The organism is Corynebacterium sp. ACRPH (assembly GCF_022347285.1).
Classification (GTDB): Bacteria; Actinomycetota; Actinomycetes; order Mycobacteriales; family Mycobacteriaceae; genus Corynebacterium.
This window is the reverse complement of record NZ_JAKRND010000011.1, coordinates 1-57,671: the sequence shown is the minus strand read 5'-3', so window position 1 is coordinate 57,671 and position 57,671 is coordinate 1. Positions and strand designations below refer to the sequence as shown.

Genomic DNA, 57,671 nt, shown 5'->3' with positions numbered 1-57,671 from the left:
CGGCCCCGACGCGCTACGTTACTTCATCGCTACCGCTGGGCCGGAGACCACCGATACGGATTTCACCTGGGACGAGTTCGTTCGCCGCATCAACTCCGAGCTAGCCAACGAGTGGGGCAACCTGGTGAACCGCACCGTCTCCATGGCTCACAAGAATTTCGGTGAGGTTCCCGCCCCGGGACCGCTGACTGCAGAGGACGAGGCGCTGCTCGCCGAGTCCGCCAAGGCATTCGACGTTGTCGGCGATAACATTAACCTCTCCCGCTTCAAGGCCGGCATCACCGAGGCCATGCGCATCGCGGGACGCGCGAACCAGTACATCGCGGCTATGGAGCCGTGGAAGTTGGCGAAGGACGAAGACCAGCGCGAGCGCCTGGCTACGGTTCTGTACACCGCTCTGCAGGTTGTCTCCGACGTGAACACCTTGCTGACCCCGTACCTGCCGTTCTCCGCGCAGAAGATCTTCGAAACTCTCGGCGGCGAGGGCATCTGGGCGGCCCAGCCGGAGGTTGTCGAGGTAACGGATGAGTCTCCGCGCCAACCGGTGGGCGTCGGGTTGCCCGAAGAAGGGCGCACCTACCCCGTCATCATGGGCGACTACTCCAAGCAAAAGGCCACGTGGGCGCGCCAGGAGATCCAGCCGGGCACTAAGCTCAGCAAGCCTAAGCCGCTGTTCCCGAAGCTCGACCCGGAGCTGGCGGAGACCGGCCCGGAGTGGGCGCCGGTGCAGAAGTAGCAGGCTAGTCCGCGCGGCGCAGGCCGGTGATGGGCGAGAGTACCTCGTGGACGGACTCGACTCCGTGCCAGGGGAATGCCTCCCAGCCGCGACGCTTGGCGGCATCGAGGTTAGTCTGCCGGTCGTCGAAGTAGATCAGGGAAGCGTACTCGTGGCCGGCTCTGGCCGCGGCCTGCTCGAAGCGGCGGAACGCACCCTGGTGGGGCTTGGTGAAGCGCAGGTCGGGGGAGAAGCAGGTGACGGCCGCGGCGGTCGTCCAATCCTGATCCATCACGGCCTCCATAACCGGACGCGGCGCGTTGCTGAATATTCCCCACGGCTGGTCGATGGCGTTCAGGTGATTCAGCAGGTTCAGCACGGAAGTGTTCACGGTGGAGCACAGGCGAGTGTCGGTCTCCAGCAGCTCCGCAATCAGTTCCTCGGTGGGCTGCACGCCGGCGGCACGGCAGAGGGTGGTGAAGTAGTCGTTCGGCCCCATCGACAGGCTGTAGCTTTCGCGGTAGCGGCCGTATGCCGCCTCGAAGCTAAACGGGTCGGTGATGATGGTGGGAACGCTGGTCTGGCTGCCGTTGTTGGAGCGAGACTGAATGTTGGCGTGGCGGATCATTACGGTGGTGAGCTCACGCAGGGTGTGGCGGCGCTGAACCAGTACGCCGCCCAAGTCGAAGACGATCAAGTGTTCCATGGTGTTGGTGCCTGCCTTTGCAGTCGCAATGTAGCGGGAGGTTGCTGGTCTAGTAGGGTTTGTAGCTAGTGTGCCGCGCCTGCGTGTCTAGAAAGTGGCGCTGACGCGAAGCTAAAACGAACCGGGGGTGAACAAAATGTCGAAGGCGACCAGTGCGACCCGTCGCGTGCCCTCTGCGATGGCGCTTATCGCTGCTCTCGCGGTGCTGCTGACCAGCTCCAATCTGCGCAGCCCCGTCAGCGCCTTCCCGCCTATCGCCGACGAAGTTCACACTGGCCTCGGCGCCTCCGACCTTTTCATCGGGCTGGTCGGCATGGCACCTACGGCCATGTTCGCCGTCGCCGCGGTTCTTTCCAGCCCTTTAGCAAGGGTGCTATCCTTCCGCGCGGTCATCAGTACCGCCATGGTGTTGGCCACCGCCGGATTCGGCCTACGCGCTGCGGCGCCCAACGGGCTGGCATTCCTCGCCGGGACGATGATCGGCCTGGTCGGAGTGGGTATCACCAACACTCTGCTGCCTGCTGTTATTAAGGACTACTTCCCGTTCAAGCTAACGGTCATGTCGATCGCCTACATGGCCGTCGGGCAGGTCAGCATGGCTACCGCATCCGTGGTGTCCGTTCCGCTAGCCGAGCTCGGCGGATGGCGCGTGGCGATTGGAGTGTGGGCGATCCCGCCGCTGTTGGCGCTGCTGTGCTGGGGAGTTCTCGTGTTTTCGGTGACTCCGGGAACCGCGGCCCAGCGCGGGAGCGAGATGTTGCGACAGGCGCACCCGCGGAAGCTACTGGGCGTCATAAAGAACAAGAACAGCGAGTCGCGCGGCGCGTATCGGCACATGTGGCGCAATCCCGTGAGCTGGGGAATCGTGGTGATGTTCGCCATGACGTCCTCCATTTCCTACTGTTTCATCACGTGGGCGCCGAAGATCATCGTGGAATCTGGTGGATCGGCGCAGCTCGGCGGCATTATCGGCGGAGTGTTCGCGCTGGTCGGAACTGCCTCGTCGTTTATCGTGCCGTGGATGACCTCCCGCTTTGAGCGCGGCGCGGCGTGGGTGACGATACTGTCGTGCAGCTGCATGTTCGTGGCCCTGCTGATGGTGATCACCGACCCGATGCGCCTGCCAGTAGTGTGGATCTCGCTGGTCTCGCTGGGCTGCTCCACCTTCCCGCTGGGGCTGATGCTGATAGCCACCCGCACCCGCGAACCAAAGGCCGCCGCGGTTCTTTCTTCGGGTGCGCAGGGCATTGGGTACACGGTCGCCTGCGTCGGGCCTTTTGGTTTTGGTGCTCTTTATGACGCCACTGCGTCCTGGACCGCCGGGCTGTTGGTTCTTGTGGGGTTCAACTTCGTTTTGCTGGCGGCGGGCCTGGTGGCCAGCCGGAAGGTGTTCGTGGACGACCGCACGTAGAACCGCCTAGGGAGCACCGCCTAAGGGAGCGCTAGGGTGGTGGGCATGGCAAGAAAGAAGCGTCCGACACCCGTCCCACCCGAGCCGATAGTCCCGCTGTTCGACTCCCACACCCACCTGTGGTCCACGGTGCTGAAGAACCAGCACCGGCAGGATGTGGTGGGCTCGGATGCAGGGGACAGGACGTTCGGGGAGGAAGGCCACCGCCGGCTGGTGGGGGAGTTCATGGATCGCGCCTATGCTGCCGGCGTGCGCGGCGTGTGCACCGTCGGCGACGGGATCGAGGAAACGGAGAAGGCCCTACAAGCTGCGGAATTCCACGACCGCGTGTGGGCGGCCTGCGCTGTACATCCGACTAAGGCCCAGACGGTGGCGGGAGAAGTGCGCGAGCGTTTGCGCGAGATGGCCTTCCACCCGCGCTGCGTGGCGATCGGCGAGACCGGCCTGGATGCGTATTGGATCGGCAAGGATCCAGGTGACGGGGAGGAAACGCCGAGCATCGAGGTGCAGGAAGAGGCGCTGCGCTTCCATATCGATTTGGCCTGCGAATCCGGCAAGGCGCTGATGATCCACAACCGCGAGGCCGATGCCGACCTGCTGCGAGTGCTCGCCGACGCGCCGCAGCCGGAGAATGTGATCCTGCACTGCTTCTCCTCCCCGCTGGACGTGGCTAAGGAGTCACTGGATCGCGGCTACGTGCTGTCCTTCGCGGGCAACGTGACCTTCAAGCGCAATGAGGAGCTGCGCGAGGCAGCGCGCATTGCCCCGGCGGAGCAGATTCTGGTGGAGACCGATGCGCCCTACATGACCCCCGAGCCTTTCCGGGGCGCGCGCAACGAGCCGGCCTTTGTCGGATACACCGCGGCCTGTGTGGCGGAGCAGCGCGGGGTAGAGCCGCAGGAGCTGGGGGAGCTGATCACCGCGAACGCTCAACGGCTCTACGGGATCGACCTGGGCACTTAGTGCATAGTGCTGTCTCGCTAGTGAGGTTTCTGTTCCTTGTGTGACGCTAGGTAACGAAAACATATAGAAATTAACGCATGTTGGGGGCTGTGTCTGCTGTTATCGCAGCTGCACCCCCATATTTGTGATTTGCGGAACATTTTGGCGTGGATCTTTGTTTAACAAGGATCGTTATCGTATTGTGACAAAAGTTGAAAAAATCGGCGTTCGGGCGCCCCGTCGCTACGTGCACAGAACGTGGCGAGGTTGAAACCTAAAGGGCGTCAGTAACAAGAGAGGCAACGATCTAGTGTCACCGAAGAAGAAGTCCCACCTGCACCGCATTAACAACACCAGCTCCACCCCGCTGCGCATCGCCACGGGTGGCATGCTCGCAACCCTGGTTGTCGGCGGTGGCGTTGCGGTGGCAGGGCAGAAGTCGGTCACTCTGGATGTCAACGGCGACATCATCCAGGCCAGCACCATGTCCGGCGACGTCGAGGGCGCACTGAAGTCCGCTGGTGTGGAGATCGACAACCGCGCAATGGTTACCCCGGCACTCGACGAGTCCGTCAGTGACAACTCCAAGATCACCGTCCGCAGCGCGCGCACGGTGGCCCTGACCATCGACGGCAAGCAGGAGAAGATCGACACCACCGCGCTGACCGTCGGCTCCTTCCTGGACCAGATCGGCCGCAGCGACGCCGTCAGCGAGCTGTCCCAGGCACGTAACCAGGAGATCCCGCTGGACGGCATGGAGCTGGAGATCGTTACCCCGAAGAAGTTCACTCTGAACGATGGTGGCAAGGACGGCCGCATGAGCCTGCCTGCCCGCACCGTGGGTGAGATCTTCGAGATGCGCGGCACCCCGCTGGGCAAGGATGACAAGGTCACCCCGGCCGCCGACACCCCTCTGAAGGAGGGGATGCACGTCGAGGTCACCCGCATCGCTAACCGCGAGGAGACCAAGGTCGAGGAGATCCCGGCTCCGGAGCGTGTGAAGAAAGACCCGAACATGCCCGAGGGTGAGGAGAAGGTCGTAGAGAAGGGCGCGCCGGGCAAGGCTCGCGTTGTTGCGACCGTCCGCACCGTCAATGGCGAAGAGGTTAGCCGCAAGGAGAAGTCCAGCAAGGAGATCACCGCTCCGAAGGAGCGAGTAATCATCCGCGGCACCAAGAAGGCTGACAAGGACGAGGGCAAGGACAAGGGCTCCAACACCGGCGCAGCAGCTCCGGCTGTGGCCAACGGTTCCGTCTGGGACCAGCTGGCGCAGTGCGAGGCCGGCGGCGACTGGTCCATCAACACCGGCAATGGCTTCTCCGGTGGCCTGCAGTTCACCCCGTCTACTTGGGCCGGCTTCGGCGGTACTGAGTACGCCCCGGCTGCTCACATGGCTACCCGTGAGCAGCAGATCGCCGTTGCAGAGCGCGTCCAAGCCGCACAGGGCTGGGGCGCATGGCCTGCCTGCACCTCCAAGATGGGTCTGCGCTAAGCCGTAGAGCACTGTAGCGGATGGCTGTGCACAACAGCGCACAGCTATGCACAGCAGCGCAGCAACCTCGGTTTTTATCGGGCACCAGCTCGACTATCCTGTGAATGGTGAATGAACGGAAGATTCGGCTGCTGGGGCCCAATGAGATCCGGCAGCTCGCCGAGGAACTGGACCTAAACCCCACTAAGAAGCTGGGGCAGAACTTCGTCCACGATCCCAACACGGTGCGCAAGATCGTCAAGGCCGCCGATGTCACCGCGGACGACAACGTGGTGGAGATCGGCCCTGGCCTGGGCTCTTTGACCCTCGCGCTGCTGGAAACTGGCGCGAGCGTTACCGCCGTGGAGATCGATCCGCGCCTCGCCGCCAAGCTGCCTGCCACCCTGGATGAACAGGGAGCAGGCGAGGCTGATGCAGCGGTGATCCTCAAGGACGCGATGGCGGTCACGGCGCAGGACTTTGCCGACGCTGGACGCCCCCTTCCCACCGCACTGGTGGCGAATCTTCCCTATAACGTCTCCGTTCCCGTGCTTTTGCACATGCTGGAGGAGTTCCCCAGTATCGACCGCGTTCTGGTCATGGTGCAGCTGGAGGTCGCCGACCGTCTGGCCGCCGCGCCCGGATCCAAGATCTATGGTGTGCCCAGCGTGAAGGCTGGTTTCTACGGCTCCGTCGCCCGCGCGGCGACTATCGGCAAGAACGTCTTTTGGCCAGCGCCGAAGATCGATTCCGGCCTGGTGCGCATCGACCGCTACGCCGAAGGGGCGGAGCCGTGGGCTGGCAGGCAGTCGGGCGCCGAGCAGTTTGACGCAGATCAGGGTATTGAACAGCTAGATGCCGAGCAGCTGCGGCGCGAGGTCTTCGCTCTGGCAGACGCTGCTTTCCTGCAGCGCCGCAAGACGCTGCGTGCCGCCCTGTCCGGCCACTTCGGCAGCGGCCAGGCGGCCGAAGGTGCGCTGCGAAGCGCGGGGATCGACCCGACCCTGCGCGGTGAGAAGCTCTCGACGGAACAGTTCGTGCAACTAGCCGCGGCCTCGCTGAGGGGTGCACAATGACTGTTTCCCACATCTTCGGCCCCCAGGAGCCCCAGTACCGCTCCGTCACGGCTAGTGCACACGGCAAGGTGAACCTGCATCTCGGCGTGGGGCCGGCCAGAGAAGATGGCTACCACGAGCTCGACACGGTCTTTCAGGCCGTGTCGCTGAAGGAAGAGGTCACCGTCGCCCTGCGGGATGCGCGAGGCGCGCAGGATGCCGAAGCTGTACAAGAGGCCGAAGCGGCGCCGTGCACCTGGAGTGTCTCCGGCTTCGACAGCCACCTGGTGCCACAGGATTCCAGCAACCTGGCGTGGAAGGCCGTTGCCGCGATCCAGAAACTGGCACGAGACACGCACGTCCCCTGGGCAGCACAGCCCGTGCACATCCACATCAACAAGGGAATTCCCGTTGCCGGCGGAATGGCCGGGGGATCGGCGGATGCGGCAGCCGCGCTGGTTGCGGCGACAGAGCTGTACTTCCCGGACCCGCGTTCCCCGCGCCGCCCGGACGGCGCACAACTGTCCGGCATCGCAGCCGACCTCGGCGCCGACGTGCCCTTCTGCCTGCTCGGCGGCACAGCAAGGGGCACGGGCAAAGGGGAAAACCTCATGCCCGTCATCGCCACGGGCACCTATCACTGGGCCATCGCCACCGACAAGCGCGGCCTATCCACCCCGGAGGTGTTTAGTCAGCTGGACCAGCAGCGCGCCGCTGCCTCGGAGGCCAGCCCCAAGGCCGCGCGAGCCGGAAGCCCCGAGGGGCTGATCGCAGCTCTGCGGACAGGCAACCCGGAAGAAGTGGGAAAGCTGCTGGTTAACGACTTGCAGGCCCCGGCCATCAGCCTGCTGCCCAGCCTGCGCGAGACCCTGAAGGCCGCCGAGGAGGCCGGCGCCATCGCCGCAATCGTTTCCGGTTCCGGCCCCACGGTCGCCATGCTATGCGCATCCGCCGACGACGCGGTGGAGGTCGCGACAGCCGTCAGCGTGGCCGGGAAAGCCAGCTCCACGATGACGACGAGTTCCCCAGCTGCGGCTGCGGGCGTCATAAAAAGGGAAGAAGTACTTGAGTAACCTCATCAACCTAGAAAAAGTCTCGAAGAGCTACGGGCTAAAGACCCTGCTCGACGACGTAAGCCTCGGCGTGGATAGTAACGACCGCATCGGCGTGGTCGGGCTCAACGGAGGTGGCAAGTCCACCCTGCTGAACATCCTGAGCCGGAAGGACGAGCCGGACTCCGGGCGCGTAAGCCACAACAACGACCTGCGCATGGCAATGGTCACTCAGGATGTGTTGCGCGACGCGCCGGAAGACATGACTGTCGCCGGGGCAGTGCTGGAACCGCTGGGTCTGCAGGAATACGAATGGGCCGGCGACCCGAAGGTGCGCAGCGTACTCAACGGGCTGGACATCGCCCGGCTGGGGCTGGATACTCCCGTGCACTCGCTGTCCGGTGGCGAGCGCCGCCGAACCGGCCTGGCCGCCGCGTTGGTGCAGGATCTGGACCTGCTGATCCTCGACGAGCCGACCAACCACCTGGACGTCGAAGGCGTGCAGTGGCTGGCTGAGCACCTGCTGGGGCGCAACACTGCACTGGTTGTGGTCACCCACGACCGCTGGTTCCTGGATACCGTCGCCAACCACACCTGGGAGGTGCACGACGGCGCGGTAGACGTCTACGAGGGTGGCTACAACGACTGGACCTTCGCCCGCGCCGAGCGCGCCAGGCAGGCGGATGCGGCCGAACAGCGTCGCCAGAACCTCGCGCGCAAGGAGCTGGCGTGGCTGCGCCGCGGTGCGCCCGCGCGAACGTCGAAGCCGCGCTACCGCATCGAGGCTGCGGAATCCCTGATCGCCGACGTGCCGCCGATGCGCAACAAGGTGGAGCTGATGAGCTTCTCCGCGCGCCGCCAGGGCAAGAAGGTCATCGAGCTGGAGAATGCGTGCATCACCACCCCGGACGGGCGCACCCTTGTCGAGGACCTGACCTGGCGTTTGGGTCCCGGCGAGCGCATCGGCCTGGTGGGGGTGAACGGTTCCGGCAAGACGACCCTGCTGCGTACCTTGGCGGGCGAGGCGCCGCTGGAGCAGGGCCGCCGCATCGAGGGCAAGACCGTGCGCCTGGGTTGGCTGCGGCAGGAGTTAGACGACCTGGACCCCACGAAGCGCCTGATTGAGTCTGTCGAGGACGTCGCCAGTTACGTGACCTTCGGCGACAAGGAGATCAGCGCCTCCCAGCTGGCCGAGCGGTTGGGCTTCAGCGCGAAGCGCCAGCGCACGCCCATCGGGGACCTGTCGGGTGGCGAGAAGCGCCGCCTGCAGCTGACCCGCGTGCTGATGGCCGAACCGAACGTGCTGTTGCTGGACGAGCCGACGAACGACCTGGACATCGACACCCTGCAGGAGTTGGAAAGCCTGCTGGACGAATGGCCCGGCACGCTTGTGGTGATTTCCCACGACCGTTACCTGATCGAGCGCATCTGCGATTCCACCTGGGCGCTGTTCGGCGATGGCCGGCTGACGAACCTGCCCGGCGGCATCGAGCAGTACCTGGAGCGCCGCAAGCAGGAGGCCAGCGATGAGGGGCGCAAGAACACTCTGACCTTCGACGCTGCGGATTCTGGCGCTGTTTCTTCTGGACGCCCCAGCCTCGGCGCCAAAGAGGTTCACGCACTCACCAAGGAAATGAGCGCGCTGGAAAGGAAGATGGGCAAGATCGAGCAGAAGATTAACTCCATCCACGAGAAGATGAACGAGGTGGCGGAGAGAGCAGCCACCGGCGAGCCCGTGACTGACGAGCTGGCCGCACTGGATAAGGACCTGAAGACTCACCAGGAAGAACACGGCGAGCTGGAGATGCAGTGGCTGGAAATCGGGGAGAAGCTTGAAGATAGCTGATGTCGCCTCCACCACAGAGGAGGAGTACACAGAGAGGCTGAGCGCCGCCAGAAATCAGTGGGAGGCCCACGTGGATCCCGGCGGTGTGATCGTCGGCGCGCTGCTGTTCGCGGCTTCGCTCACGCCCTCGCTGCTGCCGCGCGACTGGCTATTCCAGGGAGTGGTCGCGGGTATCTCCGGTGGCACCGGCTACACCGTTGGTGTGTTCCTGCACTGGCTGTGGGAAGCCTTCCTTCAGCGGCGCTTCAACGAGCCCATGGGACGGGGCCGCCGCAAGGCCTTGGGGCTGCTAGAGAAGCTGCAGGACAGGCTGGATCTCAGCGACCGGGGGATGCGGAAGCTGAAGAATGGCCTGGAGATTGGCTTCGTGGCCGTCGTGATTCTGGCGCTACTTGTGTGGGTTTCCTTCGCCGTGCGCTGGCAGCAGGAGCTGGCACACCTGATGGACGCGGAGGCTTATACGGCGGCGGAGTTCCTGCTGGTGCTGCCCATCGGCATCGGACTGTGGGCGCTGATCGTGCTGGTGGGCAAGGGACTGCTGTGGCTGATCGAGGCGTTGGAAGACGGCCCCGTGGGGCGCCGCTTGGGTGGGGTTACCCGCCCGCTGTTCGCCTGGTTGGCCGTCGGCATGGCCTTGCTTTTCCTGGTGGATACCGTCGTCCCCGGCACGGTTGTCAGCGCCACCGAACGGGTGTTTTCGGTCCGGGACCAGGAGATCCGGGAGGATCTGGAGCAACCCCAGGTGCCGGAGCGTTCCGGCAGCCCGCAGTCGCCCAACAAGTGGGAGGATCTGGGCGCCTTCGGCACTAGGTTCGTCGGCTTGGGGATGTACAAGGACGAGCTGGAGGCTCTGACCGGCCGACCCAGCAAGGAACCCATCCGTGTGTACGCCAGCCTGGAAAACGGTGCGGAGGATACGGATAAAGCCCGAGCGGAAAGCGTGGTCGAGGAGTTGAAGCGGACGGGCGCGAAGGACCGCGAGGCGTTGCTCGTGGTGCCCGCGACCGGCACCGGATGGGTGAATCCCACGACCGCCCAGGCCTTCGAGCTGATGTTCGACGGCGATTCCGCGATCGCCTCGGCCCAGTACTCCTACTTGCCCAGTGGCGTGCAGTTCATCGCCGACCAGCAGCGCGTGGAAGACGCGGGAGAGGCGCTGGTCTCCACCGTCGTGGACTGGTGGCGCACCCTGCCGGAAAACGACCGCCCGAAGCTGTACGTTTACGGCGAATCGCTGGGTACCAACGCGGGCAGTGGGGCATTCTCTGGCGTGCGCGACATCGTCTCTAGCGTGGATGGCCTGCTGTGGGTGGGGCCACCGAACTCAAACAAGCTGTGGCACGACCTGGTGGATCGGCGAGACCCCGGCTCGCCGCAAGTGTCTGCGGAATACGCGGGCGGGCTGAATGTCCGCTTTGCGGAGAACTCCGATGAGATCTGGCGGTGGCGTCGAGAAGAAGATCTGACCTCGCGCGCCGGCTGGCACCATCCGCGAATCCTGTTTATTCAGCATCCTTCGGACCCGGTGGTGTGGTGGTCGCCGTCGCTGATCGCCCAGGAACCCGATTGGCTGAAGGAACCGGCGGGTTTTGACCGCTCGCCGTCTATGTCCTGGATCCCGTTTGTTACCTTCTGGCAGGTCACCATGGATCTTCCAGTTGCGGCCAACGTGCCGAATGGCCACGGGCACAACTACGGCAACAGCGTGTTGGACGGGATGCTGGCGATGGTCGGCGGGCGGGACTTCAACCCGCAGCGCGCCGAGGAGCTTCGCAAGCAGTTGGACGCAGCGATGGAGTCCCAAGGCCCGGAGAAGGAAGTCGGCGTGGACAACGGCTAGAGCCGGGCGCAGGCCGTGTGTAGGCCGGAGGCAGGTCAAAGATCTTCGGCCAGCTGGCCATCTGCCAACACTCGGGTGCACAGCGTAGGGTGGGGCACCATGATCCTTATTAATGTGAAGTACAAGGTCCGCCCCGAGTTCGCCGACAACTTCCTGCAGGAGGTCTCCTGGTTCACCGAGGCCACCCGCGCCGAGGAAGGCAACATCTTTTTCGACTGGTTCCGCGACCCGGAGAACGCAAACGAGTACTTGCTGATCGAAGCTTTCCAGGACGATGCCGACGCCGCCCACGTAGAGTCCGAGCACTTCAAGCGCGCCTGCGACGAGATGCCGAAGTACCTGCTGGAAACCCCGGAGATCATCAACACGAAGATCCCAGGAAAGACCGAGTGGGACCGCATGGCCGAGTTCCGCGTCGAGGATAACTAGCCCTTAAACCCACCTCTTTCACACCACCCCCTTAGCACCACTATGACTGTCAGCGTTTTCGACCTCTTCCAGATCGGCGTCGGCCCGTCTTCTTCGCACACCGTCGGGCCGATGCGCGCGGGTCTGTCCTTCGCGCGCCGGGTCAAAGCTTTTTTGGGGGATGACGCCACGTCTCCCCGCGCCGCCGACTCAGCAACCGAGGAGGGGCTGCGCCCGCTGGGCTCCGACAAGCTGGCCGACGTGGTGAGCCTGCCCGATGAGGGCGAACATCAGCTGAGCATCAGCGTTGTCCTGTATGGCTCGCTAGCCGCTACGGGGGCTGGACACGGAACGCTGGGGGCCTGCCTGCTGGGCCTGGACGGTGCCGATCCGGCGCAGGTGGATCCGGACTACATGCAGTCCCGGCTGGATGAGATCCGCGAAACTCGCACCATTTACCTGGCGGGCGATAAGAGCCTGCCCGTCACCTGCGGTTTCGAAGACATTGTGCTGCGGCCGACCGTGCGCCGTTCGATTCACACGAATGCTATGACATTCGTGGTCAGCGGCCTATCCGAGCCGCTGAAGCAGACTTTCTACTCCATCGGCGGTGGCTTCATCCGTACCGAGGAGGAAGTTCCCACACTGGACGAGCTCAGCGGGCAGTGGCTGTTCGAGTCCGGTGACAAGCTGATCTCCCTGGCGGAGCACGCGGGCATTAGCCTGGGGGAGGTGCAGCGGCGCTGCGAGCAGTCGTTGCGCACCAACGAGCAGATCGATGCGAACCTGGATGCCATCGCCCAGGCCATGCAGGATTGCGCCAAGCGTGGAGTAACCTTCGCCGGAGTGCTGCCCGGAGCCTTGATGGTTCGCCGTCGCGCGAAGCGCTGGTACGACCAGCTGATGGAGGAGGACCCGCACCGCACTGCCGAGTTTTCCGAGGACTGGGTGAACCTGATCGCCTTGGCGGTAAACGAGGAGAACGCAGCTGGTGGGCGGGTGGTCACCGCGCCGACGAATGGTGCTGCGGGAATCATCCCCGCCGTGCTGTTTTACGCCCGCGAGTTCACGCCTGCCGGCAAGCAGGACCCATTCCAGGTGAACCGGCGCTTCCTGCTGGCCGCAGGCGCGGTCGGCTCGTTGTACAAGGAGCGCGCCAGCATCTCCGGCGCGGAGGTCGGCTGCCAGGGCGAGGTCGGTTCTGCGGCCTCCATGGCCGCTGCCGGGCTGGCTGAGGTGCTGGGAGGGGCTCCGCGACAGGTGGCGAACGCGGCGGAGATTGCGATGGAACATTCGCTGGGGCTTACCTGCGACCCCATCGGCGGCTTGGTGCAGATCCCGTGCATCGAAAGAAACGCCATCAGTGCGGGCAAGGCCATCAACGCCGCAAAGATGGCTATGCGCGGGGACGGGGACCATCACGTCACCCTTGATGAGGTCATTGAGACCATGCGGCAGACCGGCAGGGACATGTCCGAGAAGTACAAGGAAACGGCCGGCGGCGGGTTAGCGACGAACGTCTCCGTCAACGTGCCGGAGTGCTAAAGGCAAGGGGCTTAAATCCCTAAAACCCTTTAAGCTTCGGAGCTTGCCTCAGAGACTGGGGTCTTGTCGGAGGTCTTGCCGCGGTAAAGCGCGAGGCGAACCGTCATCACCAGCAGGGCCAGGATTGTCCACCACAGGTAGGAGTTACCCAGGAGCGCCTGCCAGGCGTTCCACTCGAACTCGCGCTGTTCCTGGAAAGGCACGAAAGCGGTGGGCTCGAAGGCGAAAGCGACAAAGCCCAGGGCAACCAGGGCAATCCATAGCCAGCGCGGAGTCGCCAGCGGGGAAGTGGGATCCGCAATCGCGTAGCAGGCCAGAGCCACCAGTAGCACCGGAGCCCACGACCAGTGGTGGTTCCAGGAGACTGGGCTGGCCAGCAGTGCAAACAGGGAATTGACGCACAGCGCGACGATCGGTGCATCTACCCGGAGCAGCTTGATCATGACGTAGGTGATGACTGCCAGCGAAACACACACCAGCAGTACCCACAACAAGCTGGAGGAGTCGTCCGTCCGCAGGCCGAAGCGGTACAGCAGTCCGTTGATGCTTTGGTTCAGGGCGTATTCGTGGTTGCCGATACGCCCGGTTTCGCGCAGCGTGTGCGTCCAATATTCCAGAGAATCCCGTGGCAGGATCAGCCATGCTAAAGCTGTAGTGCCGAGCGTGCCTACGCCCATGCGCAGGATGGAACCCCAGTCCTTGCGCAGAAGGAACCACAGGCCGAAGACTGCGGGCGTCAATTTGATAGCAACCGCCGCACCCGTGAGCAGGCCGCGGTAGCGACGAGGTACGATGAGCGCATCGACGAAGACCATTCCCATCAGCAGAACGTTGATCTGCCCATAGGCCAAGCTGGTGTGGATGGGGCTCAAGTGGATCAACACTGCGGTGAGCGCCACCGACACCCACCCGGCGGAGGCGCGGTCTAGGCGCGCTGCCGCGTGCACGGTGTGTGTGAGCACCCACCAAGTGACGGTCACCGTGGCGCAGACTAGCAAAACGGCGGCCAGGTTATAAGGGATCACCGCCAGGGGAGTGAACAACAGAGCCGAAATCGGCGGGTATGTAAACGGCAGATACGTATCGCCGATGATGTGGAAGTGGCCGCTGTAGAGCTCCTGGCCGTCCAGAACGCGCTGGGCTCCCACCCGGTAGACGTCCAGGTCCAGGTTGTAGTGGAAGCCGCGAGTGTTGAAGATCTTCGGCAGGACAGAAAGCACCAGCAGCACACTCAACGCGATCTTAACCGGGAGGTTGATCTTGAGGTGTCTGAAGTTTTCCAATCGCGCCGAAGCGACTTCCTTTGTCTGCATAAGGGCTAATTATTGCACTATCTGTGAGGTTGCTCTCGCCCAGGCTTAGTAAGGCCTAAAAGCTAAGAGATTATTAGGCGTTCGGCCTGCGAAGAACTAAGCTTGGAACAATGAGCGATAGACTTCCCAAGCTGGACAAACAGGCCTATGAAAAGGAGCTCAAAAGGCTCCAAGCTGAACTCGTCGAAATGCAGCAGTGGGTGGTGGAAACCGGAGCCCGCATCGTCATCGTGATGGAAGGGCGCGATGCGGCGGGCAAGGGGTCCGCGATTAAGCGCATCACCCAGTACCTCAGCCCGCGAGTCTGCCGCATCGAGGCTCTGCCGGCCCCCAGCTCGCGCGAGAAGGGACAGTGGTACTTCCAGCGCTACATCGAGAAGCTGCCCACCGCCGGAGAGATCGTCATCTTCGACCGCTCTTGGTACAACCGCGCTGGCGTGGAGCGCGTGATGGGCTTCTGCACCACCCAGGAATACCGCCGCTTCCTGCACCAGGCTCCGATCTTCGAGCGCCTGCTGGTTGAGGACGGCATCATCCTGCGCAAGTACTGGTTCTCCGTGTCCGATGAAGAGCAGATCCGCCGCTTCCAGTCCCGCCAGTCCGACCCGCTGCGCCAGTGGAAGCTCTCCCCGATGGATCTGCAGTCCATCACGCGCTGGGAGGACTACTCGCGCGCGAAGGATGAGATGTTCGTGCACACCGACATCCCGTCTGCCCCGTGGTACACCGTGGAGTCCGAGGACAAGAAGCGCTCCCGCATCAACGTGATCAACCACCTGTTGAACACGATCCCGTGGGAGTACGTGGAGAAGAACGTGCCGAAGATTCCGGAGCGCCCGGCATCCGACAACACCTACGAGCGCCCGCCGCGCACCCAGTTCCGCTACGTGCCCGACGTGGCGAAGCTGCTGGAGAAGGACCTGCTGAAGCGGCAGGCCGAGGAAGCCAAGCAGGCTCAGGAGGCTGAGTCCGAGGAGAACTCCAAGAAGAAGTCGAAGTCCGAGGGCAAGGAGGCTGCGGCGTCCAAAAAGAACAAGGGCGACAAAAAGAAGAAGGGCAAGAAGTCCAAGAAGGGCAAGAAATCTAAGTAGACCTTAGATTTAAACTAGGCTGCACTTCCTTGTCGTTCCTGTAATTATGGTGACATGGCAGACAAGAGAAGGAAGCACCCGACGTACGACCCGGATGCGGAAGTAACGACCGTCGTCGCAGGTCACGTCGGGGTTATCGAGCTGAATCGCCCTAAGGCTCTGAATTCCTTAAACGTGGAGATGATCCGCCTAATCCGCGAGGCGGTCGACAAATGGGCCGACGATGATTGGATTCAGTTCATCGTGATCAAGTCGTCCTCCGACCGGGCCTTCTGCGCAGGCGGGGACGTACGCTACGTGCGGATGCGAGACATGAAGCGCATGTATCGCTTCGGGGACTCCTTCTTTGAGGAAGAGTACGACCTCAATGAGCGGCTGTCGCGGGTAAACAAGCCCGTGATCGCGCTGCTGGAAGGCGTCGTGATGGGCGGCGGCATGGGCATCTCCATGCATGGCTCGCACCGCGTGATCACCCCGCGCACCCTGGGGGCAATGCCGGAAGCCGCGATTGGGTTCGTGCCCGACGTGGGCATGTCTTATCGGCTGACGCACCTGGATTGCTCCCCCGCCGTGGGGTTCTTTATCGCCACCACGGGTTGGCGTCTAAGCCCTGCGGACATGTTGTACACCGGCCTGGTCACGAACCTGGTGGCGGATGTGCATGCTTTTGAATCCGACCTGCATTCGGGCGACCTTCCCGAGGCGCTGCGGTCTAATGCTCTCGACCCGCAGAAGCTGGAGGAGCCCACCTCTACGCTGCAGAAGCACGCGGAGTGGATCGAGCGGACTTTCGCCGAAGGTTCTTGGGCAGACATCGAAGCCCGGATCGTGCGGGATGAGGGTTCTGTTTCGGACGCCGAATTGGCGCAGTTTATAACCAAGGTGACCGATTCCCTGAAGGGTGCCAACCCGGAGAGTCTTGTGGCCACGGTGGAGCTTTTCCGCCGCGCGGAGGGTGCAACGCTGCGCGAGGCTTTGGATATGGAATTCAAGGTCGGTGGCGAGCTGCGCCGGGGGCCGAACTTCATCGAGGGAGTGCGCGCAGTGCTGGAGCACAAGGATCACAACGCGCAGTTCGAGCCGGCTTCCACGGATGACGTGGACGTGGAGAAATGGCGGGCGCTACTGGGCTAGGCACTAGCTGCTGGCGGCGCCTGCGGCGCCGGTGGTTTTCGTGCGTTGCACCCGCAACCACACGAAGAATCCCCACAGCACGAACGCGCCGTAGACCACGTATAGCGCCGCGGAGGGGTAGTAGCCCGCGGCGAGCAGCAGGGGTACTCCGACAATATCCACGCCGATCCAGATCAGCCAGAACTCCGTCCAGCCGCGGGCCATGCCGAACGTGGCCAGGATGGAGCCGGTGAAGATCCAGGCGTCTGCCCACGGCCCCCACGAACCTAGCGCGTCGAAGATCAGTGCGAAGACTACGGTGCCGATCACCGCAAAGGCGAGCATGCCGAGGCGTTCCTTGGTGCTGGCCCAGCTGGGCTGCACTGCGGCGCTGTCGGCGGCGGGCTCGCTGACGATGGAGCGGGAGGGGTCGGTGTTATCAGGCTCGCGCATGCCGGCAGTGCGGGCGCGGCTCCATTGATACCAGCCGTACAGCGAGACGATGAGGAACATCACCTGGCGGCCTGCCTGGCCGTAGAGGTCCAGATCCTGTGGTGTGTGGAACAGCCCACCCAGGAACACCGTGAACAGCAGCACGTTGCCGACGATTCCCACGGGCCAGGCCCACACCACGCGCTTCATCCCGCCGACGGCGGAGGCTAGGCCGAAGAGATTGCCGATGATTTCGCGCCAGAGGATCGGGTAGCCACCGATGATCAGCGTTGCGTTGAGAAGCGTTGTAAAGATTCCCTCTGATTCCACAGTGCCCATCTTCCCTTATCAGGTCTGGGCAAAGGAAACCGGGTTTGATTTTTGGTGAGGCGACTACTTTTCGTCCTCAATGCGGTCGACACGGGCTAGCATGTCGAAGGCCTGGTTGTAGAGCTCCTCGGGGCTGAGGCCACCGGATAGCCGCTCGTCCGCAGCTGCCTCTACGGCGCGCATGGCGATGCTGAAGGAAACATCCAGCAACAGGAATGCCTTGAAAGGGGAGAGGTCGGGGACGACATCGCACAGCGCCTTGGTTCCAGGTTCTGTGAGGGTAGGTAGGTCCACATCCAGGTGCTCAGCGCTACCCTTATCCTGTGGGTTCTCCAGCATGGTGAGTAGTGGCTTGAACTTGCGGATGTCCGGTGTGGTCGGGTCCACCAGCTCGGTTGCGCCGGAATCTACTTGCTCATCGCACGATGGGAAGCAGTAGATCCACATTGCATCGCGCATGATGTCCACGATGCGGCCGGTGGGGTGGTCCGCCGCGATGTCGCGGATCCGGTGGGCGAAGTGTTCAAAGACCTCGTGCAAGTAGTAGGCGAATACGTCGTCGCGGCGCTCGAAGTAGTTGTGAAAGGTGCGGGTGGATACCCCAGCTCGCTTGGTGATGGCGTGGACTGTCGCGGCCTCGGGGCCGTAACCCATGAACAGCTCAATGGCTGAATCGATGAGATTCTGCTTCGTTTCGGCCTTCTTCTGTTCGCGTCGGGACGCGGAGGGCTCGGGGATGGTCGCGCTGGTCGACATGAGAGTGGGGAACACCTTTCATTTTGCCCGATATGTCCTGTGTGCAGGAAAGGGTTGAATGCAGGATAGTGTAGCAGGTCTGATATTTGCGACGGACAGATTTGAAAAACAATTTCAAAGAGTCTTGCCTGGGAAATAGTGTGATATCTAAAATCTTTTTCCCAGGGCTATCCGAGCTTCGAAAGTCCTCCTGCTAGCAAATGAAAGGCATTTCTAATGTCCTCTTCGGTAGTGGAGTTTCCGGCCTTGTTAAGTTCCATGAAAATGCTTGGGACAAACAGAACCGTGTTGATGAGTAGTAGTGCATTCGCAGTACTCAGCTCCCGCCCCTCACGTTCGCTGTACTGCTGAAATGCCTGCACGAGCGGGGAGAAGAACTCCATTCCGTTGCTGAAGGAGCGGTCGCCGTCTGCGAAAAGTTCCTTCCTGATCTGCGGAGGAATGCCGTGAAGGTGATCGGCAAGGCGGGAGAGAGTTTCGATGCTGTTCGGGTTCTCTGCTGGACGGTTGTAAAAGTTCACGGCGATATTCTCTGCTACCGTAATTAAACGTTGGCCCGGCTCCGAAGTGTTCACCAGGCTAATCATTTCATCAATGAATTGATTAAGCATGAACAATAAAGCTGCTTCTCGGTGAGGGAAATAGTTGTGAAAAGTGCGCGCGGAAATGTTGGCCTTTTCTGCTATGCGAGCAATTGTCGTATTCTCTGCACCTTCATTCACCAACAGCTCAACGGTGGCATGGGCAATGTGCCTACGGGTTTCGGCCTTTTTGCGATCCCGCAGGCCGAGCGCATTCTTCTCCGGTTGGTTACCGTTGTCGTAGCTCATCTCGCGGCCTCCTACTTCTCGCTTTCCTGCGAATTCCGCGGGTGTGCCACACCTTCTGTTGTAGGCGCCTCTGGGGCACGACTACCGTCGGCGTTCAATCCCACCAGGCTCTCACCTTCGACATCGACGGCGGGGACGATCTTTGCCAGCCACTTGGGGAACTTCCACGCCCGTTCGCTGAGAAGGAACATCGTCGCTGGAATAAAGGTCATGCGGACGATGAAGGCGTCAAAAAATACGGCGGCGGCCAGGGCAAAGCCCATCACCTTAATAAACGGCTCGTCAGCCATCATAAAGGCAGCGAAGACCGAAATCATGATGAGCGCGGCTGCAGTGACCACGCGCGCGCCATGCTTGAAACCATTCGCGGTGGCGTTGCCGGCGGTCTTGCCGTGCGCCCAGCCCTCGCGCATGCGGGTAACCAGGAAGACCTGGTAGTCCATTGCTAGGCCAAAGACAATACCGATCAGCATGATGGGCAGGAAGGAGATGATCGGCTGCGGGTCGTCGATAATGCCGCCGAAGCCTTCCTGCCACAATGCGACGGTGACGCCGAACGTGGCAGCCACCGACAGGCCGAAGCCCAGTGCCGCGATCAGTGGCACCCAGATGGAACGGAAGACGACCATCAGCAGGATGAAAGCCAACACGAGGACGATGGCGATGTAGGGGATGAGGACGTCCGACAGGCGCTGTGAAATGTCCTCGTACATCGGGGTGACGCCGGTGATGGCATAGGTTGCCCCGGTTTTTTCGGTATATCCGGCTTCCTCGGCTCGCATCTGCTCCAGGACATCGGCGGCGCGGGCATCTGTTGCACCGTAGGACGGGGTGATCATCACCTGGGCTGCAGTACCCAGGTCGGCTGGGTTGCGTGGATCGCCGTTAGTCTGCACTACCTGGGCGTTCTCCACGCCTTCGGTGCCCTGTAGGGTGGCAACGGCCTGCTGCGTGGCGGCAGCCTTTTCCTTGTCGTTGAGGTCGGGGTATTCCACGAGGGCAACCATCGGGGCATTGCGACCAGCTCCGAAGCCCTCCTCCGTCATTTCGTAGGCGACACGGTTGGGTGTGCCCTTGGCCATAGAACCATCAGAGGGCATGGCCAGGCGTAGATTCATTGCGGGGATGGCCAGCAGAATCAACAACACTGCAGCGCCTACCAACCACAGGGCGGGCTTCTTGCGGATGATGCGCACCCACTTCAGCCCCATGGTCGGCTTCTCGTTCTCTGGGTCCGGAGCCTTGACTACAAGCGCGCGCCCTGCGAAGACCTTCGTGCCAATGAGGCCCATGATGGCGGGCAGAAGAGTGATTGCGACGATCACGGCAATGGCCACGGTACCGGCAGCGGCCAAGGCCATAGCGGTGAGGAACGGAATGTTGATGATGGACAGTGCTGCCAGTGCAATCAGGACCGTAAGGCCAGCGAAGACAACCGCGGAACCGGCCTTGCCGACTGCGAGGCCGGCAAGGTGGGCGCGTTCCTTGACGGGAATTGTTTTGAGTTTCTGGTGTAGTTCCTTCGGTTCCAGATCCTGACCATCCACATGGGCGACCAGCTCGTTGCGGAAGCGGGAGAGGATGAACAGCGCATAGTCGATGCCCACGGCCAGGCCGATCATGGAGGCCAGGGTGGGGGTCATGGAGTTGATGTTGTCCGTGACGGAGGTGGCGGCCATGACGATGCCGATGCCGGTGCCCACGCCAATCACCGCGGAGAGTAGCGGCAGGCCTGCAGCCACGAGGCTGCCGAAGGTGACGATTAAAACGATGGCGGCGACGGCCAGGCCGATGGCTTCGGAGGCCATGCTCATCTCCGGCTGCTGGAATGCGTTACCGCTCCACCCAACGTTGAGGTTACCGGCGTTGTTCTTTACCGCATCCTCGAACTTTTGCACGTCCTCTGCGGGCACGTCTGCTGCAGTTTCCGCATCGAAGGAAACCTCGATTGTGCCAGTGCGCTTGTCGGAGCTCAGCGGGCTTAGAGCAGCGATGTCGGATGCAATCTGCTCCTTCGGCATTCCCTGCTTCTGCTTCATGGGAGCCATTTGCTGGTGCATGCTTTCGCTGGCCAGCACGGGGGAGACGAGCTTTTCCTTGTCCTTCAGGAAATCGAGCTTTTGCAGCGCCTGAAGGATGTCTTCGGTCGATTGTGCAGCCTCGCCCTTGGCAAGAGTCTGACCTTCAGGGGCTTGGATCACGAGCTTGCCCGTGGCTGCCTCTAGCTGATCAGCGTCTTCGCCGTTGGGGAATTCTTCCTTGATCCTTTCCTGGGTCTCGATGGACTCCAGGCCGGGGATGGTGAAGGACTGCGAGGTTGGTTTGGTTAATAGTGCGGAGGCGGTGCCCACGCCGATCAGCACGATCAGCCATACGGCGAGGAAACGCCATTTATGAAGGTAGGCGGAGCGGCCTACTCGATACAGGAATTTTGCCATGCGCAAAATATTTGCACAGTCTGCGAAACATTGCAAGCCTTGTGCAAATATTTTTGATGGGGTCGCGACAAATTGCTACTCCGCCTAATCGGCGACCAGGGTCTCCATTGTCAGCTCCGGGTGTTCCTTCTCCACGAAGGCTAGCTTCCACTTGTCGCCGAACAGGGCAATCAGCTCCCCGTCCGTGCGGGTGAAGATCTCCACACCTCGCTGCTTGGCCAGCACCGGCGCCGACTCGGCGTCAGTACGACGAGCGACAGAGTAAGGGACGGGGTCGGCCACGGTCTCCACGTTGTACTCAACGTCCATCCGGGCCTGCATAACCTCGAACTGCATGGGGCCGACGGCGGCCATGACCGGGTTAGCGTCACCGCGAGCGTCGTTGCGCAGAATCTGCACAACACCTTCGGAATCCAGCTGCTCGAGGGCCTTGCGGAACTGCTTGTACTTGCCCAGCGACTTCGCGCGCAGCGTGCGGAAGTGCTCCGGTGCGAACTGCGGCATGGGCGGGAACTGCACCTTCTTGCCGGCGTAGATCGTGTCGCCAGGTGCGAGCGAACCAGCGTTGACCAGACCCACGATGTCGCCAGGGTAGGCGGCCTCCACGGTGGCGCGGGTGCGACCGAAGACGGTCAGCGCGTACTTCGTGGAGAAAGACCGGCCAGATTGCGCATGCGTGACCTGCATGCCGCGCTCGAACACGCCGGAGACTACGCGCATGAAGGCCAGGGAGTCGCGGTGGTTGCGATCCATGCCGGCCTGCACCTTGAACACCACGCCCGAAAAATCATCGGTGGGGTCGCGGTGCTCGTCCACCGCGACGGAGTTTCCGCCCGCGGCGGCCTCGATCACCTTCGGGTCGGAATCGCGGCCCGCTGGGGCGGGCGCCAAAGCGCAGAGGGTATCCAGAATCTGGTGCACGCCGAAGTTCAGCATCGCGGAGGCGAAGATCAGCGGAGAAGTGGTGCACTCCAGGAACAGCTCCTGGTCGTGCAGCGCGCCATCGGCGGCCAGCAGCTCCACCTCTTCGGCAGCGGTTTCCCACACGTCTTCTTCCCGCTCTGCGGCCTGCTCCGGGGTGTAGTGCTCCTCCGGGGCGATCGTCGAACCACCGGCGGTGCGAAGGAAGTGAATGTACTCCTCGGCCTCCCCGTCGTCGTTGATGCGCGCCAACCCGCGGAAGTCGCCGGCCTCGCCAACCGGCCAGAACAGGGGAGTGGGCTGCAGCTGGATCTCGTTGACGATCTCGTCCACCAGCTCCAGCGGGCTGCGGCCGGGGCGGTCCCACTTGTTCACGACGGTCACGATCGGCAGACCGCGGGCCTTGCACACGCGGAACAGCTTCAGCGTCTGCGGCTCCAGCCCCTTGGCGCCGTCAATGAGCATCACCGCGGCATCCACAGCAGACAAAACTCGGTAGGTGTCCTCCGAGAAGTCCGCGTGACCCGGTGTATCGACAAGGTTGATCATGAAGGGCTCGCCGTCGTGGCCCTTCGGGGCGTATTCAAACTGCAAGGCGGAGGAGGCGATGGAAATGCCACGGTCTTTTTCCATGTCCATCCAGTCGGAGACGGTGGACTTGCGGCCGGCTTTGCCGTGCACGGCACCGGCTTCCTTGATCATGTGGGCGTGCAGCGCGAGCGCCTCGGTGAGGGTAGATTTACCGGCATCCGGGTGGGCGATGACGGCGAATGTGCGGCGGCGCGAGGCTTCGGATGCGGTTGAACTCATAATGCCCACAAGTCTAGCGGGTGGGCATTAGGCGCAGGTAGTCGTGGTCTTCTTCTTGTGGTTCGCGGCCTGGGCCAGCGCCTCGTCGAAGGATTTCGCGTACTCCTGCGCGCCCTCGGGCATTGGGTGAACACCATCTTCGAACAGCAGATCCTGGTGGGACTGCGCATGGCCGCACCAGTCCGCGATGTAGACGTTGTCGTGCGCCTTGGCTGCGTCCAGCACATCCTGGCGGGACTGCGCCATCCACTCTCGATCGCCGTAGGGCATGGCCATGAAGATCTGGCGGTCGGGGCCGATGAGGTTGATCATCTCCTCCAACTGGCCTGGGAAAGCCGGGCCGTTGGTGCCGAAGCCGAGGAATACGTTCTTGCGCAACTTGCCGGAATCGTTCAGCTGCCGCAGCACGTCCATACCGGCGGTGTAGTGGCGGGAAACGTCCGCATCGATGTAGATGCCCGGGTAGTTGGTGTTCAGTGCTTCGCTGGCTGCCAGCATCACGGAGTCACCCACGGCGGTGATGTCCTTACCCTGCACGGCCGCGGCCTTCTTTTCCTTCGGCGGCGGCGGAGTGGCTGGGGCGGGGACATTGCCCTTGTTGGCCTCCTGGTTCATGCGCTGCAGTTGGTCCAGTTCTTGCTCCAGCTCGGTCTTGTCGTTGGAGTTAACCACGCCGTAGACCACACCGCCCACGCAAGCTACGACGAGCAGCGGCACAACAGGCCATGCGACCTTCTTGAAGCCCCCGTTGATTTCGTGGAAGCTCGGGCGAGAAGCCCAGTAGTCCTTCCACGTCTGTTTGTAGCCGCGGCGGCGGAAGGGATTTTCCACGTGCTGGTAGGAAATCTCGGAGATCAACAGAGCGATCGGCACCGCTGCCAGCCCGAGAATCCACTTGTGGTCCATGTGACCATCGGCGTCAAAAAGAGCGCGCAGAATCATGATGACCGGCCAGTGCCACAGGTACAACGAGAACGAGCGTTGGCCGAGCCAGCGCATGACATTGGTGCGGAAGATCCACGTCAGCGGGCCGGTCTCCCGGATCACGCCCCAGATCATCAGCACGCCCAGCACGCTGGTTAGCAGCAGGCCACCCTGGTAGGTCACCGCCAGGTCGTCGCCCATAAACAGCAGCTGGATGACGTAGCCGACAAGCGCCAGGGCACCGATCGCGCCCGCAACCCGCGCCTCAAACCTGTCAGCCGACGGCCAGGAATCCACTCGCGGATCGTTGCGCGTGGAGGTGACAGCCAGCGAGAGGAAAGCGCCGATGAGCAGGCCGAAAGCGTGTGTATCTGTGCCGTAGTAGACGCGCGTTGGATCCTCGCCGGGGGTGAAAAGCAGCGCCATGGCTGCAGCGGAAAGCACGGCCAGCAGCGCCGTCACCAGCATCGGGACGCGGCGCGGACTGCGGCGGAGCCGGCGCTGGGTGAACACGAAAATTCCGAGTGTCACCAGCGGCCAGATGATGTAGAACTGCTCTTCGACCGCCAGCGACCAGTAGTGGGCGAAAACCTGGACCTCGTTTTCCGCGAAGTACGACTGGGAGGTGGCGATCTGTGTCCAGTTGTTGACGAAGAACAGCGTGCCCAGGAATTGCTCGCGGATGCCCACGGCGATGTCCCCACCTATGGCGGTGACGATTGCGGTGACGATAAACAGGGTGACCAGCGCGGCGGGAAGGATTCGGCGGAATCGCCTGATCCAGAAGTCTTTCAGGCTGATCGTGTTGTTTACCCGGTACTCGCGCACCAGCAGCGAGGTGATCAGGAAGCCCGATAGGACGAAAAACAGGTCCACACCCAGGTAGCCACCGGGCAGAATGTCGCCGAAGAAGTGGTAGATCACCACCGCGAGCACGGCGAGGCCACGCAGGCCATCGAGGCCCTTCACCTGGCGCAGGCGCGCACGGCGGTCCTTTTTGACCGTCTTATTCTCGGGCGGGATCGCCAGCGCTTCCGGCACGTTGTTCTGCTGTGGTGCAGGTTGCTGCTGTGGCGCAGGTTGTGCCGTTGCCACCTGCTTTGGTTCGGGTTGTTTCTTTGGTTGTGACGCCGACTTTTCCGCCGCTGGCGGCACCGGCTTCGGCTCCGTCTTCGCGACTGGCTTGGGCGCTTGCTTCGCAGCGGGCGCCTGTGCGGGCTCCGGTTTGGGTACAGGCTTTGCGGCTTGCTTGGGTGCCTGCTTTGCTGCAGGCGTTTCCTTGGGAGCCGACTTGGCGGCCTGCTTCGCGCTGGGCGCCTTCGTGGGCATAGGCGCTTTTCGCGTCGCGCCAGGGGCAGCACCCGGAGCGGGTGGTGTGCCTACGCTACCGAGTTTGATGGCCGGAGCGGCCGCAGCTGGTCGGGGAGTAGCAGCCTGCTTGGGGCTAGTGCTTGTCTGCTTCTTGTTTTTGTCTGCTTTAGGGACCTTCGTAGCCGTAGTGGACTTCTTGGGATCCTGCGAGGCTGCGGTTGCCTTCGGTGGCTTCTGCTTCTGGGGAGCGGAAGCCTTTGGTGGCTTCGGAGCGGAGGGAGCCTTGGGGGCGCCGACTGCGGAGAGCTTGATCGGTTCCTGCTTCGCAGAGGCCGGCTTTTTCGCCTCAGTAGTCTTTGGCGCAGACGCTTGCTCCGCAGGCGTCGCCGGAGCTACCTCCTTTGGTCCCGCCTTTGCAGGAGCCGCCTTCTTCTCATCGGAAGGCTTGGAAGCCGCAGACGGTTCGGAATCCGCAGACGGGTTAGAAGACACAGAAGCCCCGGAAGACGCACCAGATTCTGGTTGTTTCTGCTGGTCGGGGGACGACTTCGCCGAACCTGTTCGAGCGTTATGAACAGCGCGCAGTAGTCCAAAAACCTGCTTCACTTTGCATCTCCCAAAGGCAATATCGAGTGCATTGATTCATCAATACTAACGCTAGGAAGCTCAAAAACCCGCGAGTATTCTCGCTACTGCGCGCTACCTGCACCGCAGCATTTATTAGTGCTTGCGCGTGTGGATATCGTTTCGCGCAATGTCTGTGCCATTGTTCACGATGAGCGTCACTGAGTCCACCGAATCCCGAAGAGTGTTTTCCATCCATCCGCTCTCCGGGTCGATGTCTGCATCCTCAAACGGGCTCAAAACGAAATCAATCACAGATGTGCCCTTAGGCGGGCGGCCGATGCCCATGCGGACGCGCACGTAGTGCTGGGTGCCCAGCTCGGCAGTCATTGAGCGCAGCCCATTGTGGCCACCCTCGCCGCCTTTATCCTTGATGCGCACCTGGCCAGTGGCGATGTCCAGCTCGTCGTGGCAGACAATGACCCGCTCCGCCGGCAGGCTCAAAGCAGAAGCCAGCGGCCCGACCGCCTCACCGGAGTTGTTCATGTACGTCGTGGAGCGGAGCAGCACCACGGGGGTTTCCTCCACCGTGGTCAACGCCGCATGAGCCTTCTGGCCCTCCACCGGTAGCCACTGAACCCCATAGCGCTCAACCAGACGATCAATCGGCCAATAGCCGATATTGTGCCGCGTTTCCGCGTACTTGGCACCAGGATTGCCCAGGCCGATCACAATCCATTCAGGGGCGAATTCTTGCAGCTCCCCGACGGTAAGCTTGGCACGTTTTGCAGGCTTAGCTGGCCTAGCATCAGCACTATTAGCTGCAGGCCCCTGCGACGCGGAGTTCTTGCGGAAAACGGAAAATAGAGATTGGAGGAAAGACACAGCCACTAGTTTTCCACACCGAGGGTGCGCTCAACCTCGTCGGCTGCGTCAGCGCACATGATCGCCACATCCGCCGCCTCCGACTTGGGGAAGGGCTTCAACACATAGGCCGCCGGATCCATGCGCCCGGGCGGTCGTCCAATGCCGCATGAAAGGCGCCAGTAGTCCTTCGTGCCCAGGGACTTCGTGATGGACTTCAACCCGTTATGCCCCTTGTCACCACCGGACTGCCGCAGCTTCACCGCCCCCGGATCGCCCTCGAGATCGTCGTAGGCGACGATGATGTTCTCCGCCGGGATCTTGAAAAACGCCGCCAACTGCTGCACCGGCCCGCCCGACACATTCATGTAGGTCCGCGGCTGTGCCAGCACCACCTTGCGCCCCGCGATCGTCACCTCGGCGATGTCCGTGTTCGTCTTCTTGTGGGTATTCAGGCTGGCCTCCGGTACTTGCCGATCCAGCAGCTCGCCGATCACCAATCGCCCAACATTGTGCCTGGTGTTGGCGTATTTATCGCCGGGGTTGCCCAGGCCGACGATCAGCCACGTGTCGCTGTTGGTGTGTTGTTTCTTATTTGGTGACGCCACTGTCTCCAGCCCTCTCTCTAGCTCACTGACGGTTATTGTACTGTCCACCCCGGACACCCCCGCGGCCGTGGGTGGGCGTCAATAAAAAAGAACGACAAAAAGGGCCACCCGGTGCGAAAACTGCACGCGGTGTGGCCCAGTGAATGAAGGGGGAGTGGATTACTCCTCGGACTCGCCCTCTGCGGACTCGTCCTCGGCTGCCTCGGCAGCCTCGCCCTCGGCGCCTTCGCCCTCCTCGTCCGGCTCCGGCAGTTCCTCTTCCTCCGGCTCCACAACGTTGATGATCAGGGTGTCTTCCTCGGAGACCAGGGATGCGTTGCCCGGCATCTGCAGGTCGCCGGCCAGAACCTGGTAGCCGATTTCCTTGCCTTCGATGTCGACGGTGATCTCTTCCGGAATGTTCAGAACGTCGGCCAGGATGGTGATGACGTCCGCCTCCTGGGTGACCAGGGCGCCCGGAGCAGGCTGACCGGTGAAGACAACCGGAACGTCAACCTCAACCTTCTCGCCGCGCTTAACGTTCAGCAGGTCAGCGTGGTCCACGTCCAGGGTCAGCACGTTCTGGTCCACAGCCTTGATCATGACCAGGTGATCCTGGCCCTCGATCTCCAGCTCCAGAACGGCGTTCACGCCCTCGTTACGCAGGATTGCCTGGAACTCCAGGATGTCCACGTGAACGTGCATCGGGTCCAGCTTGTTGCCGTAGACAACAGCCGGAACGCGGAAGTCACGACGCAGGCGGCGGGAAGCGCCCTTGCCGAACTCGGTGCGCAGCTCGCCCTTCAGGCGAGTAATGTCAGCCATGATTTTCTCCTTCAAATTTTGTGTTTCAGATTGCTCTGAATCGCTCTTGCGTTTCTACCGCGGACATAAAAAATGCCGCGATATCTCGCGGCGTGTATGCATCCCACAGTTTCATTGGTCACGCACCCGCACACGAGCGGACTCGCTTTGAAAGGTTACGTCACACAAAAAGAAGGGGGAGTGTGCTTTTCGCGCCGATAACGGCCAAATTCTGGGTGAGAATTCAGCCCTCGCCGAGATTCGAAAGTATGTTAGCACACCCCCAACCGGGGATTAAAACTACTCAAACAGCGTGGTCACGGAGCCATTCTCGAAGATCTCGTGAATGGTCTTGGCCACCAGCGGGGCGATCGGCAGAACCGTCAGGTTATCCCAGCCCTCGGTGGACTGCGGCAGGGTATCGGTGGTGATGATCTCGCGGGCGCCACAGCTGCTCAGACGCTCGCGCGCCGGCCCGCTGAATACGCCGTGGGTGGTGGCGATGATTACGTCGCCCGCACCAGCCTCGCGCAGCACGCCGACGGCGCCGGCGATGGTTCCACCGGTATCGATCATGTCGTCCAGCAGCACACAGGTGCGGCCCTTCACGTCACCGACCACGCGGTTGGCGGTGACCTTGTTGGCCACGTCCACGTCGCGGGTCTTGTGGATGAACGCCAGCGGGGCATCGCCCAGCACGTTGGCCCACTTCTCGGCTACCTTCACGCGACCAGCGTCGGGGGAGACCACGCAAATGTTGTCCAGGTTGTAGTTGGCCTTCACGTAGTCGGTCAGGATCGGCATGGCATGCATGTGATCAACCGGGCCGTCGAAGAAGCCCTGAATCTGGTCGGTGTGCAGATCAACGGAGACGATGCGGTCCGCGCCGGCGGTCTTCAGCAGGTCGGCAACCAGGCGGGCGGAGATCGGCTCGCGGCCACGGTGCTTCTTGTCCTGGCGGGCGTAGGGGTAGAAAGGCAGGATCGCGGTGATGCGCTTGGCGGAGCCACGCTTCAGAGCATCGATCATGATCAGCTGTTCCATCAGCCAGCTATTCAGCGGCTGCGGGTGGGACTGCAGTACGAAGGCATCGGAACCGCGGACGGACTCTTCGAAGCGGACGAAGATCTCGCCGTTAGCGAAGTCGCGGGCGGTGGTCGGAGTGACCTCGATGCCCAGTTCGCGGGCAACAGCCTCCCCCAATTCCGGATGAGCCCTGCCGCTAAACAGCATCAGGTTCTTTTGATTGTCGATCCAGTGGGTGGTGGACACTTGTGCTTTAACCTTCCGGTCGAAGAGCTGGACTATTCATTTTTGTTAAGGCGCTCCCTATTTTAGGGCGAGCCCAGACATATCAACAAAAACCAGCGTAGCTTCCGTGCGCTACTTCTGGTCTGCCTGCGGTGTGGAAGCCGGGGAACCGCCTTCCGCCACACGCTTGGCTGCGGCCTCGCCGGCCTCCGCCGCCGGGGTTCCAGGGCGCTTCTTAGCCACCCAGCCCTCGACGTTGCGCTGCTTGCCGCCGGATACCACCAGCGCGCCCGGTGGCACGTCTTCCTTGATGACGGTGCCGGCGCCAGAGTAGGCACCATCGCCCACCACGACCGGGGCGATGAACATCGAATCCGATCCGGTGCGCACGTGGGAGCCCACGGTGGTGTGGTGCTTGTTCACGCCGTCGTAGTTCACGAACACGCTGGAGGCGCCGATGTTGGAGTACTCGCCGATCGTTGCATCGCCGACGTAGGTCAGGTGCGGAACCTTCGAGCCGCGACCGATGTTCGCCTTCTTCGCCTCAACGAAGCCGCCGAGCTTGCCCTCTTCGCCCAGCACCGTGCCGGGGCGGATGTAGGTGAAGGGGCCTACTTCGGCGCGCGGGCCGATGGTGGAATCGAAGCCGTGGGTGCGCACCACCTGCGCGCCTTCGCCGACCGTGACGTTTTCCAGAGTGGTATCCGGCCCGATCTGCGCGTTATCGCCGATGGTGGTGGTGCCCAGCAGCTGCGTTCCCGGCAGGATGGTGACGTCCTGGCCGACCTGCACATCCACGTCGATCCAGGTCGTCGCCGGGTCTACGACGGTGGCCCCGCCCCGCATGGCGGCGGTCACGGTGCGGCGGTTGAGTTCAGCGCCGGCGGCGGCAAGTTGTACTCGGTCGTTGACGCCCGCGAGTTCCGCCGCGTCGGCGGCAATGTGGGCGCGCACGGGGTGACCCGCTCGGCGGGCGATGCTCAGCACGTCCGTCAGGTACAGCTCGCCCTGGGCGTTATCCGTGTTCAGCTGCGCCAGGCCATCGCGCAGGATGGCTGCGTCGAAGGCGAATACGCCGGAGTTGACCTCGGTGATTGCCTTCTGCTTTTCCGTCGCGTCCTTTTCCTCCACGATGGCGGTAACCATGCCGTCGTTGGTGCGCAGGATGCGGCCGTAGCCGGTGGGGTTGTCCTGGTTGACGGAGAGCACGGTCACGCTGGCGCCGTCGTGGGTGGCAGTAAGTTCCTGCAGGGTCTCCGGGGACAGCAGCGGCACGTCCGCGTTGGTGACCACTACGGTGCCTTCGAAGCCCTCCAGCTCCTCCATTGCGCACTGCACGGCGTGGCCGGTGCCGTTCTGTTGCTCCTGGACCGCAGTGTCGATGCTGCGCCCCAGCTGCTCGGCTACCTCTTCCACCGCCGGGCCGACCTGCTCGCGCCCGTGGCCGATAACAGCCACGATGCGGGCAGGGTCGATGCCCGCGGCAGCGTGCAAGCTGTGGGAAAGCAGGGTGCGCCCGCCAATGGAGTGCAGGGTCTTTTGGGTTGCGGACTTCATCCGCGTGCCCGCCCCTGCGGCCAGTACGATCACTGCCACAGGCTTGTCTTGGGCCTTTGGTTGAGCTTCGGGGTTCTGAGCAGCATCAGTCACGTTGTTGGCATTCCTTACTTTCGGTTAAAAGCGAATACCAGCATAGCGCCGCTTAGCCACCGCATCGGGGAGGGGCGCCCGCGGGCGTTTAGGAAATTTTGTTTTTGCCCACCGAGACTTCCGGCAGGGTCTTTGACAGCGTGGCGCCCAGTAGCCCGAAAAGTGCCAGCGCAGCCAGTGCGACCTCGGGGGAAACCAATGCCAACACACTGGTCAGCGCACCCACAATCAGAAGCAACACGCCCATCAGGGTGTTCGCCACCGAGACGTAGCGGGTGCGTTGCGTGCCCTCTGCCATGTCCACGATGTAGGTAGAGCGGGCGACCCTAATCGCAGCGTGGGCAAGCGAGATGACCAAGAACGCGATGGGCAGCCACCACACCAGGGCGGTGGTCCACGCATGGGCGTCACTAAGCGAAGAAGCGTAACCCAGTGCCACGGTGATGATCAGCACGATCGTTGCTAGCAGCGCGGCGCCGGACAGGGTGTTGCGGGAGCTCACGTCGGACAATAGACCGGAGATCCTGCCCGCGAGCAGCGAGGCCACGCCGGAGGCGATCACGAACGTTCCCAGGCCCGTGAAGATGGCGCTGGCCAGCGAGGATTCCTCCGTCACACTCTGTTGGTTCGCCATTGTCACCAGGAAAGTCGGCGACAGTGCGGAGGCCAGCAGCAGCGATCGGACCAGCACGAAGCGCCTAAAGTCGCGGTCAGAACGCACGAGGTCCACGATGTCGTCGAACACATCGCGTAGGTAGTTCGTGCCCTGTGGTAGCTCTTTTTGTTCTTGTTTAGTGACGCCCTCACGGATCCCCTTAAACAGCCATGCGCTGGCCAGCCAGGCTGCGGTGGCGATGGCGAAGAGAACTGCGAAGAGGGTAGGGGTGAGCTCGCCGCGGGCGGCCTGAATAGCCACACCCACCAGGATCGCCACCGCGCCGGACAAGGTGGTGGCAAAGCCGGTCAGCCGCCCGCGGAAACCCTTGGGAACCGTGCGCCCGGCGATGTCCTTGCTGGTCAGCGAAACCAAAGAGCGGCAAGTGGACAGCAGGGCGAGGGCGAACAGAATGATCAACCCGGCCAGCAGCCCGTCGGTCAGAAGCGCGGCGGCGACCATGATCGCGCACGCCAGCGCCTGGCCGAGCGTGCCGACAAGCATGAAACCTAGCCGCGAGGTCTTTGTCTGCAGCCACGGGCGGAACAGAGCCTGCGGCAGCATCGAACCGGACTCACGGATAGGCACCAGCAGCGGAATGACCCACGCCGGGGCAGCGACGACTGACAGGAACCACGGCAGAACCGTCTTAGCGGAAACGATCTGATCGCCGATGTTCTGCGTGCCGAAGCCCAGGGAATAGCGGCCCGCGTTTTCCTCGACGTGCTTCAGGTCGCTCTCGGGTGGTGTGCCGATGAATTTCGTGGTGAATGTGCGCCAGAACTTGCTGGATTCTGTGCTGGACTTGCCGGACATGTATCGCCCCCACTCTTCCAAATGAAAAAGCTCTCCCACCAGGACTCGAACCTAGAATGACGGTACCAAAAACCGTAGTGTTGCCAATTACACCATGGGAGAAGCGCACATATTAATGTGCAGCGAACACTTTACAGCACGCCCAACCGGGCGCATAAACCGCAGTGTGGCGTGGAGGATAAACTGTTGGCCATGAGTCAGACAGCCACGCCCAAAGCCAATGCCAACCGCTCTTCGAACCCGGCGCCTAGCCTGGCGGGGCTGCTGAAAGCTGCTGCGCAGGACGGGAAACTGCGTGGGATGATGACGCACCTGGGGGAGAGCTCCCTGCACATGCAGGCCCCCGAGGGCGCGTGGCCTTTCGCAGTCGGCACGCTGGCGCAGCGCACCCCGCTGCTGGTGGTGACTGCCACGGGGCGCCAGGCTCAGGACCTCACCACGGTGCTGCGCTACATGCTCGGGGATCGCGTGGAGCTATTCCCGTCGTGGGAGACCCTGCCGCACGAGAAGCTTTCCCCGGCCGTGGAGACAGTCTCCACCCGCATGCGCGTACTGCGCCGCCTGCACGAGGGAGACGAGGACCTGCAGGTGGTGGTAGCTCCGACCCGCGCGGCGGTGCAACCCGTGCAGTCGAACCTGGGCGAGGTCACCCCGGTGCGCTTGAAGGTGGGCGAGGAGATCGACTTCGACTCCCTGACCCACCGCCTGCAAGAGCTCGGCTACACGCACGTGGACGTGGTGGGTAAGCGCGGCCACTTCGCCATCCGCGGCGGCATCGTGGACATCTTCCCCGCGACCGAGGAAATGCCCGTCCGCGTGGACTTCTGGGGCGACGAGATCACGGAGGTGCGCGCCTTTAGCGTCGGCGACCAGCGGACCATCCCCGGGGTGGAGCCGGACCAGGTGATGGTCTATGCGTGCCGGGAATTGGTTGTCACGGACGAGGTGGCGTCCAAAGCAAAAAACCTTGCCCAAGAGCACGCCGGCAACGCGGAATTGGCCGAGATCCTCGACAAGATCAGCCAGAAGATCCAGGTGCAGGGGATGGAATCGCTGATCCCGGCGCTGCACACGGCCGAGCTAGTGGCGCTGCCGGAGCTTATGCCGGAAGGTACGCACACGCTGGTGATGGCGCCCGCAGCCGTCGAACGCCGTGCTCACGACCTGCGCGAAACCGGCCAGCAGTTCCTCGAGGCCGGCTGGGATGTTGCGGCGATGGGAGGTTCGGCGCCGATGGAGGGCGTGGCTTACCTATCGATCGACGCGGTGCAGAAGGTACAGCAGAAGCTGGGGCGGCCCTGGTGGACGTTGTCTACGCTCGGGATGGCCGATTTTGACGCCGACACTTCCGATGTTCTGGAACTCAACTACGACTCGGCGCCCCGACCGCACGGCGAGATGGAGGCCATCGGTGCGCTGATGAGCGACATCCGCAAGCGCGTCGAATCCGGCGGAAGGGTGGCCTTCGCGGCCCCAACCCCGGCCGTGGCGGCCCGCATGCTTCGGCGCTTCCAAGAAGCCGGCATCGCGGCCGAGGCAATCGGCGTGGATCTCAGCGGCAGCCGTGGCCTGGGGCGGATTAGGAAGTCCAAGCACACCACCGCCGACGAGCCCGCGCCGCACCAGGTGAGCATCTACCACGCTGTGGCCTACGAGGGGCTGGTGTTCCCCTTCGCCAGGGACGACAAGCGCCCTAGCCTGCTGTTCTTCACGGAAACGGATCTGACCGGCAACCGTGTGGACGCGAAGGCCACGGGCAAGCGCAAGCCCGCGAAGAAGCGCAACCGAGTGGACCCACTGGCACTGGAGCCGGGTGATCTGGTGGTGCACGATTCCCACGGCATCGGCAAGTTCGTGAAGATGACGGAACGCACCGTGGGCAAGGGGCCGGATGCCTCCCGCCGCGAGTACCTGGTGCTGGAGTACGCGCCCAGCAAGCGGGGCGGGCCGGGCGACCAGCTCTACGTGCCGATGGATCAGCTGGATATGCTGTCGCGCTACGTCGGCGGGGAGAAGCCCGCGCTGTCGAAGATGGGCGGCGCGGATTGGAAGAACACCAAGCGTAAGGCCCGCGGTGCTGTGCGCGAGATCGCGGGCGAATTGGTGCAGCTCTACGCCAGCCGCCAGGCCGCGCCGGGCTACGCCTTCGCCGCGGATACGCCCTGGCAGCGGGAGATGGAAGATGCCTTCCCGTTCACCGAGACCGAGGACCAGTACAACGCCATCGAGGCTGTGAAGGCCGACATGGAAAAGCCGGTGCCGATGGACCGCGTGATCGTCGGTGATGTGGGCTATGGCAAGACAGAGGTAGCGGTGCGTGCCGCATTCAAGGCCGTGCAGTCCGGCAAGCAGGTGGCCGTGCTGGTGCCGACCACCCTGCTGGCGCAGCAGCATTACAACACGTTCAGCGAGCGCATGCAGGATTTTCCCACCACCATCAAGGAGCTGTCCCGCTTTACCACCCCGGCGGAGTCCAAGAAGGTTATCGATGGCATGGCCGACGGCACGGTGGACATCGTGATCGGCACCCACCGACTGCTGCAGATGGGCGTGCATTGGAAGAATCTGGGGCTGATCATTGTGGACGAGGAGCAACGCTTCGGCGTGGAGCACAAGGAGCACATCAAGTCGCTGCGCACCCACGTGGACGTGCTGACGATGTCCGCAACCCCGATTCCCCGCACGCTGGAGATGTCGATGGCGGGCATCCGCGAGATGTCGACGATCCTCACCCCGCCGGAGGATCGCCACCCGGTGCTGACGTATGTGGGTGCGCAGGAGGATAAGCACGTCGCCGCGGCCATCCGTCGCGAGCTGCTGCGCGACGGTCAAGTGTTCTACGTGCACAACAAGGTCCGCAGCATCGAGCAGACCGCCGCGGACATCCGCCGCCTGGTACCGGAGGCTCGCGTGGTGGTTGCACACGGCCAGATGAGCGAGGAGCAGCTGGAGACCACGGTGAAGGGCTTCTGGGATCGCGAGTTCGACGTACTGGTGTGTACCACCATCGTGGAGACGGGCCTGGATATTGCGAATGCCAACACCTTGATCGTGGAAAATGCTCACCACATGGGTCTATCCCAGCTGCACCAACTGCGCGGCCGCGTGGGGCGTTCCCGCGAGCGCGGTTATGCCTACTTCCTCTACCCCAAGGGCGAGGTGCTGACCGAGACCTCCTACGACCGGCTGACAACCATCGCCCAGAACAACGACCTGGGCGCGGGCATGGCGGTGGCCATGAAGGACCTGGAGATGCGCGGTGCGGGCAACGTCTTGGGTGCCGAGCAATCCGGCCACATCGCGGGCGTGGGCTTCGACCTTTATGTCCGCCTGGTCGGCGAAGCAGTGGAGGCGTTTCGCGCGATGGCTGACGGCAAGCCCGTCGACGGCCGGGAGGAGGAAAAGAAGGAGATCCGCATCGACCTGCCGGTGGATGCGCACATCCCGGCCGAATACATCGCTTCGGAGCGTCTGCGCCTGGAGGCCTACCGCAAGTTCGCCGAGGTACAGGACGAGGAGCAGATCGAGAAGGTGTTCGAGGAGCTGCGCGACCGCTATGGCGAGCCGCCGGAGCAGATCCAGATGCTCGCGGTGCTCTCGCGCCTGCGCCTGCTGTGCCGCGATCTGCAGGTCACGGAGGTGGTGGCCACGGGCTCGAAGATCAGCTTCAGCCCCATCGAGCTGCAGGATTCCACCCAGGTGCGCCTGAAGCGCCTGTTCCCGGCGGCGAACTACCGTGCGACTACCAAGATCGTGCTGATCCCGGCTCCGAAGCGCGGGCAGGGCATGCGCGCGGTTCCGCTGCGCGATACGGAGCTGGTGCAGTGGTGCGCCGATGCGTTGACGCAGTTGGCTGGCATCCCGATTCGCAACATGGCGGGCGGTGCCGGCAAGGGGGCTGGTAAGGGCTCAAGCAAGGGGTCAGGCAAGGGGTCAGGCAAGGATAAGGGCACGTCCTAAACACCGACGCGCTAGAATAACCGCCATGTCAGTCGTATTACTAGATCCCCGTTTCCCCGCGATGATTCCCGTGGAGGCCGTCGATCTGCTCCGTGGAGATGTGTGCTACACGGAGGAGGTGCCCATCCGCGTCCGCTGGGTTATCGCGGACCTGGGCGGCCACACGGTCGATGAGTCCGACATTATCGTCACGACGGATCTGGAAAACGAAGCTGTCGTTACCCGCATCGAGGCTGGTGAGGAGCTCATCACCGCGCCGAGCCTCAAGGTGCACATGGAGCCCGCCCGCGAGCTGGAGACCGGTCGCTCTTCTGTTAGTGACGCCACCGACGGGGAAAACGCAGCCGAGATCACCCACTCGGGCGATGGCGTGGTGGACGGCGAGATCGTCGGGACCGACGAGCACACTGCGGCCGTGGCCGGCCTGCGCCGCACGACGCGCACCGAGGTGCCGGCTTCCGTGATGGATGAGATCGAGGACGCGGTGGCGCTGATGGCGCGTGCCCTGCGCCAGGGGGAGTGGGAGCAGTCCATGACCCACACCAGCCTGGTGAAGTTCCTGCGGGAGGAAACCGAGGAACTGGCCCGCACCATCGACTTGATGGAGAGCTGGAAGCCTGAGGGCGAGGGTGAGGCTGCTGCGCGTCCAGAGTGGATCGAGCAGGATCTGTGCTCCGAGCTGTCGGACGTGTTGCTGCAGGTGCTTTTCCACGCAGAGATCGCCAACCGCCGTGGCGCCTTCGACATTGGCCACGTGGCCGGGGCGTTTTCTGCGAAGCTGCGCGCCCGCGCCCCCTACCTGTTTGAGGAGATCGAGCGTCAGGTTCCGCGCCAGGAGCAGGATCGCCTATGGGAGGAGGGCAAGAAGGAAGAGGAAGCTCAGCGAATTCGCAGTTTCGGTGAGGAGTACCTGCGCTACAGCGAGGCCAAGAAGGAAGCTGAGCGGAAGGCGGCCGAGAAGCAGGCTGAGCCTGCACAGCCCCGCCAGGAGCCGCACGCGGAACAGTTTCCGGCCGTCCAAGCGCCCGCTGAAACGGCAGGCTCGGCAGTCCCCGCCGGCTCTGGCGCTTCCGCCGACCCCGCTGGCGCTGCGGGCACTGCTGGCACAGCTGCCGACTCCGCTGGTACCAGCGCCCTGACCGCAGCGGAGGCCGTCATCGCCGAGGCGCGGGAGCGGGGAATCCCGGATAAGGACATCCCGACCGACATCCGCTACCCGATGGTTGGCCTGGAGCTAGATAGCCCCGGTGAGGCAGAGCGCCGCCTGCACGATGCTGTTGCGGCGTTCCGCGAGAAGCTGCAGTCCCAACAGCACGAGCCTCAGCATCCCAACCCCCAGCAGCCAGGGAGCCAGCAGCAGGGCAGCTAGCGACGTGCCAGCAGCGCCCGCATCAGCCCCTCACGCGGGGCAAAGAGGTACGTCAGGCAGAAGATTCCCGACTGCACCAGCACAATCGTGCCGCCGGTGGAGACATTCAGGTTGAAGCTCAACAGGATGCCCGCCACACAGCTCACCCAGGCCACCAGCGGGGCGATCAGCAGCATGCGGCGGAAGCGGCGCGTCCACAGGTAGGCCGTCGCGCCGGGGGTTATCAGCATTGCTACCACCAAGATCACGCCGACGGCCTGGGCGCTGGCCACCACCACGCACGCCAGGCACGCCAGCAGTACCCACCGTATGGCCTTCGTGTTGAAGCCCATGGTTCTGGAGTGTTCGGCGTCAAAAGCCCACAGAGTAAACGTGCGTGCATTCGCCAGCAGCACCACAAACGCGATGCCGCCAATGGCCAGGATCTGCCACAGCGCGGACTGCGTGATGCCCAGCAGGTTGCCGAACAGGATCTCCTGCAGGTGTGTACCGCTGGGGGTGATAGAGAGCAGCACCAGGCCGAGGGCGAAGAAGGTAGTGAAGATGATGCCGATGGAGGTGTCCTCCCGCAGCGTAGTTCTTTCCTTGACCGAGCCCACCAAGCCCACGGCAATGAGGGCGGCGATCATCGCGCCGACGGCGAAGGGCGCGCCAAAGATGTAGGCCAGAACCACGCCAGGCAGTACAGCGTGCGAGACCGCATCGCCGAGTAGCGACCAGCCCACCAGGATCAGCCAGCAGCTCAGCAGCCCCGCGACCACGGCCATCACGCTGGCGGCGAGCACCGCCCGCTGTACGAAGCTGTAGCTCAAGGGGAGCAGGATTGGGTCGAAAATGCTTGCGAGCGTGCTCATTACTGCGTTGCCTTTCCCGTCGTTCCGGCAGCTTCAGCCGACTCGGCCGCTGCAGCCAACGACTCAGCAGGCGCGGTCGGCGCGTCGGTGCTAAACGTGCGGGTCAGGTTCTCCGCCGTCAGCACTTCGTCCAGCGCGCCCTCGGCGACGATCCGGCGGTTGAGCATGGCCACGTTGTCGCACAGCTCCGGCAGCCGATCCAGGTCGTGCGTGGAGATCAGCAGCGCCGTCCCGGCCTCCGCCAGCTCGTGCAGCAGCGCGGTGATCTGCGACTGCGACTGCGTATCCACGCCCGCGAAAGGCTCGTCCAGCAGCATGATCTTCGCCTCCTGAGCAATGCCGCGCGCCACGAACACGCGCTTGCGCTGCCCGCCGGATAGGGCGCCGACGGGGCGATCCTGCAGGTCCGTCAGCCCGGTCTGCTGGAGTGCCCGGTCGACGATGCGGTCGTTGTTCTTCTTTTCTTGACGCCACCTTCTCAGCCCCCACAGCCTCGAGCTCTCGGGCAGGAACCCTGCCTTCGAGCGTGCCCGGCGCCGCCCGCTGGCGACGATTTCGCGCACACTGATGGGGAAGTTCCAGTCCACTTGGTCGTGCTGGGGTACGTAGGCCACCGCCCCGTGCAGGCCCGTGGCAGAGTCCGCGCTGGTGTTGACCACAATGCGCCCAGAGGTCGGGCGCTCCAACCCCATGATGGCCTTGAAAAGGGTGGACTTGCCCGCGCCATTCATGCCGATGAGTGCGGTGATCTGGCCGAAGTCAAGACTGAGGTTCACGCCGGTGAGGGCATGGACGGAGCCGTAGCTCACGTGCACGTCATCGACGAAAAGCGCGGGGGAGGTGGATGAGCGTGGCGAGTTCATTAGTTACTTCGCATCCTTGCGGGTCAGGCCGTTGACAATGGTGCGGGCGTCATAAGAAAGAAGGTCAAGATAGGTCGGCACGGGCCCGTCGGCCTCAGACAGCGAGTCGACGTATAGTGTGCCGCCGTCGCGGGCGCCGGTATCGCGCATCAGCTGCTCCTTCGGGCCGGGCTCGACGGTGGATTCGCAGAAGACGGCGGGCACGTCGTTGTCGCGAACGAAATCGGCGGCCTGGGTGATCTGCTGAGAAGTGATTTCGCCCTCGGTGTTGACCGGCCAGATGTAGCCCTCCTTCATATTCATGTCTTCGGTGAGGTAGCTGAAGGCGCCTTCGCAGGTCATCAGCGCACGCTGGTGCCGGGGCAGAGCCTTCAGGCCGTCCTGGAGGTCGCTTTCCACGTCGCTCAAGCGTTCTTTGTACTTCTTGCCGTTGTCCTCGTAGGTCTTCGCATTATCCGGCCGCAGGTCGCTCAAGGCCTGGACGATGTTGTCCACGTAAACCTTGGCGAGCGTGGGGCTCATCCAGGCGTGTGGGTTGGGCTGGTCGGTGTCCTTGATCTTTATGGGATCTACGCCGTCGCTGGCGGTGACCCGCTGGGCATTGCTGTCTGCGGTCAGCTTGTCCAGCCAGTGTTCCAGCCCGAGGCCGTTGTTGATGATGAGCTCCGCGTCGGAGGCGGCGGCGATGTCGCTGGGGGTGGGGTCGTAGCCGTGAACTTCCGCGCCGGGTTGGGTCAGCGAGCGCACGGTGAGAGTGTCGCCGGCGATGTTGGAGGTGATGTCTTCCAGGATGGTGAAAGTGGTCAGAACCTCGGCTTTATCGTGTTGATCTGCATCACTGCAGGCGGTGGCGCCCGCGGATGCGAGGGTGATGGTGAACAGGGTTGCTATCAGTCTCTTAGTGTTCTTCATAAGTAAGGTAATAAACTTTCCGATCGTGAGGGGTGCAATGTTCAACGCATTGAACAATATAGTGCAGCTTAAACCAGTCTAGTGAGTTCTTTAAACCCCCATCACCCCCGTACACTGGTCGGCATGCACGTCACAGACCTTCCCGATAGGTCCCAGGACTACCTGAAGAAGATCTTCGATCTGCAGGAGTGGTCCGGGGGTGGAGTTTCCCTCTCCGTTTTGGCTAGTCACATGGACCAGCGTCCTTCCACGGCCTCCGAGGCGATCAAGCGTCTCGCCGCCCAAGGGCTCGTCGACCACGCCCCTTATGGCGACATCGAGCTCAGTGAAGCGGGTCGAAAGATTGCCCTGGCCATGGTGCGTCGCCACCGCCTGATCGAGACTTTTCTGTGCAACCACCTGGGCTACGGCCTGGATGAGGTGCACGATGAGGCAGAGGTTTTGGAGCATGCGGTTTCCGACACCTTCGTCGATCGCATCGCCAGCCTCCTGAACAACCCCACCCGAGATCCGCACGGTGACCCTATTCCCGACGAAGGTGGCCACATTCCTGCAAGTTCGGCTTTTCTTCTTTCGGACGCCCACACGGGCGAACAGCTCATTGTGGATCGCATCAGCGACAGGGATGCCGCCCTGGTGCGTTATCTCACCGAGCATGGCGTACTTCCCGGGGTGCGCATCACCGTCGGCGAGCGCGTATTCGCAGATATGGCGGAGCTGCACATCACCGAGTCGGAAACACGGGTTCAACTTCCAGCTAGTAGCCTAAGCGCAGTGTTGGTAAGCGCTGCTGACAAGAACTCGCAGAGCGGGCGCGCCGAGAAGCTCAAGAAGGCATAAGAAGGCTTAACAAGTAGGAAGGACATCCATGGCGTCGAACCACTATCGCCGCCCGCAGAGGATCGAACCAAACGATTCTGTGTGGGATGACGACGCAGCCGGCAGTCGCCCGAACCGGGGGCTTCTGGGGGGCTGCGGTTTCTTCGTAGTGGTTATCGCGCTGCTGGGTATCATCGCCCTGGTCGGCTACCTGGTGGCAGGGTTCGTCACCAGTGACCGCGACTCCGAATCCGACCGTCTGCCGGTGCCCACCGATATCCCACCGAAGGCCGCGAGTCCGGCGCCGAACTTCGACCCGAATGACAGCGACCGCGCATATCAGCAGGCTCTGGACTGGGCTAAGCCAAAGTCCGAGGAACTGAACATCCCTCTGCAGGCCCTCATGGCCTATGGCAAGGCCGAAGGTTTCGCCCGGAAGGAAGCCCCCGCCTGCAACCTGTCCTGGAATACTCTGGCCGGGCTTGGTTACGTAGAGACCCGCCACGGGACTTACGACGGCCAGCGCTTCGGGGCGTCCAAACTCAACGACGACGGCATTGCCGAACCCGACATCATCGGCCCGCAGCTCAACGGCCGCGAGTTCGCCAAGGTGGAGGATACCGACGGCGGGCGCCTGGACGGCGACCGCGAGTACGACCGTGCGCTGGGGCCGATGCAGTTCATCCCCGAATCCTGGAAGATCTACGGGGTGGACGCAGATGGCGACGGCAAGAAGAACCCGCAGAGCGTCTACGATGCCGCCGCGACCGCGACCAAACTACTGTGCAGAGAAGGGCGCGACCTTAGCACCGAAGGTGGTTGGAAGAGCGCGATCAAGGGGTACAACCTTTCCAACGAGTACGTCGTGCAGGTACGCGACGCAGCGGCAAACTACGCGATCGGCCAGTCGCCGCAGTAGGCCATTCCCCCTTTAGGGAGGGGTGGTTTTAGCCAGGTTTTGCTCGCGTGACGGCGAAAAAATTCTGGCGGTGCCACAATGGGAGTAGACTGCTGTGCTCGGTGCCACCCGTGGGCTGCCAGCGCTGCGGTAGAGACCTTTGTTAGCTGTTAACCCAAGAACAGATAATCAACAGTTTGGCACCCAATGCCACATGCCAAGGAGGCAGACACATGGCCCTGATCCTCAACATTGATGCCCGTGAAATCATCGATTCCCGCGGTAACCCGACCGTCGAGGTAGACGTACTTCTGGACGACGGCTCCTTCGGTCGCGCAGCCGTTCCCTCCGGCGCTTCCACCGGTGTGCACGAGGCGCACGAGCTGCGTGACGGCGGCGAGCGCTACCAGGGCAAGGGCGTTCTCAACGCCGTCAAGAACGTTATTGAAGACATCGACGAAGAGCTAATGGGTGTGGAGGCAGACGATCAGCGTCTGATCGACCAGCTGATGCGCGACCTGGACGGCACTGAGAACAAGTCCAAGCTGGGCGCCAACGCTATCCTGGGCGTTTCCATGGCTGTTGCTCGTGCCGCTGCAGAGTCCGCCGACCTGCCGCTATTCCGCTACGTCGGTGGCCCGAACGCCCACGTACTGCCGGTACCGATGATGAACATTCTCAACGGTGGCGCACACGCAGACTCCGGCGTGGACGTCCAGGAGTTCATGATCGCGCCGATCGGTGCAGAGACTTTCTCTGAGGCACTGCGCGTCGGTGCCGAGGTTTACCACACCCTGAAGAAGGTCATTAAAGACAAGGGGCTATCCACCGGCCTGGGCGACGAGGGCGGCTTCGCCCCGTCCGTCGACTCCACCAAGGCGGCTCTGGACCTGATCGTCGAGGCCATCGAAAAGGCCGGCTTTAAGGTCGGCGAGGACGTCGCACTGGCGCTGGACGTTGCCTCCTCCGAGTTCTTTAAGGATGGCAAGTACCACTTCGAGGGCGGCGAGCACACCGCTGAGGAGATGGCGAAGGTCTACGAGGATCTGATCGAGGAGTACCCGATCGTCTCCATCGAGGACCCACTGCAGGAGGATGACTGGGAGGGCTACACCGCCCTGACCGCCAAGATCGGCGACAAGGTTCAGCTGGTTGGCGACGACTTCTTCGTCACCAACCCGCAGCGCCTGGCCAAGGGCATCGAGGAGAAGGCAGCCAACGCGCTGCTGGTGAAGGTAAACCAGATCGGTACCCTCACCGAGACCTTCGACGCTGTCGAACTGGCACACCGCAACGGCTACCGCAGCATGATGTCCCACCGCTCCGGTGAGACTGAGGACACCACCATCGCCGACCTGGCCGTCGCCCTGAACTGCGGCCAGATCAAGACCGGTGCTCCGGCTCGCTCCGAGCGCGTTGCCAAGTACAACCAGCTGCTGCGCATCGAGGAGATCCTGGGCGATGCAGCCGTCTACGCAGGCCGCTCCGCCTTCCCGCGCTTTACCAAGTAAGTGCTAGGCGCTCCCCAAGGAGCGCAAGGCCCAGTAGCCCCAGGTAGCCCACAGTCATCCAGCCGATGGCCGTGGGCTACTCGCATTTCAGTCTCGCTTCGCTAGACTCTGTAGACCATGAGCAAATCGACCAAGGGCGAACCGGACAAGGAGCCGGAGGATCAGCCGCGCGCAGACGTGGCGTCCGAAAAAGAGGGGCCAGAAAACAGCCGCCCCGAGTCCGCCCACCTGCCCCGAGCACGGTCGATCGAGAGGCGCGAAAGGCGCCGAGCCCGCGCGCAAACCGCGCCGAAACGCATGGCGCGCTCCTTTGTAGAAGTGCCCAAGAATATGAGCCCCACCACCTGGCTCGTGACGCTGGTACTGGTGATCTTTCTGGCGGTTTCCATCGCCAACCCGCTGCGCAACTACTTCGAGCAACGCGCAGAGCTGGCGCAGCTGAACCAGAAGATCGAGGTGCAGGAGAAGGAGAAGGCGGAGCTCACCAGCGAGCTCAACCGCTACCGCGACGAGGACTTCATCAAGGAACAGGCACGCACGCGCCTGGGGCTGATTGAGCCGGGGGAGTCGGCATATCGCATCATCTCTCCGAAGATCCACGCAGACGAACTGGGCACCGAAACGGACGAAGAGTCCCAGGGTGAGGGTGAAGGCAACCGCGACTGGTACGCCCAGCTGTGGGATTCGATCTCCACGCCGGAGGAAGAGCTCAAGGAAGACGATCCGGCGACCGAAGACCATAAGCTGCCAACGGTGCCGGAGGAGAACCCGGAGCAGGAACAGCCCGCAGCGCCAGAACAGGCGCCAGCGCCCGCACCAGCTAACTAGACCAACCAAACAGTTCAGCCAACTAGAGCGAGATACCCGAACAGAGGAACCGAGGGAACCCATGACCAACCAACGCCAGCCCGGCCCGCCGACCGAAGACGACCTGGAGGTAATGCGCAAGCAGCTTGGCCGTCCACTACGCGGTGTGGTCGAGGTTAGCTACTACACGCCGGATGGAGTTCCCGCCGTGGTGAAGACCCAGCCGAAGCTGCCGGATGGCACGCCGTTCCCCACGTTGTACTACCTGACGGATCCGCGCTTGACCGCCGAAGCCTCCCGCCTGGAGGTCGCAGGCGTGATGAAGACGATGCAGGCCCGACTTCCCGAGGACGAAGAGCTGGCTGCCGATTACCAGGCCGCGCACGAGCACTACCTGGCCGAGCGCAACAAGATGGAGGATCTGGGCACGGACTTCTCCGGCGGCGGCATGCCCGACCGCGTGAAGTGCCTGCACGTGCTGATTGCCTACGCGCTGGCGGAAGGGCCGCAGCGGGTGCGCCTGGGCACCGAGGCCGTCGCGCTGGCCATCGAAAACAATCCGAAGCTGAAGGGCACGGCGTTGCCTGCGGACTGGCCGACGTCGGCCTCGCTGGATACGTCGATGGATGCCGCGAGCGTTGCAGAGTAGTCGCGGACTAGTCGCAGGGTGGCGGTGGGTAGACCCAGAGCTGTCGCAGAGTAGCCTGGGAACCATGAGCACCGCCCAGAACCAGCGCCAGAACCAGCCCCAGACCCCCCGCTTCGCCGCCATCGACTGCGGCACGAATTCCATCCGCCTGCTGATCAGCGAGCGGACCCCGGACGGGCAGATTAACGAGCTCAACAGGGATAACATCATCGTGCGCCTGGGCCAAGGCGTGGATGCCACGGGGCGCTTCGCCGACGAAGCGCTGCAGCGCGTGGACAAGGCCCTGCAAATCTACGCCGACCGCATGGTTGAGTACGGCGTAGTGGACGTGATGATGGGAGCGACCTCCGCCACCCGCGATGCGGCGAACCGCGAGGAGTTCTTCGACATCACCCGCCGACACCTGGGGCGAGTGCGCGAGGGGGCGGTGGCGCAGGTGATCTCCGGCGAGCAGGAGGCGGAGCTGAGCTTCCACGGAGCCGTCACAGATCTGCCAAATGCGCAGGACCGCACCGTGTGCGTCATCGACCTGGGTGGTGGCTCCACCGAGTTCGTCGTACACGGTCCGGGGCGCGAGCCGCAGGCTTTCTCAGCAGACATGGGCTGTGTGCGCCTGACGGAGCGATTCCTGCAAGACCAGCCGCCGACGGAGCAGCAGGTCGCCGAGGCTCGCACCTTCGTAGGGGAGCTCATGGAGCAGGTGCGCTCTCACGTGGATCTGCGCGACGTGGATCAGGTCGTGGGCGTAGCGGGCACGATGACTACTCTCGCCGCCATCACCCTGGGGCTTTCCGAGTACGACTCGCGGGCTATCCACATGGCCACCCTGCCGCTGGAGGACTTCCGCGCCACGGCGCGTAATCTTTTGGGATTGACGCCACCCCAGCGCTGCGAGTACGGGCCTATGCACCCGGGCCGCGCGGATGTGATCGGTGGCGGTTCTATTGTGGTGGATGCCTTCACGAGCCAGTTCCTTGATTGGGGGCTTAGTGAGATTACGGTCAGCGAGAAGGATATATTGGACGGGATGCTGGCTGAGGTCATGGCACGCCCCCTATAGCCCAATTGGCAGAGGCAGCGGACTTAAAATCCGTTCAGTGTCGGTTCGAGTCCGACTGGGGGGACTCTTTGTTTCTCTTTTAGAGCTCCCTTTTTGAAAGTGAGCCAGATCACGATCGCGCTGTTGTAGCGTTGTTCCCAAGAAAGTATTTCGTCGGCAAAATCACATGCCGGCGCTTTGATTCGCTTTTGAGGATTCACTTTTGAGGGAGCCATCGACATGATCCTGGATAACTACCGCGCAACTTGGGAAACCGAGGAAACTGACGCCCTACGCCTTCATGCTCGCGAGTTTATCGCTAGGGAGGTAACTCCCAACGAGCTGAAGTGGGAAGAAAACCACCAGGTAGAGCGTGAGTTCTGGAACAAGGCCGGCGATGCTGGCCTGCTGTGTGCTTCCATCCCCGAGGAGTACGGCGGAGGCGGCGGCACCTTCGCCCACGAGGCGGTAATCCAGCAGGAGCTCGCCCTGGCTGGCAACTCTGCTTGGCACAACGGTGTGCACTCCGTGATCGTCGCCCACTACATCTACCAACTCGGCACGGAGGAGCAGCGTAAGCGCTGGCTGCCGGGAATGGCCAGCGGTGAGCTGGTCGGCGCTATCGCCATGACCGAGCCCGGCACCGGTTCCGACCTGCAGGCCATCAAGACCCGCGCGGAGCTGGACGGCGATGAGTGGGTAATCAACGGCTCGAAGACCTTCATCACCAACGGCACGCACTGCGACGTAGTGGTGATCGTCGCCCGCACCAACGACCAGCCGGGCGGCAGGGGATTGTCCTTGATCGTCGCTGAAACCAAGGACCTCGAGGGCTTCGAGCGTGGCCGCGTGCTGGACAAGATCGGCCAGCGGGGTCAGGACACCCGCGAGCTGTTCTTCACCGACATGCGCGTACCCGCCGATAACCTGCTGGGCGGACAGGAAGGTATGGGCTTCGTGCAGTTGATGCAGCAGCTGCCGCAGGAGCGCTTGATCCTGGCCATCGGAGGTTCATCTGCTTGCGAGGGCGCCGTGCGCGAAACCATCCGCTACGTCAACGAGCGCGAAGCTTTCGGCCGTCCGATCCTGGGGTTCCAGAACACCCAGTTCGTTCTGGCCGAGTGCGCGAGTGAGACGCTGGCAGCGAAGACGCTAACCGATTACTGCACGGCGCTACACATCGAGGGCAAGCTAACGACCGCGCAAGCTTCAGCCGCGAAGTACTTGGCCTCCGACCTGCAGAGCTCCGTGGCGGATCGCTGCCTGCAGCTGTTCGGCGGCTACGGTTTCATGCGCGAGTACCCGATCTCCCGCATGTACACGGATGCCCGCGTGCAGCGCATCTACGGTGGCACGAACGAGATTATGAAGCTGCTGATCGCCCGCGAGTTTAAGCAGGACTAGAGGAAGGTTGGCGGCTCGGCCAGCTCGAAGTCCGTGCCGCCATTCCAGATCAGGTAGACCTGCGTGCGCTGGGAGGGGGAGGACATGGGGTCTGAATCGCGGTATCCGAGGTAGTCGAAGAACAGCTTCCCATCCTCGATCTTTACCTCGTCAGCCGACTGGCCACGCAGACCCATAGTCGGCAGATCTTCGTCGAGGTCGTCCACCTGGGTGTAGCCCATCGGGGTGAGGTTCTTGTCGTACACCACGAAGTGGTTGACGAAGCTGTTTCCTCCCCGGTTGCTGTACATTTGCACAACGATTTCGTCCTCCCCGTCACCGTTAAGGTCGCCTTGGGCGTAGATTGGGGAAATCTCGTCACGACCAGCCTCAGGGTTGTCGCTGCCCAGGCCGATATTGAATCCATAGCCGGGTTCGCTGTATTTTCCATCCTTCAAAGTGACCGCCGGAAAATTCGCTTCATTAGAACGTTCGGCATCTTCCAGCACGCTGAAGTCAGGCACCGTCATTGAGGCCATCCGGGGGACCAGGTCGGCGGCGTCGAACTGCTCCCCGGACTCGCCTGCCCCATCGGACTCGCTTCCGTCGTCGGAGTCTTCGGCAGCTGGCTCCGCATCAGATCCTGCACCAGACTCTGCGTCAGGCTCTGCCCCTGAGGCTGCGGAAGGCTTGCCGGGTTCAGCTTCGCTACCGGAGGGCTCGGTAAGCTTCTTGTAGCCGAACAGACCACCGGCCAGCAGCAGGACGCAGACGATGAAGGTGACGAGTGCCGGCAGAAGCGCCGAACTCTTCTTCGGAGGCAGAACCTGCGCCATGGCCTGCGCTGCCGCAGGTGGGGGAGCCATGCCCGGGCCGAATGCAGGCACGGGGCCGGAGCCCGGGACAGCATCGGGGGCTGAATTGGGATTGAATGCTGGCTGTTGGGGTGGTGATACCGGCGCAAAAGGCTCCGTGGAGGGGTGCGTGCTGGAGTTAGTCGCCGCATCGGTCTCCGCAGCCGGAGCTTCGCCCGAGCGCACCACGTTCTTCCACTCGTTCCGCGAACTCCACTCGTTTCGCGAGTCGCGCGAGCTGCGAGTGCCATTCGCTGCCCCTGAGCTCTGCGAGTTCCACTGGTTCCGTTGGCTTCGCTGGTCTTGCTGGTTCCGGCTGCCGTTTTCCGGTGATTCCACGCCTGGGCTCCTACACGTTGAACCGCCTATGGGCGCTGATTGCACGAGCGCTGCATAAGCATTGCATTAAAGAAGAACGTACAGAAGCTTAGTGTGTTTCCGCACGTTCTTGGGAGTTTGGCTCTACAGCCCGGAGTTCACCACCAACTCGTCGGAGGGCTGGCCGCCCTTCGACTTCGGGTAGGCCTTGGCAAGGGCAGCCGGGAAGCGCTCGGCGCGCTGGCTGTTGCCCTCGGGGCCGTAGTGGGCGAAATCGCCCTCGGCAAACCACTCGGGCTTCGCCTCGGCGGCCCAGTCGTAGATTCGCAGGTTCGGGTAATCCTTCTGCGCGTCACGCAGAGCCTGGTTGAACTCCTCCATGTTGGAGTTCGCGTAGTAGCCCTCATCGGTATTGGTGGTGACAGTTGGCCACATGACCTTCTGATCACCCAGAATGTCCATCATGATCTTGATGCGCTCCGGGGCAGCTAGGTTTGCGCCCGCCGCGTAGTTCGCCGCATCGTTCACACCGGTAGCGATCACCCAGCAGGTATCCGGGCCAGCGGCGGTGGGCAGCAGCTCCTGTACGGAGTCGATGGCCGGCGGGTAGCTCTGCGAACCGTCCTCGGACTGCCATCCCTCGGTGGTATTGCGCGCGCCGAAGACACTGTCGATGACTTCCTCTGCGCCGTACTTCAGATACGTCTCGAAGGCCGTGTTTTCGGGATCGTTCACCATGTCGTTGGCGAACATGCCGATGGACGTGGAATCGCCGACATGCACCACGCGCTTGCAGCTCATCAGCTTGGAATCCGGTTCCTGGTCGACATCTTCGGCAGGCCCCTCAGCATTGGGGTTCTGCGGCCCCGCAGCCTTCCCAGCGCCACCCGGACGCTGCGACGGATTCAGCTCCATCGCAGGCTCGCCGCCCTTGCCCGCGCCAGCTTCCTGCTGGGATGCCGTGGGGTTGATGCTAATGGGCGTCGCACCAATAGCGACCACCGCGGCCAGCACCACAGCGGCACCGGAGGTGAAGTAGGTGGGGAAGGGCTGGCGGAAGATGCCCGAGGCAGCACCCGAGTTGTCGCGGTTGTCGCCGACCTCGCGGTCTGCCTTGCGGCTGCGCAGCCATGCCTTGATCGGCGGGATCACGCCGTGCTTGCGGATCGGGTCCTCGATAAGCGTCCAGCTGATAGCGGCCAGGGCAATGCTCACGCCGATGGTGATGGCGCTGGCCAGCAGCTTGTTGCCCTCCAGCCACGACTGCGGCATAAAGGCGATCGCCGGCATGTGCCACAGGTAAATGCCATAGGAACGCTCGCCGAGCCAGCGGATCGGGCCAAAGCCCAGCACCCGGCTCCACAGGCTCTGCGGGTGCAGCACGGAGAAGATCGCCAGCACGGAAGCGATGGAAAGCAGGAGCAGCCCGCCGTGGTATAGGAACATCGACTCCTGTTCCACCAGCACGACGAGTGCCACGATGCCCGCCACGCCGATAAGGCCAAACAGGTTCGCGGTGCTTTTTGCAGGCTCGATGGATTTACCCGCTTGGCGGCGGGAGGATAGCCAAATCGCCAGGCACGCGCCCAGCAGCAGGCCTCCGGCGCGGGTATCGGTGCCTTCGTATGCGCGGGTGTTATCCATCCCCGGGGCTGCCAGCACCCACATCCAGGCAAAAGAGGCACCTGCCAGCAGCAAAGTTCCAACAAGCGCGCCGATCCGCGAGCGGGTAACAACCAGCAGCACAAGCAGCACCAGGGGCCAGAGCAGATAGAACTGCTCTTCGACGGATAGCGACCACATGTGGCTCAGCGGGCTCGGCCCGCCGAAGTTATCCCAGTAGGACTTTTCCTGGAAGATGGTGTGCCAGTTGTTTACGTAGAACAGGGCGGAAAGCGCTTCCCAGAAACGATCGGTGAGCTCGTCTCGGGCAAGCGCCGCAGTCAGAATCAGAGTGGCAAGCAGCGTGACTATCACCGCCGGCATAAGGCGCCGGAACCTGCGCAGCCAGAAGGTGCGGAGCGTCAGGTTGCCCTTCTTGTCCCATGAACGCATGAGGTTCGCGGTGATGAGGTAACCCGAGAGCGTGAAGAACACGCCCACGCCCATGAGGCCTCCGACGAAGCCGGGAACGTGCAGGTGGTACAGCACAACCACGGCAACTGCGATCGTCCGCAGCCCGTCGAGTCCGGATACGTACCGCTGATTCTTGTTTATTGGGCGAGGCATGTGATGCGAATGAACCTTTTTTCAAAACTGAGGCGCTTATGAGGTTTTATGCGCGCCGCCGGCGCGTCAGTTCAGACTATGCAGTCTAGCCCTTTGGGGAACCTTTGGGAAACGATTTTTTAGGACGCCCTCACGCGGGCGGGGCTGGAGGCCTGATTCGAGCGCAGGGTAGGTGCGCTGCACACCTATCATGGGAGACATGCGCACTCTCTACACAGCCCAGGACATCCGCACCGCAGAGGCCGCCTTGTTCCCCCGCGAGCAGCGGGAGGACGAGCTGATGCAGTCCGCCGCGCACGCAGTGGCGGTCGTGGCGGAAAAGATGCTGGCCCAGGCAGAAGAGCCGGCGGGCGCCGCAGAGAATTCCGTGTTGCTGCTGGTCGGCCCGGGTGGCAACGGTGGCGATGCGTTGTATGCCGGCGCGGTTCTTGCGATGCAGGGAAGGAAGGTCGAGGCCTACCCGCTCGAAGGTACCGACCGCGTGCACGAGCGCGCCGCGCGGGCCTTCACTGCGGCTGGCGGAAGCTTCGTCGGGCTGGAGCGAGCAGACAGCTATCGCGTGATCGTCGACGGGATGTTCGGCCTCGGCGGACGTGGCGAGATCCCGGTGGAGGTCGATGAGTTCCTGCGGGAGGCCCAGGGGGTTCGCACCGACAGGCGGCGCCGGGCTCGCGTGCTGGCCATCGACCTTCCCAGCGGTGTGGTTGCCGATACCGGCAAGGCGCCGGGCAGGCACGTTAGTGCCGACGTGACCGTGACCTTCGGTGGGCTGCGCCGGGCGCACGGCCTCAGTGCCGAGTGCGGAACGGTGCTGTGCGAGGACATCAACCTGGACGATGGCTCTGTGCTTTCTGCTGAGCTGGCCAGGCTCCAAAGCGCCGTCTCTTTGTGGCACACGCCGGTCGAGCGCCTCGCGCCGGCAGGTTTGGCCGCGCAGCTGCTCGACGGCCCGGAACCATTGCCCGGGGAGCTGCCCGGCGAACCGGGGGCCTTGGACGACAAGTACTCCGGCGGGGTAGTAGGCATCTGCGCGGGTAGCAAGAACTATCTGGGAGCAGGCGTGCTGGCCACGCTCGCGGCGGTGAACACCACCAGCTCGATGGTGCGCTACATCGGCGAACACCCCGAATACGTTCTGGCGACCACCCCGGAAGTCGTCGTGCACCCCGTCGTCCGCGGGGCCGGGCAGGTGCAGGCGCGCATGGTCGGCTCCGGTCGCGGCACGGATCGCGATGCCCGCGACGAACTGCTCGCCGTTCTAGACATGGTGCAGCCCTTGGTTCTGGACGCCGACGCGATCACCGTCCTGGCGAAGAACCCTGACGCTCTAGAGATCCTGCGTGCGCGCAACGCTCCCACACTGCTCACCCCGCACGATGGGGAGTTCGACCGGCTGGCCAAGGCGGCCGGACTGCCGGCGGAATCGCCGGACCGGATCACCTCCACAGAACGGCTGGCACGTGAACTGAACTGCACAGTTTTGCTGAAGGGCCGTTTCACCATCATCGCCAACCCACAGCGCACCGTGGTTGTCGATACCGCATCGTCCTGGGCCGCCACTCCCGGATCCGGCGACGTGTTAGCGGGAATTCTGGGCGCACTGGTGGCGCGCGATGCCGGCAAGCGGGCGCGGGATACCGGATACACAGAAGCCGGCCAGTACGAGTTGGAGGCGCACGAGGCAGACTACGTGGTCGATTCGGCTGCGGTTGGTGTGGCTATCCACGCTGCGGCGTCATATATGGCCTCCCTTACCCCGTACGGCCCGGCGCCGACCTCGGCGCTGAAGATCGCGCAGCACATCCCGCATGCAACGGCGTGGCTGGGCACAGTGGTGCAGGGTTAGGCGCCCGATCACGAACAACGCGAGAACACGCAAGGGCACAGAGCAAGAGAACAACAGAGCAAAGGAAGGAAAGCAACAATGGATCGCAAAATCGCACTGATCACCGGCGGCACGCGAGGCATTGGCCTGGCGATTGCCCGCGAATTGCAGGACGACTACCACCTGATCATCGGCGGCAGCTCGGAGAAGGCCCACGACGTTGCCTCCCAGTTCCCGAGCGCGCAAGGCTTCGTGGCGAACCTCGCCGATACGGAAGGCATCGGTACAGCCGTGGCGGAACTGGGGCTGGACAGCCTGGACGTGCTGGTGCACTCCGCGGGTGTGGTGGCCCACGACCCGGTCACCGAAACCACTCCTAAGCAGTGGAAACACGCTTTCGACATCAACCTGTTTGCGGTTGCGGAGCTCACCCGGCAGCTCCTCGGCGCACTGCAGGCAGCGCACGGAACCGTGGTGACGATCAACTCCGGCGCGGGCTACCGCTCCAGCGTGGGCTTCGGGCCATACGCCACCACGAAGTTCGCCCTGCGTGCCTACACCGATGCGCTGCGGGAGGAGCAGCGCGACAAGATCCGCGTGAGCTCCATCCACCCGGGCAAGGTCGATTCCGACATGCAGCGCCAGATCCAGACCCACCGCGGCGTGGCCGAAGCGGACTATGACGAAACCCAGTACTTGCGCCCCGAGTCCGTGGCTAAGGCCGTGCGCCTGGCCATTGATGCGACGGACGATGCCATGGTCGAGTCTCTGACGATCCGCCCGGCCAACGGGCGCTAAGTTTTACATGGCTCACCCAGAATCTGACCCAAGCCGCGTGCTGGACTGTGCCATTGTCGGCGGCGGCCAGTCCGCCCTCGCCACGGCCTTCTATTTGCGCCGGGAGGGAAGGCGGGGCCGCAAGGCTCCCGACTTTGCGGTGTTCGACGATCAGCCTGCGCCAGGCGGGGCCTGGCGGCACATGTGGCCGTCGATGACGTTGTTTTCCGCCACCAATTTCTCCAACCTTCCGGGCATGCCGATGCCCAGTTACGAAGGGGCTAAGGGCTATCCGCCGCCTGGCCATGTGATCGACTACCTGCGGGAATACGAGCGCCGCTACGACCTGCCCGTCGTTCGTCCCGTGCATATCGAACGGGTGGAGTACGACGAGCCGAGTGGGCTGTTTCATCTACACGCCCGCCCGGGTAGCGGCGCTGGCGACTCGTCTAGCGCCTCCCACACCAGCCGCCCCCGAACCTGGCGCGCCCGCACCGTCGTCGCGGCCACTGGCACCTGGTCTGCGCCTTTCGTTCCCTATTATCCCGGCGAGTTTGCTGGCCAGCAGTGGCACACCGCCACCTACCCAGGGCCGGAGCCGTTCGCCGGCTCCTCCGTCGCAGTCGTCGGAGCGGCTAACTCGGGCGCGCAGATCGCCGCCGACCTGGCCGATGTCGCTGACGTCACCTGGTTCGTCCGCCACTCGCCTCGCTGGATGCCAGACGATGTCGACGGCGCGGAGCTCTTCCGCCGCAACCGCGAACGCTACCTCGCCATTGCCGCAGGTAAGGAAGACCCCGGCGCCGATTCCAGCCTCGGGGACATCGTCATGCTCCCCGCGGTCCGCCGCGCCCGAGACACCGGCCGCCTGCACCCCACGCCGATGTTCTCCTCCCTCGACGAAATCACCGCCGACCACCTGGTCTGGTGCACCGGATTCCGCCCCGCCCTCGGCCCTTTTCGTGGGTTGCTCTCTTTTCGTGGTGACGCCCCCTCGCCCCAGCATCCCGGCCTTTTCCTCGTGGGCTATGGCGATTGGGTGGGTCCCGGCTCCGCTACCATCACTGGCGTGGGAGTGCATGCAAAAAGGGTGGCCGCCGAGGTAGTGGCGGCCACCCGTGGGTGACGGCAGCGCGAGCTTCGCACGGCGGGCTTTGCTGCAAGGCCTACTGCAAACTACAGCGCAGTTTCGGCGCTACTTCAGCACAGTTACGGCAGCATGCGGAAGGTCTTGCCGGCCTTCAGCAGCGTGAGCATCACCTTGGAGAAGCTTTTCCGGCTAAGGGACTCCGGCCCGCGGAAGTACATGAAGCGCTGCGAGGTGACGTTCTGCGTTGCCGTGTACTTCTGCAACCCTTCCGCGCCGTGGCGGTGGGAGACACCGGATTCCTTCATGCCGCCCATGGGGTTATCGATGGCCGCCCAACTGGAGGTGTAGCCATCGTTCAAAGCCACCGAACCGGACTCGATCTTCGGGCCGATCTTCCAGGCAGTGTCGTCGGCGGCGAACACAGAGGCGTTCAGGCCGTAGTCAGTGTCATTGGCCAGCTCGATCGCGTCGTACAGATCCTCTACCGGCTCGATGTACACCACCGGGCCGAAGACCTCCTCGGTGCGCAGCAGCGCATCCTCCGGAACGTCCACCATGACCGTCGGCTCGTAGAAGTAAGGGCCCAGATCCGGGCGCTTCTTACCACCGCACAGGATGTTCGCGCCCTTCTCGCGGGCGTCCTCCACATACTTTTCCACGGTCTCCAGCTGGCTAGCAGAAGCCAGCGAGCCCATCTGTGTTTCCCATTCGAAGCCGCTGCCCAGGCTCATGGACTGCACGCGAGAGGAAAACGCGCCCACGAAATCCTCGTAGGACGCACGCTCGACGTAGATGCGCTCGATGGAAACACACAGCTGACCGGAGTTAGAGAAGCACGCATCGATAGCGCCGCGAGCCGCGTAATTGACGTCCGCGTCGTTGGCGATGATCAGCGGGTTCTTGCCGCCCAGCTCGGCGGAGTAGCCGATCAGACGACGGCCAACCTGCTCGCCCAAAACCTTGCCCGTTGCGGTAGAGCCCGTGAACATCAAGAAGTCGCACTGATCCGCAATGGCACTACCAACCACGCGGCCGGAACCGGTAACTAACTGCACCAGGTCGCGCGGCAGTCCGGCGTCAAAAAGAAACTTAAAGACCAAAAGCGAGGTAAAAGGTGTAGCAGAGTCGGGCTTAGCGACCACAGCGTTTCCAGCGAGCAGCGCGGGGATCGCGTCGCCAATGCCGAGGGACAGCGGGTAATTCCACGGGCTGATCTGGCCGACCGCGCCCAGCGGGTGACGGTACTCGATGGACTTCGCCACGATCGACATCGCCGAGGCGCGCTTGCGCGGCTTCATGAACTTTTCCACGTTGTTGGAGTAGTAGCGCGCATTGTTGGCGACGTCCATGACCTCGTCAAACGCGCTGGCGCGGTTCTTTCCGGTCTCCAGCTGCACCATGTCGCAGAGCAGTTCTGCGTTCTTCAGGACCAGATCGTGGAAGCGGCGGAAGATGCGCTTGCGCTCGGCGAAGGGGACATGCACCCAGGACTGCTGGGCGCGGCGGGCGAAGCGGAAGGCTTCGGTGACATCGTCGGCATCACCGCTGGCGACCCAGCCGATCGTCTCGCCGAGGAAAGGGGCCTCGATCTCCAGGCGCTTGCCGTCGTAATCGTCGTTGAGGTTGTGCAGGCGGGCGTTGGTGGTGAGTTCGCGCAGCTCTGCTTCCAGATCGGCGGGCAGAGCGGCTACGGATAGGCGCTTGTAGTTGGTTCGTTTCATGTTTGGGAGACTACCTAAAAGGCTCGGGGAGTGTGTTCGATCTAGAACATTTCTAAGCAAATGAATAATCGCCGAAAGGGCTGGGGAGTGCGAACTTTTGCTTGTGGGAACCTTTAAGCAGGCTTAGCCGTTGGTAGGATGTACGCGAAAGCGCCGGTGGCTAATTGCTAGGCTCCGGCACCGAAAATGACCAGCACAACTTTGGAGTACTAAAGAATGAAGAGTTCGAACCCGTTTATGGGGTCGCTGGCCAAGAACCAGGGCCAGCACCCGTTCGCACAACAGGGCAACCAGGGTGGCTACGGCCAGCAGGGCGGTTACGGTCAGCAGGGGATGAACCCCTACGCGACTTCCGCTCACGGTGGTGTACAGACCGCCGCTATGGGTTACGGCATGCAGGATGCGGCTAACTACGGCCAGGCTGGCAGCGCCGACCGTCCGATGACCGTCGATGACGTTGTTACCAAGACCGGCATAACCCTGGCCGTGATCATTGCTCTGGCAGTGGTGAACTTCATCATCGGCCTGAACAACCCCGGCCTGGCGATGATTCTGACCTTCGTCGGCATGATCGGTGGCCTGATCGCCGTTCTGGTTTCTGCCTTCGGCAAGAAGTACGACTCCGCGCCGGTGACGCTGACCTACGCGGCCTTCGAAGGCCTGTTCGTTGGTGGCTTTACGTTCCTGGTATCTGGCGCTGCGGTTGGTGATACTGACGCCGGCATGCTCATTGCCCAGGCGGTTCTGGGAACCATTGGCGTGTTCATTGGCATGCTGTTTGTTTACAAGACCGGTGCTATCCGCGTGACCCCGAAGTTCACCCGCTTCCTGGTGGGGGCCATGATCGGCATCCTGGTTCTGGCTCTGGGCAACCTGGTGTTCGCGCTGGTTACGGGATCCGCAGGCGCCCTGCGTGACGGTGGTCCGATCGCTATCATCTTCTCCCTGGTCTGCATCGGTATCGCAGCCATGAGCTTCCTGCTGGACTTCGACCAGGCTGACCGACTGGTCCGCGCTGGTGCTCCGTCGAAGATGGCTTGGGGTGTGGCGCTGGGCCTGGCCGTCACCCTGGTCTGGCTGTACACCGAGATTCTGCGCCTGCTGTCCTACTTCAGGGACTAGCGCTTCAGAGGCTAGCGGCTAGCGCTTGAGGTGCTAGCGCCCGAGGTGCCAGCGCCCGAGATGTCAGTGCCTTGGAGCCAGCGCTCGAGGTGCTAGGGCTATAGGGCCAGGGCATTTGGCGCCTGGTTTTTAGACTTTGAGGCGCTGTTAGTTGAGGGGCTTCCGGTTTACCGGGAGCCCCTTTCTGCTGCCCATAGGGGGCTGTCGCATAGGGGCGGGG

At 62.9% G+C, this 57,671-nt stretch carries 44 protein-coding genes, 2 tRNA genes and 1 pseudogene (1 of these 47 running past the window's edge); 26 read left to right on the top strand and 21 right to left on the bottom strand.

What is annotated here, in order from left to right; translation table 11 throughout:
- Positions 1-736: the 3' portion of a methionine--tRNA ligase gene (gene metG, locus MHX66_RS07235; protein WP_239201808.1), read on the top strand. The gene continues 1,103 nt to the left of window position 1, outside the view; the window shows 736 of its 1,839 coding nt (coding positions 1,104-1,839); its start codon lies beyond the left edge, outside the window; its stop codon occupies positions 734-736.
- Positions 737-740: 4 nt separating this feature from the next.
- Here metG and MHX66_RS07230 read toward each other — a convergent pair whose 3' ends face one another.
- Complete coding sequence (locus MHX66_RS07230; RefSeq protein WP_239201807.1) at positions 741-1,421, bottom strand: HAD family hydrolase; 681 nt, start codon at positions 1,419-1,421, stop codon at positions 741-743.
- A gap of 136 nt (positions 1,422-1,557) precedes the next feature.
- On the opposite strand from MHX66_RS07230, the gene MHX66_RS07225 reads away from it, so the two are divergent.
- The 9 genes from MHX66_RS07225 to MHX66_RS07185 all read left to right on the top strand — a co-directional run bounded on the left by MHX66_RS07225 (position 1,558) and on the right by MHX66_RS07185 (position 12,991).
- Entirely contained in the window at positions 1,558-2,832 is a 1,275-nt protein-coding gene (locus MHX66_RS07225) for a CynX/NimT family MFS transporter (protein WP_239201806.1), read from the top strand.
- 45 nt (positions 2,833-2,877) lie between these two features.
- Positions 2,878-3,795, top strand: a complete 918-nt coding sequence (locus MHX66_RS07220) for a TatD family hydrolase (protein ID WP_239201800.1) — start codon at positions 2,878-2,880, stop codon at positions 3,793-3,795.
- Positions 3,796-4,084: 289 nt separating this feature from the next.
- Positions 4,085-5,266 carry a resuscitation-promoting factor gene (locus MHX66_RS07215; RefSeq protein WP_239201797.1) on the top strand — a complete coding sequence of 394 codons (1,182 nt, stop codon included), beginning with the start codon at positions 4,085-4,087 and terminating at the stop codon, positions 5,264-5,266.
- 104 nt (positions 5,267-5,370) lie between these two features.
- A complete protein-coding gene (rsmA, locus tag MHX66_RS07210; RefSeq protein ID WP_239201794.1) occupies positions 5,371-6,321 on the top strand; it encodes a 16S rRNA (adenine(1518)-N(6)/adenine(1519)-N(6))-dimethyltransferase RsmA in 951 nt (316 codons plus the stop codon).
- Positions 6,318-7,373, top strand: coding sequence for a 4-(cytidine 5'-diphospho)-2-C-methyl-D-erythritol kinase (locus MHX66_RS07205; protein ID WP_239201792.1), 1,056 nt, complete (start codon positions 6,318-6,320; stop codon positions 7,371-7,373). The genes rsmA and MHX66_RS07205 overlap by 4 nt, the downstream gene beginning before the upstream one ends.
- Positions 7,366-9,198: an ABC-F family ATP-binding cassette domain-containing protein gene (locus MHX66_RS07200; RefSeq protein WP_239201790.1), complete on the top strand. Its 1,833-nt coding sequence runs from the start codon at positions 7,366-7,368 to the stop codon at positions 9,196-9,198. The genes MHX66_RS07205 and MHX66_RS07200 overlap by 8 nt, the downstream gene beginning before the upstream one ends.
- The gene (locus MHX66_RS07195; protein ID WP_239201787.1) at positions 9,185-11,038 is read left to right on the top strand and encodes an alpha/beta-hydrolase family protein; all 1,854 of its coding nucleotides are present in this window, start codon (positions 9,185-9,187) and stop codon (positions 11,036-11,038) included. The genes MHX66_RS07200 and MHX66_RS07195 overlap by 14 nt, the downstream gene beginning before the upstream one ends.
- Before the next feature lie 99 nt (positions 11,039-11,137).
- Positions 11,138-11,467, top strand: coding sequence for a putative quinol monooxygenase (locus MHX66_RS07190; protein WP_239201784.1), 330 nt, complete (start codon positions 11,138-11,140; stop codon positions 11,465-11,467).
- Positions 11,468-11,509: 42 nt separating this feature from the next.
- Positions 11,510-12,991, top strand: a complete 1,482-nt coding sequence (locus MHX66_RS07185; protein ID WP_239201777.1) for an L-serine ammonia-lyase — start codon at positions 11,510-11,512, stop codon at positions 12,989-12,991.
- A gap of 29 nt (positions 12,992-13,020) precedes the next feature.
- On the opposite strand, the gene MHX66_RS07180 is transcribed toward MHX66_RS07185, so the two are convergent.
- A complete protein-coding gene (locus MHX66_RS07180; protein ID WP_239201776.1) occupies positions 13,021-14,304 on the bottom strand; it encodes a glycosyltransferase 87 family protein in 1,284 nt (427 codons plus the stop codon).
- Positions 14,305-14,414: 110 nt separating this feature from the next.
- Between MHX66_RS07180 and ppk2 the strand changes: the two are divergent.
- Both ppk2 and MHX66_RS07170 read left to right on the top strand, forming a co-directional pair.
- Positions 14,415-15,290, top strand: a pseudogene (gene ppk2, locus MHX66_RS07175) (polyphosphate kinase 2); the annotation flags it as partial.
- Between the two features lie 159 nt (positions 15,291-15,449).
- The gene (locus MHX66_RS07170; protein ID WP_239201762.1) at positions 15,450-16,529 is read left to right on the top strand and encodes an enoyl-CoA hydratase/isomerase family protein; all 1,080 of its coding nucleotides are present in this window, start codon (positions 15,450-15,452) and stop codon (positions 16,527-16,529) included.
- A 3-nt stretch (positions 16,530-16,532) separates the two neighbouring features.
- On the opposite strand, the gene MHX66_RS07165 is transcribed toward MHX66_RS07170, so the two are convergent.
- From MHX66_RS07165 to MHX66_RS07105, 13 genes are all read right to left on the bottom strand, one after another.
- Entirely contained in the window at positions 16,533-17,279 is a 747-nt protein-coding gene (locus MHX66_RS07165) for a nicotinamide riboside transporter PnuC (RefSeq protein ID WP_239201760.1), read from the bottom strand.
- Between the two features lie 54 nt (positions 17,280-17,333).
- Complete coding sequence (locus MHX66_RS07160; protein WP_239201757.1) at positions 17,334-18,026, bottom strand: TetR/AcrR family transcriptional regulator; 693 nt, start codon at positions 18,024-18,026, stop codon at positions 17,334-17,336.
- A 167-nt stretch (positions 18,027-18,193) separates the two neighbouring features.
- Complete coding sequence (locus tag MHX66_RS07155) at positions 18,194-18,856, bottom strand: TetR/AcrR family transcriptional regulator (protein WP_239201754.1); 663 nt, start codon at positions 18,854-18,856, stop codon at positions 18,194-18,196.
- An 11-nt stretch (positions 18,857-18,867) separates the two neighbouring features.
- Positions 18,868-21,294 (bottom strand): MMPL family transporter, encoded by a 2,427-nt coding sequence (locus MHX66_RS07150; protein WP_239201752.1) that lies wholly within the window; start codon positions 21,292-21,294, stop codon positions 18,868-18,870.
- A gap of 84 nt (positions 21,295-21,378) precedes the next feature.
- On the bottom strand, positions 21,379-23,025 hold the full coding sequence (locus MHX66_RS07145) for a peptide chain release factor 3 (protein ID WP_239201750.1): 1,647 nt from the start codon (positions 23,023-23,025) through the stop codon (positions 21,379-21,381).
- A gap of 27 nt (positions 23,026-23,052) precedes the next feature.
- Positions 23,053-25,752, bottom strand: a complete 2,700-nt coding sequence (locus tag MHX66_RS07140; RefSeq protein WP_239201748.1) for an acyltransferase family protein — start codon at positions 25,750-25,752, stop codon at positions 23,053-23,055.
- A gap of 228 nt (positions 25,753-25,980) precedes the next feature.
- Positions 25,981-26,715, bottom strand: a complete 735-nt coding sequence (gene pth / locus MHX66_RS07135; RefSeq protein ID WP_239201745.1) for an aminoacyl-tRNA hydrolase — start codon at positions 26,713-26,715, stop codon at positions 25,981-25,983.
- Complete coding sequence (gene pth, locus MHX66_RS07130; protein WP_239201726.1) at positions 26,715-27,296, bottom strand: aminoacyl-tRNA hydrolase; 582 nt, start codon at positions 27,294-27,296, stop codon at positions 26,715-26,717. Before pth (MHX66_RS07130) ends, pth (MHX66_RS07135) begins: the two co-directional genes overlap by 1 nt.
- A 159-nt stretch (positions 27,297-27,455) precedes the next feature.
- Positions 27,456-28,100, bottom strand: a complete 645-nt coding sequence (locus MHX66_RS07125; RefSeq protein ID WP_239201715.1) for a 50S ribosomal protein L25/general stress protein Ctc — start codon at positions 28,098-28,100, stop codon at positions 27,456-27,458.
- A gap of 279 nt (positions 28,101-28,379) precedes the next feature.
- Complete coding sequence (locus tag MHX66_RS07120; protein WP_370646284.1) at positions 28,380-29,351, bottom strand: ribose-phosphate diphosphokinase; 972 nt, start codon at positions 29,349-29,351, stop codon at positions 28,380-28,382.
- A 111-nt stretch (positions 29,352-29,462) separates the two neighbouring features.
- Positions 29,463-30,980, bottom strand: coding sequence for a bifunctional UDP-N-acetylglucosamine diphosphorylase/glucosamine-1-phosphate N-acetyltransferase GlmU (glmU, locus tag MHX66_RS07115; RefSeq protein WP_370646283.1), 1,518 nt, complete (start codon positions 30,978-30,980; stop codon positions 29,463-29,465).
- Between the two features lie 88 nt (positions 30,981-31,068).
- Positions 31,069-32,451, bottom strand: a complete 1,383-nt coding sequence (locus MHX66_RS07110; RefSeq protein ID WP_239201714.1) for an MFS transporter — start codon at positions 32,449-32,451, stop codon at positions 31,069-31,071.
- 30 nt (positions 32,452-32,481) lie between these two features.
- Positions 32,482-32,553: transfer RNA gene (locus MHX66_RS07105), tRNA-Gln, on the bottom strand.
- A gap of 90 nt (positions 32,554-32,643) precedes the next feature.
- On the opposite strand from MHX66_RS07105, the gene mfd reads away from it, so the two are divergent.
- Together mfd and MHX66_RS07095 are read left to right on the top strand one after the other, a co-directional pair.
- On the top strand, positions 32,644-36,411 hold the full coding sequence (mfd, locus tag MHX66_RS07100; RefSeq protein ID WP_239201713.1) for a transcription-repair coupling factor: 3,768 nt from the start codon (positions 32,644-32,646) through the stop codon (positions 36,409-36,411).
- 25 nt (positions 36,412-36,436) lie between these two features.
- Positions 36,437-37,780 (top strand): MazG nucleotide pyrophosphohydrolase domain-containing protein, encoded by a 1,344-nt coding sequence (locus MHX66_RS07095; RefSeq protein ID WP_239201711.1) that lies wholly within the window; start codon positions 36,437-36,439, stop codon positions 37,778-37,780.
- Here MHX66_RS07095 and MHX66_RS07090 read toward each other — a convergent pair.
- The 3 genes from MHX66_RS07090 to MHX66_RS07080 are packed head-to-tail and all read right to left on the bottom strand — an operon-like array spanning position 37,777 to position 40,409.
- Positions 37,777-38,634: a metal ABC transporter permease gene (locus MHX66_RS07090; RefSeq protein WP_239201707.1), complete on the bottom strand. Its 858-nt coding sequence runs from the start codon at positions 38,632-38,634 to the stop codon at positions 37,777-37,779. The genes MHX66_RS07095 and MHX66_RS07090 overlap by 4 nt on opposite strands.
- Positions 38,634-39,497 carry a metal ABC transporter ATP-binding protein gene (locus MHX66_RS07085; protein WP_239201704.1) on the bottom strand — a complete coding sequence of 288 codons (864 nt, stop codon included), beginning with the start codon at positions 39,495-39,497 and terminating at the stop codon, positions 38,634-38,636. The genes MHX66_RS07090 and MHX66_RS07085 overlap by 1 nt, the downstream gene beginning before the upstream one ends.
- A 3-nt stretch (positions 39,498-39,500) precedes the next feature.
- On the bottom strand, positions 39,501-40,409 hold the full coding sequence (locus MHX66_RS07080) for a metal ABC transporter substrate-binding protein (protein WP_239201687.1): 909 nt from the start codon (positions 40,407-40,409) through the stop codon (positions 39,501-39,503).
- A 123-nt stretch (positions 40,410-40,532) separates the two neighbouring features.
- Here MHX66_RS07080 and MHX66_RS07075 point away from each other — a divergent pair, with 123 nt between their 5' ends.
- From MHX66_RS07075 to MHX66_RS07040, 8 genes are all read left to right on the top strand, one after another.
- Complete coding sequence (locus MHX66_RS07075; RefSeq protein ID WP_239201685.1) at positions 40,533-41,249, top strand: metal-dependent transcriptional regulator; 717 nt, start codon at positions 40,533-40,535, stop codon at positions 41,247-41,249.
- A gap of 28 nt (positions 41,250-41,277) precedes the next feature.
- Positions 41,278-42,147: a lytic transglycosylase domain-containing protein gene (locus MHX66_RS07070; protein WP_239201682.1), complete on the top strand. Its 870-nt coding sequence runs from the start codon at positions 41,278-41,280 to the stop codon at positions 42,145-42,147.
- 212 nt (positions 42,148-42,359) lie between these two features.
- The gene (gene eno, locus MHX66_RS07065) at positions 42,360-43,637 is read left to right on the top strand and encodes a phosphopyruvate hydratase (RefSeq protein ID WP_011273912.1); all 1,278 of its coding nucleotides are present in this window, start codon (positions 42,360-42,362) and stop codon (positions 43,635-43,637) included.
- Positions 43,638-43,754: 117 nt separating this feature from the next.
- The gene (locus tag MHX66_RS07060) at positions 43,755-44,465 is read left to right on the top strand and encodes a septum formation initiator family protein (RefSeq protein ID WP_239201679.1); all 711 of its coding nucleotides are present in this window, start codon (positions 43,755-43,757) and stop codon (positions 44,463-44,465) included.
- A 61-nt stretch (positions 44,466-44,526) separates the two neighbouring features.
- Positions 44,527-45,093, top strand: a complete 567-nt coding sequence (locus tag MHX66_RS07055) for a DUF501 domain-containing protein (RefSeq protein ID WP_239201671.1) — start codon at positions 44,527-44,529, stop codon at positions 45,091-45,093.
- A 64-nt stretch (positions 45,094-45,157) separates the two neighbouring features.
- Positions 45,158-46,153, top strand: a complete 996-nt coding sequence (locus MHX66_RS07050; RefSeq protein WP_239201668.1) for a Ppx/GppA phosphatase family protein — start codon at positions 45,158-45,160, stop codon at positions 46,151-46,153.
- Positions 46,144-46,217, top strand: a tRNA-Leu gene (locus MHX66_RS07045). The genes MHX66_RS07050 and MHX66_RS07045 overlap by 10 nt, the downstream gene beginning before the upstream one ends.
- Positions 46,218-46,372: 155 nt before the next feature.
- Entirely contained in the window at positions 46,373-47,536 is a 1,164-nt protein-coding gene (locus tag MHX66_RS07040) for an acyl-CoA dehydrogenase family protein (protein WP_239201665.1), read from the top strand.
- On the opposite strand, the gene MHX66_RS07035 is transcribed toward MHX66_RS07040, so the two are convergent.
- Together MHX66_RS07035 and MHX66_RS07030 are read right to left on the bottom strand one after the other, a co-directional pair.
- Positions 47,533-48,708, bottom strand: a complete 1,176-nt coding sequence (locus tag MHX66_RS07035; RefSeq protein WP_239201662.1) for a hypothetical protein — start codon at positions 48,706-48,708, stop codon at positions 47,533-47,535. The two genes, MHX66_RS07040 and MHX66_RS07035, sit on opposite strands and share 4 nt — an antisense overlap.
- Before the next feature lie 123 nt (positions 48,709-48,831).
- Positions 48,832-50,916: an acyltransferase family protein gene (locus MHX66_RS07030; RefSeq protein WP_239201659.1), complete on the bottom strand. Its 2,085-nt coding sequence runs from the start codon at positions 50,914-50,916 to the stop codon at positions 48,832-48,834.
- 199 nt (positions 50,917-51,115) lie between these two features.
- Between MHX66_RS07030 and MHX66_RS07025 the strand changes: the two genes are divergently transcribed.
- From MHX66_RS07025 to MHX66_RS07015, 3 genes are all read left to right on the top strand, one after another.
- A complete protein-coding gene (locus MHX66_RS07025) occupies positions 51,116-52,762 on the top strand; it encodes a bifunctional ADP-dependent NAD(P)H-hydrate dehydratase/NAD(P)H-hydrate epimerase (protein ID WP_239201656.1) in 1,647 nt (548 codons plus the stop codon).
- A 78-nt stretch (positions 52,763-52,840) separates the two neighbouring features.
- Positions 52,841-53,539, top strand: coding sequence for an SDR family oxidoreductase (locus MHX66_RS07020; protein ID WP_239201653.1), 699 nt, complete (start codon positions 52,841-52,843; stop codon positions 53,537-53,539).
- Positions 53,540-53,546: 7 nt separating this feature from the next.
- Positions 53,547-54,644, top strand: a complete 1,098-nt coding sequence (locus tag MHX66_RS07015) for an NAD(P)-binding domain-containing protein (protein ID WP_239201651.1) — start codon at positions 53,547-53,549, stop codon at positions 54,642-54,644.
- An 83-nt stretch (positions 54,645-54,727) separates the two neighbouring features.
- On the opposite strand, the gene MHX66_RS07010 is transcribed toward MHX66_RS07015, so the two are convergent.
- The gene (locus MHX66_RS07010; protein ID WP_239201649.1) at positions 54,728-56,329 is read right to left on the bottom strand and encodes a succinic semialdehyde dehydrogenase; all 1,602 of its coding nucleotides are present in this window, start codon (positions 56,327-56,329) and stop codon (positions 54,728-54,730) included.
- A 216-nt stretch (positions 56,330-56,545) separates the two neighbouring features.
- On the opposite strand from MHX66_RS07010, the gene MHX66_RS07005 reads away from it, so the two are divergent.
- Entirely contained in the window at positions 56,546-57,451 is a 906-nt protein-coding gene (locus tag MHX66_RS07005; RefSeq protein ID WP_239201647.1) for a Bax inhibitor-1/YccA family protein, read from the top strand.
- Positions 57,452-57,671: the final 220 nt, after the last annotated feature.

Excerpts from the sequence above, each read along its gene's own strand:
- MHX66_RS07040 (WP_239201665.1), top strand. The coding sequence starts at position 46,373 with ATGATCCTGGATAACTACCGCGCAACTTGGGAAACCGAGGAAACTGAC.
- MHX66_RS07190 (WP_239201784.1), top strand. The coding sequence starts at position 11,138 with ATGATCCTTATTAATGTGAAGTACAAGGTCCGCCCCGAGTTCGCCGAC.
- MHX66_RS07085 (WP_239201704.1), bottom strand. The coding sequence starts at position 39,497 with ATGAACTCGCCACGCTCATCCACCTCCCCCGCGCTTTTCGTCGATGAC.
- MHX66_RS07180 (WP_239201776.1), bottom strand. The coding sequence starts at position 14,304 with ATGCAGACAAAGGAAGTCGCTTCGGCGCGATTGGAAAACTTCAGACAC.
- MHX66_RS07110 (WP_239201714.1), bottom strand. The coding sequence starts at position 32,451 with ATGTCCGGCAAGTCCAGCACAGAATCCAGCAAGTTCTGGCGCACATTC.
- MHX66_RS07165 (WP_239201760.1), bottom strand. The coding sequence starts at position 17,279 with ATGGGCACTGTGGAATCAGAGGGAATCTTTACAACGCTTCTCAACGCA.
- MHX66_RS07070 (WP_239201682.1), top strand. The coding sequence starts at position 41,278 with ATGGCGTCGAACCACTATCGCCGCCCGCAGAGGATCGAACCAAACGAT.
- MHX66_RS07015 (WP_239201651.1), top strand. The coding sequence starts at position 53,547 with ATGGCTCACCCAGAATCTGACCCAAGCCGCGTGCTGGACTGTGCCATT.
- MHX66_RS07020 (WP_239201653.1), top strand. The coding sequence starts at position 52,841 with ATGGATCGCAAAATCGCACTGATCACCGGCGGCACGCGAGGCATTGGC.
- MHX66_RS07145 (WP_239201750.1), bottom strand. The coding sequence starts at position 23,025 with ATGAGTTCAACCGCATCCGAAGCCTCGCGCCGCCGCACATTCGCCGTC.
- MHX66_RS07055 (WP_239201671.1), top strand. The coding sequence starts at position 44,527 with ATGACCAACCAACGCCAGCCCGGCCCGCCGACCGAAGACGACCTGGAG.
- MHX66_RS07090 (WP_239201707.1), bottom strand. The coding sequence starts at position 38,634 with ATGAGCACGCTCGCAAGCATTTTCGACCCAATCCTGCTCCCCTTGAGC.
- MHX66_RS07155 (WP_239201754.1), bottom strand. The coding sequence starts at position 18,856 with ATGAGCTACGACAACGGTAACCAACCGGAGAAGAATGCGCTCGGCCTG.
- MHX66_RS07205 (WP_239201792.1), top strand. The coding sequence starts at position 6,318 with ATGACTGTTTCCCACATCTTCGGCCCCCAGGAGCCCCAGTACCGCTCC.
- MHX66_RS07095 (WP_239201711.1), top strand. The coding sequence starts at position 36,437 with ATGTCAGTCGTATTACTAGATCCCCGTTTCCCCGCGATGATTCCCGTG.
- MHX66_RS07060 (WP_239201679.1), top strand. The coding sequence starts at position 43,755 with ATGAGCAAATCGACCAAGGGCGAACCGGACAAGGAGCCGGAGGATCAG.
- MHX66_RS07005 (WP_239201647.1), top strand. The coding sequence starts at position 56,546 with ATGAAGAGTTCGAACCCGTTTATGGGGTCGCTGGCCAAGAACCAGGGC.
- mfd (WP_239201713.1), top strand. The coding sequence starts at position 32,644 with ATGAGTCAGACAGCCACGCCCAAAGCCAATGCCAACCGCTCTTCGAAC.
- MHX66_RS07080 (WP_239201687.1), bottom strand. The coding sequence starts at position 40,409 with ATGAAGAACACTAAGAGACTGATAGCAACCCTGTTCACCATCACCCTC.
- MHX66_RS07185 (WP_239201777.1), top strand. The coding sequence starts at position 11,510 with ATGACTGTCAGCGTTTTCGACCTCTTCCAGATCGGCGTCGGCCCGTCT.
- eno (WP_011273912.1), top strand. The coding sequence starts at position 42,360 with ATGGCCCTGATCCTCAACATTGATGCCCGTGAAATCATCGATTCCCGC.
- MHX66_RS07230 (WP_239201807.1), bottom strand. The coding sequence starts at position 1,421 with ATGGAACACTTGATCGTCTTCGACTTGGGCGGCGTACTGGTTCAGCGC.
- MHX66_RS07125 (WP_239201715.1), bottom strand. The coding sequence starts at position 28,100 with ATGGCTGACATTACTCGCCTGAAGGGCGAGCTGCGCACCGAGTTCGGC.
- MHX66_RS07160 (WP_239201757.1), bottom strand. The coding sequence starts at position 18,026 with ATGTCGACCAGCGCGACCATCCCCGAGCCCTCCGCGTCCCGACGCGAA.
- MHX66_RS07010 (WP_239201649.1), bottom strand. The coding sequence starts at position 56,329 with ATGAAACGAACCAACTACAAGCGCCTATCCGTAGCCGCTCTGCCCGCC.
- MHX66_RS07150 (WP_239201752.1), bottom strand. The coding sequence starts at position 21,294 with ATGGCAAAATTCCTGTATCGAGTAGGCCGCTCCGCCTACCTTCATAAA.
- MHX66_RS07220 (WP_239201800.1), top strand. The coding sequence starts at position 2,878 with ATGGCAAGAAAGAAGCGTCCGACACCCGTCCCACCCGAGCCGATAGTC.
- MHX66_RS07225 (WP_239201806.1), top strand. The coding sequence starts at position 1,558 with ATGTCGAAGGCGACCAGTGCGACCCGTCGCGTGCCCTCTGCGATGGCG.
- rsmA (WP_239201794.1), top strand. The coding sequence starts at position 5,371 with ATGGTGAATGAACGGAAGATTCGGCTGCTGGGGCCCAATGAGATCCGG.
- MHX66_RS07075 (WP_239201685.1), top strand. The coding sequence starts at position 40,533 with ATGCACGTCACAGACCTTCCCGATAGGTCCCAGGACTACCTGAAGAAG.
- MHX66_RS07050 (WP_239201668.1), top strand. The coding sequence starts at position 45,158 with ATGAGCACCGCCCAGAACCAGCGCCAGAACCAGCCCCAGACCCCCCGC.
- MHX66_RS07025 (WP_239201656.1), top strand. The coding sequence starts at position 51,116 with ATGCGCACTCTCTACACAGCCCAGGACATCCGCACCGCAGAGGCCGCC.
- MHX66_RS07030 (WP_239201659.1), bottom strand. The coding sequence starts at position 50,916 with ATGCCTCGCCCAATAAACAAGAATCAGCGGTACGTATCCGGACTCGAC.
- MHX66_RS07170 (WP_239201762.1), top strand. The coding sequence starts at position 15,450 with ATGGCAGACAAGAGAAGGAAGCACCCGACGTACGACCCGGATGCGGAA.